This window comes from Tropicimonas sp. S265A, assembly GCF_049800835.1.
Taxonomy (GTDB): domain Bacteria; phylum Pseudomonadota; class Alphaproteobacteria; order Rhodobacterales; family Rhodobacteraceae; genus Dinoroseobacter.
In genome coordinates this window covers 110367-166217 of the sequence record NZ_JBNAFU010000007.1, presented here as the reverse complement: position 1 = coordinate 166217, position 55851 = coordinate 110367, and the positions used below count along the sequence as shown (strand labels likewise).

The following is a 55851-nucleotide window of genomic DNA, read 5'->3' as shown; positions in this document are numbered from 1 at the left end:
GGCGGGTGCCGGGAACTACTTTCTGCAGCTGGCGTTCGCGGCGCTGGGGCATCTGCGCGGTGGGCCCGCCAAGGCCGCCGTTATCGCGTCGGCTGCCACCGGTCTGATCTCAGGCTCGTCCATTGCCAATGTGGTGACAACCGGCACCTTCACGATCCCACTGATGAAAAAGGTCGGGTTCCCCGCCACCAAGGCGGGCGCGGTGGAGGTGTCGTCGTCCATCAACGGGGTTCTTACACCACCGGTCATGGGGGCGGTTGCGTTCCTGATGACCGAGTATGTCGGCATTTCCTACGTCGAAGTGGTCAAGACCGCGATTGTTCCCGCCGCCATCTCCTATGTCGCGCTGGTTTACATCGTCCATCTGGAGGCGCTGAAATCCGGCATGACCGGCACGGACAAGACCCATCCGGTCAAGTTCATCCTGATGGCTATTTTCATTATCGCGATTTCCATCGTCATCGCCGGCGGACTGCTGTTCCTGACCGGCTTTGCCGTGGACGCGATCAACACGGCGTTCGGGGCCGCATCGATCTGGGTGATCCTTGGGCTGATGATGGTGGCCTATGTCGCCGCCGTCCGCTTTGCGGCGCAGCAGCCCGACCTTGAAACCAGTCTTGAGACGATGCAGCACCTGCCGTCCGTCGGCACGATCTTCAAGACCGGCATCCACTATCTGATGCCGATCCTGCTGCTCATGTACCTTCTGATGATCGAACGGAAATCGCCCGGCCTCTCAGCGTTCTGGTCAACGATGTTCATGCTGTTCATCCTGTTCACGCAGAATCCGCTGAAGGCGTTCTTCCGCAAGCAGGGTGAAGTGATGCGCCATGTCCGGGAGGGCGTGTCCGACATCGCCGAGGGCATGATCGCAGGCGCGCGCAACATGATCGGCCTGGCCGCCGCCATGGGCGTTGCTGGCATTATCGTGGGCGCGGTCACGCTGACGGGTATCGGTCAGGTCATGGCCGAGTTCGTAGAGTTTCTGTCGGGAGGCAACCTGCTGGCGATGCTGTTCTTTGTCGCCGTGATCTCCATCATCCTCGGGATGGGGCTGCCGACGACGGCCAACTACATCGTTGTCAGTTCGCTCATGGCGGGGGTCGTCGTGGAACTCGGCGCACAGAACGGGCTGATCGTGCCGCTCGTGGCGGTGCATATGTTCGTGTTCTACTTCGGGATCATGGCGGATGTGACGCCGCCTGTCGGGCTTGCGAGTTTTGCCGCAGCGGCCATTTCGAAGGGCGATCCGCTCAAGACCGGGTTTCAGGCCTTCTTCTACTCGATCCGTACGGCCCTTCTGCCGTTCCTGTTCATCTTCAACACCGACCTGTTGTTGATTGATGTCGGGCCGGTACAGGCGATTTTCGTGTTTATCTTCGCGCTGATCGCGATGCTCCTGTTTGCCGCGGGAACGATGAACTACTTCATTGTCAAATCGCGCATTTACGAGAGCGCCGCGCTGCTTCTGGCTGCGTTCATCCTGTTCCAACCGGGGTATTTCCTGAACCAACTCAGTCCCGAATTCGAAACACGGGCAGGAACCGAGTTGTTCCAGATGGCGCAGGATGCGCCGGCGGACGCCTCGCTCAGGGTGCGGTTGATCGGCGAGAACCTGAACGGGGATGAAGTGGACGCAAGGTACCTTCTGCCGCTCGGGGAGGTCGGACCAGATGGGGCCACGCGGTTGCTGAACGCCTCGGGGATCGAGTTCCGCGACGAAGACGGCAAGATCTTCGTCGACAACCTGGCCTTTGGCGGACCTGCCGAACAGCTGGGCATCGATTGGGATTGGGAACTTGTCGAGCTTGAGGTGCCCGCCGACCGGATGCCGAAAGAGATATTCTACATCCCTGCGCTGTTGCTGGTTCTTGGCGTTTTCCTTCTGCAACGCCGTCGCCAACCCAAGGAAGAAGCGGAGGCATTGGCATGAGCGCACATTATCTCGTGGCGGTCGACCTGACACACATGGACAACGCGCGGACACTCTTGCGGGAAACGGGACGTCTTGCGGAACGTGACGGCGCCGTGCTGAGCCTGATGACTGTGCTGCCGGATTACGGAATGTCCTTCGTTGGCTCTTTCTTCAAGGAAGGAACATTGAAGGAAGCCGAACACTCAGCCCTTGCGGCGCTTCACGGATTGGCTGAGGAAGTGCTGCCGGACCGAGAGCAGGTTCAGTGCATTGTCGAGGTCGGCACCGCCTATGAAGAGGTAATTGAGGCGTCGCGAAAGGTCGATGCAGATCATATCGTCGTTGGCGCCCACAAGCCGGACCTTGCGGAGCGTATTCTCGGCCCCAATGCCGGGCGGATCGTGCGATATGCCCCCGTGACAGTCACCGTCCTGCGGATCTGAGCCGAAGTTCGAACAAACGATGCATTTACGGGCAACGCCTGCGCAAATCAGCGCAGGTGGATGGAACAGGTGTGCGGCTGGTTGACCTTCCAGTGACTGGAAGGACTAATATCAGCGTGTTCCAAGACCGGGATGCGAAAGATGTCTGCTCTGACCCACAGCCTGACACTGTCCTTGCAGGGGCTGAACTGCGGCTCCTGCGTCGGGCGGGCCACCCGTGCCCTCGAAACCGTGCCGGGCGTGACCGAGGCGGTCGTGAACCTCGCGACGGAGACGGCCACGTTCTCTCTGGCCGCTCCGGACGCGCTGGGGCCTGCGCTGGCAGCGCTTGATGCGGCGGGCTATCCTGCCCGCGCAGAAACAGCGACGCTTCAGGTTTCTGAAATGTCCTGCGCCTCTTGCGTGGGGCGGGTGGAGCAGAAGCTGCGGTCTGATCCGACCGTGCGCGATGTGCAGGTGAACCTTGCCACGGAGACAGCAGTCGTCACCTTTGTGGCGCGTGCGGTTACGCCGGAGGCTCTGGCCCGACGTCTGACAGAAGCGGGATATCCGGCGACAGTTGTTCAGGGGACCTCTTCCGATGCCCAAGCTGTTCGGAAGTCCGAAGAAGCCGCTGAACTCAAGCAGAGTGTTTTCATTGCTTCAGCGCTTGCCCTGCCTGTCTTCGTGCTCGAGATGGGGGGACATATCTTTCCCGCTTTTCATCACCTTGTCGCTGGGTCGATCGGTCTTCAGACATCGTGGGTGATCCAGTTCCTGTTGACGACTCTGATCCTGATCGGGCCGGGGCAGGTCTTCTACCGCAAGGGGATACCGGCGCTGGTACGCCGCGCACCGGACATGAACAGTCTCGTCGCACTCGGAACAGGGGCCGCATGGGGCTATTCGGTGATCGCGACCTTTGTGCCGTCCATCCTGCCTTCGGATGTTCGGGCCGTTTACTTCGAGGCAGCTGCCGTGATCGTCGTATTGATCCTTGTCGGGCGGCTTCTGGAAGCGCGGGCAAAGGGGCGCACCGGCGCGGCCATTCGGTCCTTGTTGAGCTTGCAGACGCCCACAGCGATCGTTCTGAACGATGGCACCCCGAAAGAGGTGGACATCGCCGCGCTCAGAGCGGGGGATACAATTCTGGTACGTCCCGGTGCACGCGTTCCGGTGGATGGCGTGATCCTCGACGGGGTCAGTTCAGTCGACGAAAGCATGATCACGGGCGAACCGTTGCCGGTTCCGAAAGTTGCCGGAGAAGAGGTCACAGGAGGGACGCTGAACGGCACGGGCAGTCTGACGTTTCGCGCGACGCGGGTGGGCGAGGCGACGGTTCTGGCACAGATCGTACGCATGGTCGAACAGGCGCAAGGAGCCAAACTGCCCATTCAGGGCATCGTGGACAAGGTGACACTATGGTTCGTGCCGGGCGTTCTGCTGTGTGCCCTTGTAACCGTTCTTGCCTGGCTGGTGTTTGGACCGGACCCTGCGCTGACCCTTGCGCTTGTTGCGGGCGTATCCGTGCTGATCATCGCGTGCCCTTGCGCGATGGGGCTGGCCACACCGACTTCGATCATGGTCGGCACCGGTCGGGCTGCTGAAATGGGGATCTTGTTTCGCAAGGGCGACGCGCTGCAACGCCTGAGCGATGTGGATATCGTGGCGCTCGACAAGACCGGGACCGTGACAGAAGGGCGGCCCAGCCTGACACAGATCGTTCTGGCGGAAGGGGCCGAGCGTTCGGAGGTGCTGAGCCTCGTCGCCTCGGTCGAGGCCCGCTCCGAGCACCCGATTGCCGCAGCCATCGTGCAGGCGGCACAGGCGGAAAGCTGCGCGCTGAAACCCGTTGAGGGGTTCGAGGCGACGATCGGCGAGGGGGTGCGCGCCGATGTGGACGGGCGCAAGGTCCTTATCGGAACGGATCGGTACCTGGCGCGCGATGACATCGCGACAGTGGCCCTGGCTGAAAAGGCACAAGTTCTCGCGGCACAGGGGAAAACCACTGTGTTTGCGGCTGTTGACGGAAGCCTGGCGGCTGTCCTCGTGGTCGCGGATCCGGTAAAAGCCACGAGCCGAACAGCCATCGCGGCCTTGCGCGCCACTGGCCTGCGAGTGGCGATGATCACCGGCGACAAGCAGGCAACTGCCGAGGCGGTGGCACAGGATGTTGGCATCGATACGGTGATCTCGGGCGTGCTGCCCGCGGGCAAGGTCGCCGCACTCGATCAGTTGAGGGGGCCGGGGCAGACGGTTGCGTTTGTCGGTGACGGGATCAACGACGCGCCGGCACTGGCCAATGCGGATGTCGGTATCGCGATCGGCACGGGAACGGACATCGCCATCGACGCGGCGGATGTGGTTCTGATGTCGGGCGACCTCGGCGGAGTGGTCAATGCGGTCGAGGTCTCCAAGCGGACCATGCGGAACATTCGGCAGAACCTGGTCTGGGCATTTGGATACAATACCGCCCTCATTCCGATTGCGGCCGGTGTGCTCTACCCTGCGTTTGGATTGCTCTTGTCTCCGATGTTTGCTGCCGGCGCGATGGCGCTCTCGTCTGTATCGGTGTTGACAAATGCCTTGCGGTTGCGGGCCCTGCGGCCGGTGGTGTCGGCACGCCCCGCACCGCGCGACGGGCGCATACAGCCAGCAGCCAGCCCGGCAGAATAGGGAGTTCGGGATGAATATCGGCGAAGTGGCGGACCGTTCCGGTCTGCCTGCCAAGACGATCCGCTATTACGAGGAAATCGGCCTCGTGTGTCCGCAGCGCGGGCAGAACGGTTATCGGGCCTTCACGGAGAACGATCTTCACAAGCTGGCATTTCTCGGGCGCGCACGGACGCTCGGCTTCTCGATAGAGGACTGCCGGACCCTTATGGCGCTTTACGAGGACGACGGCCGCGAAAGCGCGCAGGTCAAGGCTCTGGCCCAGGATCATCTTGCCGCGATCGACGCCAAGATTGCGCACCTGAAATCCATGCGGGCGACGCTGGCCGATCTTGTCCAGGCCTGCCACGGTGATGCCCGCCCGGAATGCCCGATCCTTGCCGACCTCTCGCAACAGACTGTGTCCGACCGGGGCCAGTCGAAGCGTTGAACGCCGACACGATGCGCCGCAGTTGAAGGGCGACGCTCACGCTGTAGGCCCCGGTCGGACAAGCACATGAGCGATCGGGAACCGTGAGCCAGGACATCCGCCGGGCCACCCGCACCAGTATTCGGCCGAGCAGAAGATCAGGATCGCTGTGGACGGTTTCTAGGCCGAAGTCAGTCTTGCGTGGCCGTGTGGCCGCGAGGGTATTTCGCAGACCCCGTGTGACCGCTGGTCGAAAGCGTTCCTCGAAACCGGGAAGAAGCGCCTGGCGGGCGGCAGCGCGCATGCGGCGACCTCGACCGAAGTCAACGATCCCCAGTGTGAGGCTGGCGATCTAGAGGAAACGTTGCCGAACATCTCCCTGAACCGATCCTGTAGGCGAAAGTCGCACTGCAAGAGTTACGAGCACCCCCAACGCTCATGGATTTCCGCCTGAAGCCTTGCTTGGCACTGGCGGCGCCAGGGCGGTGCTTCGTGCCGCCGCCGTGTCACGGTTGAACATCTTTGTCACTGCCGCTTGTCCGAGATCAAGCCGTTGGCAATATATGAAGAAATTTAAATGAAATCATCGTGTAAGTAGCCATTGTGAAGTTTTTTTGCAGCTACTGGACACTCCTGCGGCTTCGGCTGTCATTTGGTCCATTGAAGCAGGCCCGGTCGATGAAATGACACTCAAATTTCCATCAGCCTACAGTATTCTGTTCCTGTTGATCATCGTGGTCGCTGCGGCGACGTGGATCGTACCGGCTGGTCAATATGATCGCGTGGAGAACGAAGACCTCGGGCGCGCGGTTCCCGTGCCGGGAACCTATCAGGTCATCGAAAGCAACCCGCAAGGTGTGTTCGATGTGCTCGTGGCACCGGTTGCAGGCTTCTATGATCCCGGAAGCTATGAAGCGCGTGCGATCGACGTCGCGCTGTTCGTCATCATTATTGGCGGCTTCCTGGGCGTTGTTGCAAAAACCGGGGCGATAGATGCCGGTATTGGCAAAGCCATGCGCCGGCTTGAGGGTCGGGAAAAATGGATGATCCCGATCCTCATGGGGCTCTTTGCAGCTGGCGGGACCATCTACGGGATGGCTGAAGAAAGCCTCGCCTTTTACACTTTGATTATCCCCGTGATGATTTCCGCGCGTTACGATGCCGTCACAGGGGTTGCAATCATCATGCTTGGCGCAGGTGTCGGAACCCTTGGCTCGACGATTAACCCATTCGCTACGGTCATTGCCTCGGACGCGGCCGGGGTCGCGTTCACCGACGGCATTCTTCTTCGACTGATCATCCTCGTGGTTTGTTGGCTGGTCTGTGTCGCGTTCGTGATGCGCTACGCCGAAAAGGTGCGAGCCAACCCCGAGTATTCCATCGTTTTCGATCGCAAAGCGGAGAACGAAGCGCATTTTCTGGTTGCGTCGCTTCTTGAACCGGCGCCAATTCTGCTCGCGGTGTGCAGGCGGCCAGTACACCTGCGCAAGTTGCCAGTGCAGCAACAAGTTGGAGCCGTTTTGCTTTGCGACGGTTGTTGTACATATTCTGCGTGGCCTCAGCTCTCTTTCGTTTGGTCAAGGTAAAGCGCGCTCCCACACGTTTGCGCGGATTGAATAACCGTTTCTCGGTCTGTGGACACCATGGCAGGTTTAGCGTCGCAGTTGCGTTACAAGGCCGTAAGCAAAGCAGTTCATCCCGGATGTGCGCATATGCCAACTCACTTAGCAATCCAAAGCAACGTTCCAAGAGGTGAGCGTGGTATCGGGCCGGTTTTGAGACTGTCGCTGATAGTCCTCCGCAAAGGCACTTCGTCTCGGCCAAACTTGCACGGCGACCAACCAGGCATAGCGAGCCGCGCGAGCGCCCGCGCAGCCTCGTTTAGTCCAGGTGACGAGGGCCACCTGTTCGACGGCGGCGCCTGCCTCGCAAAGGCGGCTTGTGCCTTGGTGTCGCAAGTCATGGAAATGCAGGTTCTTGTCACCGGCCTCATGCGGATGCGCCGAAAGGCAGTCCCGGCCGATTGGAATTATTTGGAAAGATGCGCCCATTGGTGTGACCGAGATGCCTGGCCTGTTCCGTGACCAGCACGTTGGCATCGAAGCCGGTGGCGGCGAAAAGGGGGATCCGCTGGTCTTTTCCGGTCTTTCTGCGCACTCCCATACGGTCGCGGATCAGGAGCCTGCGGCGGCCCACATCGGGATCGCTCCGGTCGAACCGTCAGATTTCATCCGGGTCATGGGCTGCGCCAGGCGTTCGTTGCCCTGGCGAAGCGGAACAAGAGGTTCAACGCGTCCCAACCGGAGCGTTGGCCGCGGAGGGATATCGAGGCCATGCACGGCCGCCGCGTTGGTGATGATCATCTTTATCATGCCGATGTCGATCCCGAGCGTCACCGGGCCTGCACCTTGCTCCGCGCGCATCTTGCAGGAGTCGATTAGCTTCTGCCGGTCGAGATGGCCGCTCTTTTCCTTCCCGAGATCGCGTTTGAGCGTCGTAAGCGTGGCGGCCTTGCTGAGACGCGGCGGTTTCCCTACCTCGAACATCTTGGCTATATGGAGGTCAATGAGGTTGCCGAATGTCTGGAGGCGAGAGACGGATGTGCTTTTAGGCGCCAGCCCTTGCCCCCTTTGGGTCTCTGCTTGGCGGGCTTGATGATGCGGGCTGGGGCGAAGGGTCGTCTCGCTTGCGTAGCAACCGTTACTGCCAACAGATCGAAGAAACGAAAAAAATGAATATAAAACAGAACGCTAAACTGTCTGTTGCGCCCATGATGGATTGGACCGACCGGCATTGCCGGTATTTTCATCGGCAACTGTCGCAGCACGCATTACTCTATACCGAGATGGTCACCGCGCCCGCGATTGTGCGCGGGGATGCCGCACGGTTTCTCAGCTATTCCGAGGCGGAGCATCCGGTCGCGTTGCAGCTTGGTGGATCCGACCCGCAGGAGCTTGCGGAGGCAGTGCGCATTGCGTGCGGTTATGGGTATGACGAGATCAATCTCAACGTCGGATGTCCGTCAGATCGGGTTCAATCCGGCAGCTTCGGTGCGATCCTGATGGAACAACCCGAACTTGTTGCCCGCTGCGTGGCGGCCATGATCGCGGCGTCCGATGGTCCTGAGATCACCGTAAAATGTCGCATTGGCGTGGATGACCAAGAGCCTGAGACCATCTTGCCGGATTTTCTTGCCCGCGTTTCGGACTCCGGGGTCAGTCGTTTCGCGATCCATGCGCGCAAGGCCTGGCTGCAAGGGCTCAGCCCCAAGGAAAACCGCGACGTGCCGCCCCTGAATTATCCACTGGTTCACGCCATGAAAAACACGTTCCCGCACCTGCACCTGTCGATCAATGGCGGGATCACGGACCTTGATCAGGGGGTGGCACATCTGGAAGCCGGCATGGACGGGGTGATGATCGGGCGCGCGGCCTATCACGACCCGGCAAGGATCCTGGGCCGCGCGGATATGCGGGTCTTTGGCGGCGGGACGGAGCGTCTTGCGGAGGATGCTGTCGCGGCCATGCGCCCCTATATCGCCGATCACCTGGCGCGCGGTGGCAAGCTGGCACAGGTGACGCGGCACATGCTGGGCGTATTTGCGGGGCGTCCGGGGGCGCGGGGCTGGCGGCGCATTCTGTCCGAACAGGGCCATCGCCCGGACGCCGGGCTTCACACGCTCGACGCTGCCTTGGCGCATATCGCCGACCCGCATGCGCGAGTAGCGTCCTGACCGCCGCGTAACGCAGCGTCACGGGACCCTGCATTCCCTCGATCTGATCGGGATCAAATACGCGTCATGCACCTGCGCTAAACTGGGGGCATAAACCAAGCAGGAGGGAGCCATCATGATCGAACACATCCCCGGACGCCCCGAAGGCACGCTGGAGTTCCGCGTCACCGGCAAGGTCACGGCGAAGGATTACGAGACCATCTTGGGCCCGATCATCGAGCGCGCATTGGTCGAGAATGACAGGCTGAAGCTCTTGATTGTTGTCGACGAGGCGTATGAGGGGTTTGACCTCGGAGCCGCATGGGAAGATGCGCGCCTTGGCATGAAGCACTGGTCTGGGTTCGCGCGCGCGGCTGTGGTCACCGACAAGGACTGGCTGCAAACCGTGACAAAGGCGATGGCCTTCATGATGCCGTGCCCGGTCAAGGCCTTCGATCTGGACGAGTTGGACGAAGCGCGCCGCTGGCTTTCGGAATCCCTCGGCGCGATCCACATGCGCGAGATGGGCGGCACAGCCCTGCATGTCGAGCTGATGGGCGAGCTTGCACCCGTGGCCTACGCGCAGGCGGACGGCGACCTAGATGCCTTCGTCAACCGGGCAGGGGGGCTGCGCCTGCTGCTCGACCTGCGGGGGTTCGAGGGGTGGCAAGGGCTTGGTGGGCTGCGCGAACACCTCAGCCTGTTACGCGACCACTACCAGATCCCGGACCGGGTCGCCGTGGTGATGGACGATGCGTGGGTCAAACTTGCGCAAAAGGTGCTGTCGCGGTTCATGAAGGCCGAAATCCGAACCTATGACGAAGACGATTTCGAGGCGGCGAAAGCCTGGATCACCCAAGCTGACGCTTGAGCCGCGCCGCCCGTCCGCCCTTGCGCTGCGCAATCAGCGGTGCGCGGGCGGGCAGATCGGCCATAACCGCGCGGCGCGCCTCGACACTCAAGGACGACCACGCACCGATCTCGTCGATCGTGCGCAGGCACCCGGTGCACAAGCGTGTCTCGGGATGGATCACGCAGACCTTAACGCACGGGCTCTCTATCTCGGCCCGTTTCCAGATGTCGTCACTCATTCTGCTCTGCCTCTGCTTGCGCCAGATGCCGGAATCGGTCCAGTGCGCCTTGCAGGATATAGCCCGCCGCGACGTGGTCTATAACCTCTGCACGCTTTTTTCTGCTTGTATCCGCCTCAAGCAAGGCGCGCTCGGCGGCCACGGTGCTGAGCCGCTCGTCCCAGAACGCGATCGGGGGTGCGTCCCGCGCGGCAAGATTGCGGGCAAATGCCCGTGTGGATTGCGCGCGTGGCCCTTCGGACCCGTCCATGTTTCGCGGCAGACCAAGGACGATACCGCCCACCTCTCGGTCACGCAGGATCGCCTCAAGCGTGGCCGCATCCACTCCGAATTTCTTGCGCTTGATCGTCTGCATAGGGGTGGCGACTGTCCACAGCCGGTCCGAGATAGCCACACCCAGGGTCACGGTCCCCAAGTCCAAGCCGACAAGGGGCCGTCCGGGAGGACAGGCGGCCCGAAACGCCGCGAGATCATCGAAGATATCAGATGCCATGCCGCCCCATAGCGCGGGCCAAGCACTTGCGAAACCCTCATGTCGGTTTTTGACCGATTGCGCCGCTTGTCGAATTGGCCAAAGCTGGGGCAGGAGGCATCAAGGGGCAGACCGGTCAGGAGACGCCATGCAACGCTATTCCGTATTTGCCCTCGCCCGCGAGGCGATGCGCGGCCATACGGGGTGGGAACGCGCGTGGGCCAATCCCGAACTGCGCAAGTCCTATGATGTGATCATCGTCGGGGCTGGCGGGCATGGGCTGGCGACCGCCTATTACCTCGGCAAGAACCACGGCATGACCAACGTAGCGGTGCTGGAAAAGGGCTGGCTGGGCGGTGGCAATACCGGCCGCAACACCACGATCATCCGGTCGAATTATTTGCAGGACCCCTCCGCCGCGATCTATGAAAAATCCCGGTCGCTTTATGAAACGCTCAGTCAGGATCTGAACTACAACATCATGTTCTCCCCCCGCGGGGTCATCATGCTAGCGCAAACCCATCATGAGGTGCGCGGGTACCTGCGCACCGCCCACGCCAACGCGTTGCAAGGAGTTCAGACCGAGTTCATCGGGCCAGAACGGGTCAAGAAACTGGTGCCGATCATCGACATCAACGGACCGCGTTACCCAGTCCTCGGCGGGCTGTGGCAGGCGCGCGGCGGCACCGCGCGGCACGATGCGGTCGCCTGGGGGCTGGCACGGGCGTGCTCCGATTTGGGCATGCACATCCTGCAGAAAACCGAAGTGACCGCCGTGCGGTCCGAAGGTGGGCAGGTCACCGGCGTCGACACCAATCGCGGCTCCATCGACTGCGCCAAGCTGGGCATCGTCGTCGCGGGCCATTCCGGCGTGCTGGCCGAGATGGCCGGGTTCCGCCTGCCGATCGAAAGTGTAGCGCTGCAAGCGCTCGTCTCCGAACCGATCAAACCCTGCATGGACGTGGTCGTCATGGCCAACACCGTGCACGGCTACATGAGCCAGTCCGACAAGGGCGAAATGGTGATCGGAGGCGGGGCAGACGGGTACAACAATTACACGCAACGCGGGTCGTTCCAGCATATCGAGGAAACCGTGCGCGCGCTGATCGAGACCTTCCCGATGCTCTCACGGCTCAAGATGCTGCGCCAATGGGGCGGGATCGTCGACATGACCGGCGACCGTTCCCCCATCATCTCAAAAACACCCCTTGGCGGATGCTTCATCAACTGCGGCTGGGGCACCGGCGGGTTCAAGGCCATCCCCGGCTCAGGCTGGGCCACCGCAGAGATGATCGCGAAAGGGGAACCCGGGCCGCTGGCGGCAGAGTTCGGCTTGGACCGCTTCCGCGAGGGCCGGTTCATAGACGAGAGCGTCGCGGCGGGGGTGGCGCATTGATGGACAGTTGGCTGCTCGTTCTTTTTCAGCTTCTCGAAATACTGGTCTCTTGGCCTGCGGCTGTCGTTATCGTCGCGATATTGTTTCGGCGGTCGCTTGTTGATCTGATTGGTGAAGTAAAAAGATTGAAAATTGGCGATCACGAGATAGAGCGATTTGATCGAGCGGTAGAGAGAAGCGAAGCTTTGGTTACGGAGATAGAAGAACTCCAGCTTCTTGTTGCTGCGGCTGCGTTGTCCGAAATGCGTGCGGTGGATGACTCGCCATATGCTCCTGAAGCTCACAAGGCACATATAAAAGACAGCGCGGACAAGCTCGAAGAGCATCTTTCGAAAGTTCAGAAGAAGATTGCAGCACGTCGGAGAGCAGATGACTAGGCCCTCCGCGCTCCAACGCCGCCTGCCGCGTGTGGTCGCGGTCATCGGCCTCGTCATCTACGTCTTGGGCACGCTGATCAGCCTGACCGCCGGCCACCCCGAACTCTTTCAGCGCTTCGGAGCGCTGGGTGTCGCTGCGGCGATCCTCTTCTTCACCGACCGGCTCACCCAGATCGAACTGACCCGCCAGCGCGCGGTGGAGGCGATGCTGCATGAATACGGGCTGCGGTTCGAAGCCCTCGCTTCGGGCACCACGCCCGAAGACCTGCCGAACGAAGGCTACACGCTCGACTTTCTCACTGAGGAGAGCGCCTTCACCCGCCTGCGCCGCAAGGCCGAAGCCATCAACTCGGGCAACACTGCGCTTTTGTCCCTCGCCACCCTGCAATGGGGTTTCGGCGATCTGGCGATCGAGGCGCTGCGATGATCCCCCGTCCTCCGGAGGCGACATGCTCCACCTGACCTGCCCCTATTGCGGCGTGACCGCTACCGAAACCGAACTGGCCCCGGGGGGCGAGGCGCATCTGAAGCGTGCCGGGATGGACGCGGACGATGCTACGTTCGAGGCGTATCTGTTCCACCGCAAGAACCCCAAGGGCGTGCATTTCGAGCGCTGGCGTCACGCCTATGGCTGCGGGAAGTGGTTTCTGGCCGCGCGCTGCACGGTGACGTTGGAGGTGTTCGGAACCTATTCGGCTCAGACGTCCGAGCCGCCCGAGCACATCGTTGCGGCCATTCGTGCCCGGCGTCCGGACTGGAAGGTCGAGGCATGAGCGGTCGCTTGAACACCGGAGGTCGCCTGATCGACCGTAGCCAACGCGTGGCGTTCACCTTCAACGGGCGCGCGATGCGGGGTTATGCGGGGGACACGCTTGCCTCGGCGCTGCTGGGGGCGGGGCAGACCTTGCTGGGGCGGTCTTTCAAGTACCATCGTCCGCGCGGGGTTGTGGCGTCCGGGGCCGAGGAACCAAACGCCTTGCTCACCATCGGAACCGGCGGGCGGATGGAGCCGAACCAGCGCGCCACAACGACGGAGCTGTTTGACGGGATCACGGCGCGCAGCCAGAACCACTGGCCGAGCCTCGAATACGATATCGGCACGCTGAATGCAAAGGTGGAAAAATTCCTGCCTGCAGGGTTTTACTACAAGACCTTCATCCATCCGCGCCCGTTCTGGAAGCACCTGTTCGAGCCGGTGATCCGCCAAAGTGCCGGTCTCGGGCCAGCGCCCACGGACCGCGACGAGGACCACTACGAGCACCTCTATCACCACACGGATGTTCTGGTGGTCGGTGGCGGTGTCGCGGGCTTGCAGGCGGCAATGACAGCAGCTGCGGGCGGCGCGCGCGTTCTGGTGATCGAGCAAACCGCGAACTGGGGCGGGCGTGCGCCCGTGGATGGCGGGGTGATTGATGGGCAGGGCCCTGATGGTTGGATTAAGGCGACCCGCGAAGCCCTGGAAAAGATGGAGAACGTCACGCTGCGCGCGCGCTGCATGGGTGCGGGCGTCTACGATCATGGTTATGCGCTCGCCTGTGAGCGTGTGGCGGACCATACGCCCGGTGACGGTCGACCGCGCCACCGGCTCTGGCGCATCCGCGCCAAGCAGATTGTGACCGCGACCGGTGCGCTGGAACGCCCGCTGTCTTTTTCCGGCAACGATGTCCCGGGGGTGATGCTGGCCTCTGCCGTACGCGACTATGTGACGAACTTTGCAGTGGCGCCGGGGCAGTGTCCGGTGATCGTGACCAACAATGATGATGCCTACCGGACTGCCCTGACCCTTCTGGATGCAGGGCTGACGGTTCCGGCGGTGCTGGACACCCGCGCCACGGCCGACGGGGTGCTTCCTGCGCTCGCGCGGGCGCGCGGCGTGCAGGTAAAGACCGGGCGCGGTATCGCAAGGGTTCTGGGGGGCGCGCGGGTCACAGGGGTCGCCGTTTGCCATGCGCAGGGCGATGGTGCCGAGGTTGAAGAGATTGCCTGCGATTGCGTTGCCATGTCTGGCGGCTGGTCGCCGGTTGTGCACCTGTGGTCGCACTGCGGGGGCAAGCTGTCGTGGGATGCTGCGCGGGTCTGTTTCAAACCTGATCCTGCCAAGGCGCCGACCGGGGCGGATGGATTGCCGTTTGTCATTCCCGCCGGGGCAGCCTCCGGTGCGCAGCACCTCGGGGCCGCGCTTGTCGATGCCGCCGAAGCGGGCGCATTGGCCGCGCAAAGGGTGGGGCATCCAAGTGGAGTTCGCGCGCCGGTATCAGAGGCCCCGCAGGAGGACCCGTCCGAACCGGTCTGGCTGCTGCCGAGCGCGGCCGGGCCGGAGTTGAGGTCGAAAATGTTCCTCGACTACCAGAACGATGTGAAGGTCTCAGACGTGCAATTGGCCGCGCAAGAAGGGTTCGAAAGCGTTGAACACACCAAGCGCTACACCACGCTTGGCATGGCAACTGATCAGGGAAAGCTCAGTAATATCAACGGTCTCGGGGTTCTATCCGGTGCATTGGGAGTGGACATCCCAGAGGTCGGGACAACGACTTTCCGACCGCCGTACACGCCCATTTCGATGGGCGCGATTGCCGGGGAGGCACGGGCGGAGCTGTTTCAGCCGGTTCGGCAAACGCCATTGCACGACTGGCATGACGCGCATGGGGCCTATTGCGAACCTGTCGGCCATTGGCGACGCCCCTACTGTTTCTTGCAGGGCGATGAGACGCCCGAGCAGGCCGTCACCCGCGAGGTGCTGGCGACCCGCACGGGTGTCGGGCTGCTGGATGCGTCGACACTGGGCAAGATCCTCGTCAAGGGGCCCGACGCCGGCAGGTTCCTCGACATGCTCTACACCAACATGATGAGCACGCTACCGGTCGGAAAATGTCGCTATGGGCTGATGTGCTCTGAAAACGGGTTCTTGATGGATGACGGTGTCGTGGCGCGCCTGTCGGAGGACACATGGCTATGCCATACCACGACCGGAGGTGCAGACCATATCCACGCGCATATGGAAGACTGGTTGCAATGCGAGTGGTGGGATTGGCAGGTCTTTACCCAGAACGTGACAGAGCAGTACGGTCAGATCGCGGTTGTCGGGCCTAAGGCGCGCGACGTACTGCAAGGCCTGGGTGGGATCGATGTATCAAGGTCCGCGTTGCCCTTCATGCAGTTTGTGGACGGCGATCTTGCCGGCATTCCGGTGCGCGTGTTCCGGATCAGTTTCTCCGGTGAGTTGAGCTATGAGATTGCCGCGCCCGCAGGCCAGACCCGCGCCCTGTGGGACAAGTTACTCAAGGCTGGGGAGCCCCACGGGATCACGCCCTACGGGACAGAAGCGCTGCATGTCATGCGGGCCGAAAAGGGGTTCATCATGATCGGGGATGAGACCGACGGAACGGTCATACCGCAGGATTTGAACCTTGATTGGGCTCTGTCGAAGAAAAAGGACGACTACCTGGGCAAGCGAGCGCATCTGCGGGCCCACATGGCAAACCCGGACCGTTGGAAACTGGTGGGTCTGGAAACGCTTGACGCGTCGGTCCTGCCGGACGGGGCCTATATCGTGGGCGCGGGCCGCAATGCGAACGGCCAGCGCGTGACCGAAGGGCGGGTAACCTCCAGCTACCGCTCACCGACGTTGAAACGCGGTATCGCAATGGCTCTGCTGCACCGCGGCCCCGAGCGGCTGGGAGAGGTCGTGCAAGCCACGTCGGAGACCGGGGGGCGCATTGCGGCGCGCGTTGTCGACCCGGTTTTCTACGACAAGAACGGGGATCGGCAGAATGTCTGAAGACATGATCTTGCGGCGCTGGGAGCCCTGCGGAATGCTGGCCATTCGTGCCGACCTCTCCTTGCACGCTGCCCAGATCGAAGCGGCGTTGTCGCTGCCGGTGCCAGACACGTTGGGCCTGGCTTCGGGCAATGGCGAGGCGCTTGCATGGTTCTCACCCGATGAACTGCTGCTGGTCTGCTCTGCGAATGATGTGGAACGGCATCAATCCTCGATTGCCGAGGCACTTAAGGGGACGCATCATTTGTTGGCGGATGTTTCGGACATGCGCGCAGGGTTTACCTTATCAGGGCCGCGTGTACGCGAGGTTCTGTCCAAGCTCGTGCCCATGGACGTGCATCCGGACGTTCTTGTGCCCGGTCGGGTCAGGCGAACCCAGTTGGGGCAAGTCGCCGCCGCCCTCTGGTTGACCGAGGAGAGCCGGGCGGAAATCATCTGCTTTCGATCTGTGTTCGCATACGTTGGCACGGCGCTTGCGAAAGCCGCCGATCCGCGAGCGGCAATCGCCGGGTAAGGGAAATGATCGGTGCGCGGCCTTGACCTTGGCCCGGCGAACCCTCTTATTTCCAACACGAGTACAAACGCGCGAGAGGGGCCCAAAATGGCTTTCGAACTTCCTGATCTTCCTTATGCTCACGACGCCTTGGCGGACAAAGGCATGTCAAAAGAGACACTGGAGTATCATCACGACCTGCACCACAAGGCCTATGTCGACAACGGCAACAAGCTGATCGCTGGCACCGAGTGGGACGCCAAGTCGATGGAAGAGATCATCAAGGGCACCTATGACGCAAACGCCGTCGCACAGAATGGTATCTTCAACAACATCAGCCAGTTGTGGAACCACAACCAGTTCTGGGAGATGATGGGACCGGGCGACAGCGCGATGCCGGGCGAACTGGAAAAAGCGCTGGTCGAAGCCTTCGGGTCGGTCGACGAATTCAAGTCACAGTTCTCGGCCGCGGGCGCGGGCCAGTTCGGCTCCGGTTGGGCGTGGCTGGTGCAAAACGCCGACGGATCGCTGGCGGTCACGAAGACCGAGAACGGCGTGAACCCGGTCTGTTTCGACCAGACGGCACTTCTTGGTTGCGACGTGTGGGAGCATTCCTACTACATCGATTTCCGCAACAAGCGCCCAGCCTATCTGACCAACTTCCTCGACAACCTGGTCAACTGGGAAAACGTCGCCAGCCGCATGGCCTGACGCGTTATACGACTAGAAAATAAGCAAGCGCCCCGAATGTCTTTTCGGGGCGCTTACGGATTAAGCTGATATGGTTTGAATAAGGATAGTATTTGGACGGAATGGTTAACAACATCGCTCGACTTGCTAACTTCTCACGTAGAAGCCAGTCACCAGTGAAAGAGCCACGATGTCCTCCGATTTTTCCTATTTGATTGAGAAAATCCGAAATGCCGAGTTCCGAACGGAGCCGTTCAAGCACATCTATATCGAAGACTTTTTCGATGAAAAACATTTTGCCGAACTAAGTCAGTCGCCTGAGATAAACCTGAGCGAGCAAAACAGCGATCCAGAACTGTTCGATGCCTTGGACTCCGCCGGTTACAAGGCTATCGAGTTTCCGGGATGCATCACCGATCGCAAGAAGTACATGACTTGGCGGCAAAGCGATCGAAAGAAATCGCGGAGCTCGTCTACCGAAGGGTTTGGCATGACCCTGCGGCTTTACGAACCCAAGAGCAAGATCGTTAAAGAGGTCAAGGATTTTGTAACCGGACCCGAGTTCAATCTGGCAATTGCCGAGAAATTCAATCTGGATTTTGGGGCTTGTAAGGTGGATGGTGGTATCCAGAAATATCTCGACGGGTATGAGATCAGCCCGCACCCTGATATCCGCCGCAAAGCCGCAACATTCATGGTGAATATCAACCCGAGCGAAAAGTCCGCGGCAGCCAATCATCACACCCATTACATGGCTTTCCGCTCCGAGCGGACATATGTGCGGAGTTTCTGGGAAGGTAATCCGAAGATCGATCGCTGCTGGGTGCCTTGGGATTGGTGCGATACGAAATACCAGCAAACGGCGAACAATTCGATTGTTATCTTCGCGCCTGCAGATGACACTATTCATGCTGTCAAAGCGTCTTATGACCACCTTGTCACGCAGCGCACTCAGCTTTACGGCAACCTTTGGTACAAGTCGGTTGAGATTGACAAGAGCTTACCCTGGGAACAGGTGGATCTTCTAAATCAGAGATCGTTGTCGCTCGCAAAAGGCGGGCTTAAATCAGCAATTCCAGTGCCTGTGAAGCGGCGACTCAAGAAGCTTCAAAAGGCGCTCACCTCGTCCAACAGCGTCGGTCAACGAAATTGAGCCTAAGTTCTTATCGGTTGACGCAAAGCCCAGGTGCCGGAAAGGGCTAACCGGCTTTGCGTTTTCCGATCAAGGCCGGATGCTACGGCTGTTCTGAGCGCCTTGGATGACCACCTGCGAGATGCCTTCGAGCCTCTGGTCGCTCAGGAACAGGCCGACGACCACTTCGCGGGAGCGGTTGGTCCCGGGCGGTTGGGCAAACTGCGGCTCGGCGATGCGAAACTCGTAGCTCATGGTTCGGCTGTCGGTCTCCGCATCGATGGAAACGAGTTCTGCTGCCCACCAGCCCTGGCTTGGCGGAAGGCCGGTCGCGGTGATGATCACGCCTCCCGGCACGCGGTCGCGGCGCGTGCTGGTTACGGTACTGACCAGATCGCGGACTTCGCGGATTTCTCGGTCCGGCACCGGTTCCAGACGCTCGATATCGGGTTCGCCACCACACGCAGCCAACCCGATCACGCATCCAAGCAAAACTGCAACTCGCACGCGCTGCCTCCTTCGACCCTAACCAGCCCGCACTGCCTATCCGATCGCCATCGTCTTGAAAAGCCCGGCGAAGGCCGCATCGCCTCTGGACGCCACGGCGTACACGACTTACGTCCACCACAAGCCGACAGACGAGGATGCGCATGGCCACCGAAGCATTTGAGGAGATCGCGGAAACCTTCGAGTTTCTGGACGACTGGGAAGACCGCTATCGTCATGTCATCGATATGGGGAAGGCGATGCCGCCACTCGATGACGCGGTCAAGGTGCCGGCAACGAAGGTTGACGGGTGCGCAAGTCAGGTCTGGCTGTTGCCCAAGATCGAAGGGCAGGGGCCGCAGGCCGTGTTCTCATTCGACGGGGAAAGCGACGCGATGATCGTGAGGGGCCTGATCGCCGTGCTTCGAGCGTTGTACTCGGGGCTTACGGTGGCCGAAGTGACAAAGGTCGATGCGCAAGCGGAGCTGGGGCGTCTTGGTTTGCACGACCACTTGTCGGCACAGCGGTCGAACGGCGTACGCGCGATGGTCGAGCGGATTAACCTGCTTGCGACGAAAGCCATCGCCGCAAGCTAGAGCCCGCCAGCGTCAGGCTGCGACTTCTGCAAGAGAGCTTTTGGGGTTGATACCCAAAGCGGCACAGATGTCCCGCGTCAATTCCGGCTTGTTCAGAGTATAGAAGTGCAGATCTTCGATACCCTCGTCGATCAGCGTGCTGCACATTTCGGTTGCGAGGCTGATCGCCAGAAGTTCTTCGCGCCCGTCGCGGGTCGCGGCGGCAAAGGCTTCGTCCAGCCAACCGGGCACCTGCGTGCCACACCGTGCCGCGAAATTGCGGGTCTTTGACCAGTTCTCGATCGGCAGGATGCCGGGCAGGATCGGCGCAGTGATGCCTGCGGCGGCACAGCGGTCGCGGAAGCGCAGGAAATTCTCGACATCAAAGAAGAACTGCGTGATCGCAGAGGATGCGCCCGCGTCGATCTTGCGTTTCAGGTAATCCACGTCCGCTTGAGCGTTCGCAGCTTCCGGATGGGTGTCGGGATAGGCGCCGACGCGCAGGGTGAACTTGCCGGTGCTTGCCAGCGCTTCAATCAGTTCGACGGAGTTCGCAAACCCGCCCTCAGCGGGCGTGAAATGCGTCTGGCCCTTGGGAGGATCGCCGCGCAGCGCCACGATGTCGGACACGCCCGCGGCTGCGTAACTTTCGGCGATCTCGAGCGTTTCCTCTCTGGTGGCATCGACGCATGTCAGGTGCGCTGCAACCTTTACCCCGTAGTTCTGGCCGATTGTGGCCACCGCATCGTGGGTTAGCTTGCGCGTCGTGCCACCGGCCCCGTAGGTGACCGAAACGAAGGTCGGATCCAGGGGCGCCAGCGTTTGGACCGTGTCCCACAAGCGAAAGGACGCTTGAAGGGATTGCGGCGGAAAGAATTCAAAAGAAACGCGGGGGCCGGACATCGGAAACCTCTGATTGCTGCGTTGGTCTTGTCGCACGGGACAAAACCTGAGACAATTTCATAATCTTCAATACCTTCATGAGGGCGGCTCAGATACATGCATCTGGAATTCCGACACTTGCGGACGATCCGCGCAATCCACGAAGCCGGAGGCCTCGCGCGAGCGGCCGATACTCTCAATATCACGCAATCGGCTTTGTCTCATCAGATCAAGGGGTTGGAGGATCAAGCTGGTGTTGAACTCTTCGTGCGCCGATCAAAACCCTTGAAGCTTTCGGCCGCTGGCATGCGGCTCCTGCGGCTGGCGGAGCAGGTGTTGCCCCAGATCGAGGCGCTGGAAGATGAATTCGCCGGGTTGCGTGCGGGCAAGACAGGGCGGTTGCACATCGCGATTGAATGCCACGCATGCTTCGAGTGGCTGTTCCCGGTGCTGGAACAGTTCCGCAAGGCGTGGCCGGATGTTGATGTGGATATTCGCCCGGGCCTGCAGTTCCACGCTTTGCCTGCCCTGCAACGCGAAGAGGTCGATCTGGTTGTCTCGTCCGATCCCGAGGATTTGCACGGAGTGGATTTCACGCCGCTATTCGACTATGAACCCGTTTTCGTCGCGTCCAGTCAGAACCCACTGGCACAAAAGGATTTTGTCACGGCGGAGGACTTTCGCGACCAGATGCTGATTACCTATCCGGTAGAACGTTCGCGGCTGGATGTTTTCACCGAACTCCTGCTACCGGCCGGGGTAGAACCAAAGGGCGTGCGTCAGGTCGAGTTGACGGCTGTCATCCTTCTGCTCGTGGCGTCGAACCGGGGCGTGGCGGTCCTGCCGGACTGGGTCGTGCGGGAGGTGCGCTACAATTCCGACTACGTGACGCGCCCCCTGACGCAGACCGGTGTGACCAAGAGGCTTTACGCGGCGACCCGAACGGACGAGACCACGTTGCCATACATGGCGCATGTGCTGCGTCTTGCCCGCACCGAACCGCTGAAGTTGCAGCGCGCACCGGAACTTGTCTAGACGCTGCGGAGGGTCGGCAGAATCTCGCGGGCGATCAGCCCCATCAGGTCGCTGAAGTATCCGCCCGATCGGGCTGGACGCGTCGGGTCGGACGTGATCGCGATAACGGTCTGTCGCTCCGGCAGGATGCACAGGATCTGCCCGCCATAGCCGCGTGCCAGTGAAAACCGCGTGCCATCTGCGCGTCCGAGGAACCAGCCGTACCCATAGCCAAGCCCGGACCAGCGCGACCGGGTGCGCGGTTGCATGGAGGCCGCGATCCAGTCGCGGCTCAGCACGCTGCCATCGTCGGTTGCCACCATCTCGCCGATCCTGAGCATGTCTTCAGGACGCAGTGCCATTTCGTTGCCACCCAGATAGTACCCCTGTGGGTCGCGGGTCCATGCAGGGATATCTATGCCAAGAGGGTCGCCCACCCAGTCGCGCATAATCGTCAGCAATGTCCTGCCCGACGCCTCCGCCAGAGCCGCGCCAAGGATGTGAAAGCTGCCGGTGGAATAGAGCATCCCTGACCCCGGTTCGGCCACGAACGGACGCGAGAGGGCATCTGCAACCCAATTGCGGCTGGACACCCAATCCCCGTAATTCGCCCCGGACGTGCGTTCCAGCCCGGCTTGCATCGTCACAAGATTTGCAAGGGTCAGGTCCGCGACGCGCGGGTCAGCCCCGGTCGGGATAAGGGCCGGGGCCACATCGCCAAGGCGCTCGTTCACGCCTGCAACCACCCCCCGATCCAGTGCGGCGCCAAGGCACAGGGCCACGAGGCTTTTGGAGACCGATTTTACGGGGGCCGCACGCGCCAGTGACGGGCCGCGAAACGCCTCTGCAAGAACGGTTTCGTTGCGCACTGAAATGCTCAGGCTGTGCAACTGGTCCAACGCGCCCGCCGCCGCCCGAAGACGTGCCGTGGAAACGGTCTGCGCCCGAAGGTGGACGGGCGCGGCAAGGGCAAGAGCGGCTGTCGATCCTGCAAGAAGCGTGCGTCGGCAAATCATACTCTTGACCTGCGCTTTCCCGCGCCAATTTGCCAGTCAAACCCGTGTGAAGGGCGCGCGTATTCGGGGTTGGCAGTCTGTCCGCACCGCTCTATACGCGGGCGCTGGACGTCAGGAGAGCAGTCATGGCCATTGGTAGCGCGAACCTCAACATCATGATCAAAGCCGCCCGCTTGGCAGGGCGCTCGCTGGTCAAGGATTTCCGCGAGGTCGAAAACCTTCAGGTCTCCATGAAGGGGGCCGGGGATTTCGTCAGCCGTGCCGATACGCGGGCCGAGGAAATCCTGAAAGAGGCCTTGATGGAGGCGCGCCCGAATTACGGTTGGCTGGGGGAAGAAACCGGCGGGGCGGAGGGCAAGGATCCGACGCGTCGCTGGATCGTCGATCCGCTGGACGGGACCACGAATTTTCTCCACGGCATGCCGCATTGGGCGGTCTCGATCGCGCTTGAGCACAAGGGCGAGGTTGTCGCCGGTGTGGTGTTTGATGCCGCCAAGGACGAGATGTTCTTTGCTGAAAAAGGGCAGGGCGCCTGGATGAACCAGCAACGCCTGCGCGCCTCGGGGCGGCGCCATATGGTTGAGGCGGTATTTGCAACGGGACTTCCGTTCGCTGCGAACAAACACCTGCCAGCCACTCTCGGGGACCTCGCCCAGCTTTTGCCGACTTGCGCGGGCGTGCGCCGCTGGGGAGCCGCTGCGCTCGACCTCGCCTATGTCGCGGCCGGACGCTACGACGGGTATTGGGAGCGCGGTTTGAACGCATGGGACATCGCCGGTGGGGTCATCATCGCGCGCGAGGCCGGCGCGCTGGTCGAACCTGTGGTGCCGGGCGAAAGCCTGCTGGCATCGGGCAGTCTGATCGCTGCCAATGAGCCGTTGTTTGATCCGTTTGCAAAGATCATTCGGGCACGCTGATCATTTGCGACGCCGCACGGTTGGCACGCTGCTGCCGCCGATCCTGTAACGCGCTTCCGGATGATCGGGGTGGCCATCGGTGCGTTTCCAGAATTCCGGACCGCCCAGTTTTAACCACAACGGCAGGATCAGGACGACACCTGCCACGAACCCGCCCGCATGCGCCCAGTAGGCGACACCACCGGCATCAGCGGGTGTTGCCGCGCCGCTGAACACCTGAAGCCCGAACCACACGCTCAAGACGATCCAGGCCGGGATCGGCACGATCTTGAAGATGATGACTATGATGAAGAGGATATCGACCCGCGCCTTTGGAAACAGCAGCAGATAGCCACCCAGCACCCCCGCAATCGCGCCGGACGCGCCGACCATGGGAATTGTGCTGTCGGGATTGGACATGACTTGCGCCAGGCCTGCTCCGATGCCTGACAACAGGTAGAAGCCCAGAAACTTCGCATGCCCAAGCTCATCTTCCATGTTGTCACCGAAGATCCACAGGTACAGCATGTTTCCCGCCAAGTGCATGATCCCGCCATGCAGAAACATCGACGTGAAGACGGACGACGCGCCCGATCCTTGGCTGAACACCGCCGGCACCAGCCCCCATGTGTCGAAGAACGCCGCTGCCTGCGCCTGCGACGCGAGGAGCGGATAGTAGCTGATGAACACCACCACGTTGACCGCGATCAAGGCATAGGTCACGTAGGGTGTGCGTTCGGAGGGGTTATGATCTCTGATCGGAAACATGCGCGCAGTGGGACCTGTCCGCGTGGTGTGCGTCAAGGGCAAAGCCGAAGCCCCGGAAAACTTGCACTGGATTTTCGCACAAGGTGCGTCACACTTCGGGCCGGAGGATCCCATGAAATCACTTTTTCTGGCACTTGGTCTGACGATGGTCGGCACGGCGTGTGTTTTTGCGGGCTGTCCCGCGGCGGTCGATCGCAGTGAAGAGTTGAAGCGCCTGCGCGCCCACGTACAAGCGGCCGAAACGGAAATGGAAGGCCGTATCTACGATCGCCAGATGTGGGAGATCTGGACAACCGCACCTGATGCGAAGGCGCAAGAACTGCTGGATGCAGGCATGCGAAGCCTCCGCGTGGCTGACTACGACGCGGCGCTTGCAGAGCTCGATGCGTTGGTCGCCTATTGCCCGGATTATGCCGAAGGGTGGAACCAGCGGGCCTTTGTTCATTTCCTGCGTCAGGACTACGATGCGGCCCTCGCCGATTTGGACCGGACCCTTGGCCTGAATCCTGATCACACAGGCGCTTTGTCGGGCAAGGCGCTCAGCCTGATCGGTATGGGGCGCGTGGGCCTGGCACAAGACACGTTGCGGCGGGCTGTTGCTTTGAACCCGTGGCTGCCAGAACGGCGCCTTCTGACGGCACCGCCCGGAGCGCCGCTTTAGGTAATTTTGGCTTGTCCTGCCGCGCCGTTTTGCCTACGCCCGACACCGTGCGGGCGTGGCGGAATGGTAGACGCATCGGACTTAAAATCCGTGGGCCGCAAGGCCGTGTGGGTTCAAGTCCCACCGCCCGCACCATCTTTAGTCGAACCGTATCCGGTCGTTTCGTACCAACCACTGCCCGTCCACTGTGAAGGGAATCGAGCTGCCTGAGAGGGGCGCATCGCGTGTTCCGGGCGTCTGGACATGAAGGTGGAGATGCGGTTGCGTGGTGTTCCCGGAGTTTCCGACGCGACCAAGAGGGGCACCGGTTTCAACGGCGTCTCCAGGTTTCACGTCGACGCTGCCGCGGCGCAGGTGTGCCAAAACGACGTGGTTTCCGCCGCATTCGAGGATCACGTGGTTGCCCGCTAAGTCTGTCCGGTCCCGCGTCGGCGGGGCCATGTCTGGAAGATCGTCGCGCGCGGTCAGAACCTGTCCGCTACAGGGCGCCAATACGGCTCTGTTCCAGATCGTGTAGTCGGACGTTGCGCCCGGCGCGCGCAGGGGACCGGTTTGCCACAACGGTCCCAAAGCCAGAAAATCCACCGCGTATTTCTGGCCTGAAAACCTTGCTGCGTTTTCTGAGGTCAGCACGAACGCGGCGTGGGCATTGCGCGTTGCCGATGCGCCCGCATGAACCGCGAGGTACGCCCCCGGCTCGAGCGGCGCAGCGAGGTCCACGAGCGCCGCGCCTTCTGGCGGGCGGGGATCATCTACAAGAGTGGCAATCAACACGGCGGCAGAACCAGCGCAGGCCAAACCGCCACCCGCGAGGGCAAGTACGCCCAGGCGTCGCGTTGGCAGTGTAGGGGCTGGGCGTCGGAACGCCGCGCAGGTTCCAAGGCCGAGGAACGCGACGTAGACCCACAGTGCCCATAGTGGCGGCATCGTCCAGGCCACCGCGAGAGCAGCGAACCAGAACAGCATTCCAAGCGCCACCACCCAGACAGCCCGAGTCAACCGGCTCATCGGCGGAAAGACGACCATGCAGACCAGGACCAGAGGCAGCAGCAGCTGTAATCCGGCGCTGGTGGCTGTCATGAGCGGCCTTACTTGAAGTTGCGGCTGTCCTTGATCTGATCCCACGCCCAGACGACTTCCTGGAGTTTTTCCTCGTCGCTCCGGTCACCTCCGTTCATGTCGGGGTGCAGGACCTTGATCAGCGCCTTGTAGGATTTGCGGATCTCTGCCTTGCTCCAGTGATCCTTGGCTTCCAGCAGTTCGACCGCCCGGCGCTCGGTCGGGGGCAGGCGGCGGGTGCCGGTGATCGACTTTCCCGGATTGCGCGTCGCGTTTTCACCCAGCACCTGATGGGCGTCGTCGACCCCCAGCCGGGCCCAGGCGCGTTCCTCGGTCGATTTGCGGAACGGCTTCGTCTCGCGTTCCCAGACGCGGTCCTTGTCCATGCGCTTGGCCATTTCCTCTTCGGACTGGCCGTTGAAGAAATTCCACTTCAGATTGTATTCGCGCACGTGTTTCTGACAGAACCAGAAATACTCGTCCAACGTATCCGGGGATTTCGGCGCGCGGTACTTGCCCGCTTCATTGCAGCCCTCATGCTCGCAGACCCGCTTGGAGGTTTCGAACGCACCCGACATGCCCCGCCGTCCGCGCGGATTTTTCTTCTTGGACGACGACACGGACATGTCAAAACCAAAGGGATCGCTTTTACTCATAGGACCTCACCTTTCCGACTCGGAAGCGACAGTCTAGAGCATCTCGCGACAGAGCAAAGAGGATTGCGACAAAATGGGTGTGAAAACCGAAATCGAGACACGGCTACAGACCGCCTTCGCGCCCCGCGTGCTTGTGGTGATCGACGAAAGCGAAAAGCATCGCGGTCATTCAGGGTTTCAAGAGGGGGGCGAAAGCCATTGGCAGGTGGAGATTGCATCCGACGCGTTCAAGGGCATGAGCCGGATCGCACGCCACCGGGCCGTACATGATGCACTGGGAAAAGACCTCGTGGGCCGCATACACGCCCTTGGTCTGACGATCCGCGACTAGTCGCGACTTGCGATCAGCGGATCCGTGTCGGCTCCGCGTCTTGGCGTGCTTCGGTCGCCTTTTATGGTCCGCAGAAGGCCCAGAACCTCGCGCTTGTTCTTCGGGTCCTGCGCGCCCGGATCCTCAGATATCGGCGTCGCATGGGGCTGATCATGCGCGGCCTCGGGGGCAGTCGGTACTGACGTTGCCGTGGTGGCATCCTGTGGTTTTGGCTGCGGCGTCAGCGTGCCTTCTGTTGCCGATGTGTCCGGCTCAGGAAGCGTGACCGGCACGGGCACGGCGGCGACGGGCGCCGTTTCGGCTTCGGACCGGGGCAGGGCGCGGCGAAAGACCAGCATGTTGTGAAAGCGCGTCGAGCGCGAGGTCAGGCCCACGCGTTCCTCGGCTGGCAGCGTTTCGGCGCGCACGTACTCCCATCCCTCTTGGGCCATCTCGTTCATCGCCAGCTCCAGAGCGTGCGCGAACCGGTCTTCGGAGGTCCGAAGCCCCTTGGCTTTCTGGCCCTTCACCGGAGCCGGACGGATCTTGTATTCGTACATCGCACACCCTTTCATGAACGCGGTGCCGGCAAACCGCATGGTCCGCGCGCAGGCCTATGGTACGGTATGACGCCGGCCATCATTGGCCAAGCCGGATCATCCGAACCGCGGTCGCTGTCGTCATATCGGAAACGACGCGTCCTGCTACGCAAGATTTGCGGCGTTTTTAGGTCACTACAGCCTGATGCCGGCTGGTTCAAAGCCCCAGTTTCGCGCTGACGATCTCGTTCACCGCCTTCGGGTTGGCCTTGCCCCCCGTGGCTTTCATGACCTGGCCAACGAACCATCCCGCAAGCTTCGGGTTCTGTTGCGCCTTCTCTACCTGCGCGGGGTTGGCAGCGATGATCTCATCCACCGCAGCTTCGATCGCGCCGGTATCGGTGACCTGCTTCATCCCCTTTTCTTCGACAATCCGGGCTGGGTCGCCCCCTTCGGTATAGACGATCTCGAACAGGTCCTTGGCGATCTTGCCCGAGATATCTCCGGCCTTGATCAGCTTGATGATCCCTGCAAGCTGTGCAGGATCGACCGGGCTTTCGGTGATATCGTGGTCTTCTTTCTTGAGACGACCAAACAGTTCGTTGATGACCCAGTTGGCGGCCAGTTTGCCGTCGCCTGCCTCGGCCGCGACCTTTTCGAAATAGGCCGCGTTGTCGGTTTCCGCCGTCAGGACCGAGGCGTCATAATCCGACAGGCCGAAGCTTTCGATGAACCGCGATTTTTTCTGGTCGGGCAGTTCCGGCAGCGCGCTGGCGATGTCATCCACCCAGGCCTGTTCAATCTCGAGCGGCAGCAGATCTGGGTCGGGGAAGTAGCGGTAATCGTGTGCTTCCTCCTTGGATCGCATGGACCGCGTCTCTCCCTTGTCGGGATCGTACAGGCGGGTTTCCTGGTCCACGCGACCGCCGTCCTCGACAATCGCGATCTGGCGGCGTGCCTCGTAGTCGATAGCGGCCTGAATGAACCGCAAGGAGTTCATGTTCTTGATCTCGCAGCGTGTGCCCAGATGGGAAAAATCCTGCGTTTCCTGATACTTCTCATAGTCGCCGGGACGGCAGACGGACACGTTCACGTCCGCGCGCAGGTTGCCGTTCTGCATGTTGCCGTCGCAGGTGCCCAGGTAGCGCATGATCTGCCGCAGCTTGCTGACATAGGCGGCGGCTTCTTCGGGGCCGCGAATGTCGGGGCGGCTGACGATCTCCATCAATGCGACGCCGGTGCGGTTCAGGTCGACAAAGGACATGTGCGGATCCATGTCATGGATCGATTTGCCTGCATCCTGCTCAAGGTGAATACGCTCGATCCGAACGACCCGCGCGGTGCCATCGCCCATCTCGACCAGCACTTCGCCTTCTCCCACGATGGGGTGATAAAGCTGGCTGATCTGGTAGCCCTGCGGCAGATCGGGGTAAAAGTAGTTCTTGCGGTCAAAGGCCGAACGAAGGTTGATTTCCGCCTTCAGGCCGAGGCCGGTGCGGACGGCCTGCGCGACGCACTCCTCGTTGATGACCGGCAGCATGCCCGGCATACCCGCATCCACGAAGGCGACGTTCGAGTTCGGCTCTGCGCCGAACAGGGTCGAGGCGCCGGAAAACAACTTGGCATTGGTGGCAACCTGCGCGTGCACCTCCAACCCGATGACCAGTTCCCAGTCCTCTTTGGCACCGGCGATCACTTTGGGTTTGGGCGTCTCATAGGTCAGGTCGAGCATCTTCGCCTCATTCGTCTGGTTTGCGCGATTTTCTAGGGGACAGGGCAGCGCGGGGCAAGGCGGAAACCGGCCCATGGGACATGCGATGCCTTGTTTCGGCGTAACTCTGCGCGCAAGACTGACAAAGCAATGATCAAAGGGCAGTCCATGCGGGCAATCTTGGCAATCGGGGCGTGTCTGGCCCTTGTCGCGTGCGGTGATACGGCGGCGGAGGAACCATCGAGGGGGGTGGCTGATCTTCCCATGCGGTGGGACTTTCATCCGCGCAGCGAGGCGTGGACGGAAGCCAGCCTTGCCGCGCTGGAGGCCCACGGCGCGCCGCTCGCAACGGTTGTTCCCGAGGATATTGCGATGTGGTGTCCCGCCTATCCCGAGGGGGAGAAGGCGCAGCGCGACGCGTTCTGGACAGGGCTTTTGTCAGCGCTGGCCAAGCACGAGAGCACATGGAACCCGCAAGCGGTTGGTGGGAATGATCAGTGGTTCGGGCTCGTCCAGATTTCGCCAGCAACGGCAAGGGGGTAAGGGTGTGACGCCCGATCTGGCGAGGCGCTGAAGAACGGCCCTGCAAACCTGTCCTGCGCGATCCGCATCATGGCGGTGACCGTGCCGCGAGACGGTGTGGTGTCCGCCGGGCGCGGCGGTGTGGCCGCCGATTGGGCCCCGTTCCTGAGCGAGACCAAGCGCAACGACATGATCGCCTGGACCCGCGCGCAGCCCTACTGCGCTGGCTAGGCACACTGTCATGTGAGCGAGACGTCAACTTCGTGATTGTCCCTTTGACTGCGCGCGCCTACCATTAGATCAAATTCGCAGGAGCCATTTTCGGGAGGGGTGGTCGCTTGCTCGATGTCTCTCACAACGGCTGGTTGGTCGCCGCGTCGCTTGCGGTGGCGCTTATGGCCGGCTTCACTGGGCTCAGCCTGACCAAGGGGGCCTCGGCGCTGGCTATCGGTCCGCGCAAGACCCGTGTGGCGATGGCGGCGGTGGCGCTGGGGGGCGGCATCTGGGCGATGCACTTCGTGGCGATGCTGGGCCTGCAACTGCCGATCCTGTTCTATTACGACCCGTTGGTCACGCTGATCTCGGCGCTTCTTGCGATTCTGATCGTGGGTATCGCGCTGATATGCCTGCACTTTTTCCAAAGAACGCCCCGCAATCTGACGGCGGCCGGGATTTGCATCGGGGCCGGGATTCCGGTGATGCACTACATCGGTATGTCGGGGATGGAGCTGTGCCAGCCGCGCTACACGTTGTGGGGCGTTGCTGGGGCCGGTGTCGCCTCGGTCCTGCTGAGTGTCGGAGCGGTCTGGGTGGCTTACGGGTCGCGGACCAAGCGAAACATCCTGCTGGGGACCCTCTGCTTTGGGCTGGCGGTATTCGCGGTGCATTTCCTGGCCATGGCGGGCACGTCATTTGTCGCCTTGCCGGAGGCGACATCGGCTGGCCCCGTCATCGGAAATGAGACGCTGGCCCTGATCGTGGCGGTGATTGCGTTCGTGATTTGCGGCAGCTTCCTGCTGTCTGGCGTGTCGTTCCTTCCGGAGACGTCACTGCAAGAAAGTAACGAAAATGCAGAGGATTACGACGCGCAGTTAAAGCATCCGGATCACGTGGCGCCTGCCACTGTCTTGCAGATCCCCTACGAACTTGACGGGCGCACGCTGTTCGTTGACAGCGCCGAAGTCACCGCGATCCGCGCGGAGGGGCACTACACGCTGATCTACGCGGATGGGAAGAAACTGTTCTGCCCCTGGTCGATCTCAGAGGCGGAAAAACGGTTGCCGAGCGGTCAATTCGTCAGGGCGCATCGAAGTTACCTTGTGAACCCGGCGCATGTGACCGGGTTTGAGCGCAAGAAGGACAACGGCGTGGTGTTCTTCGAGCGTGCGGGACAGACCGAAAAAGTCCCTGTGAGCCGGTCGCGGTTGCAGGATGTGCGCTTGGCCCTCGGCCTCGTCTGAGCCGCTGCTTTTTTACATTTTGTAGCAGTCCCGAATGGCGGTTTTCACAAAACGCCACAAAACAAGGGTGTGCGCACGCATTCGCATTTCGTGCAGGCCATTCGCATTTCGTGAAATCGGCGCCTCCGTCCGTTGGTCAGCGCTGTGACTGCGGCAGGCGGTCGCACTAGCCTCTGCGCAGTATACGATGGCGCACGAACGCCACCGACAGGGAGGATTACCATTCATGATACCACCGGCCTTTGAGTATCATCGGCCGCAGGACGTTGCGTCTGCGGTGCAGATCTTGGCAGACCAGGGCGACGAGGCGCGCTGCCTCGCGGGCGGGCATAGCCTGATCCCGATGATGAAGCTGCGGATGGCCGCGGTCGAGCATCTGGTCGATTTGCAGGACATTGCCGAGATGAAGGGCATCACCGTCGAGGGCGGGCAGGTGCGCATCGGCGCGATGGTCACGCAGCATGAGTTGATCACCTCGGACGCGCTGGCAAGTGCCGCTCCGATCCTCCGGGAAGCCGCGCTTCAGATCGCCGATCCGCAGGTCCGGTACATGGGCACCCTGGGCGGGAACGTTGCCAATGGCGATCCGGGCAATGACATGCCGGGGCTGATGCAGGCGCTCGACGCGACCTTCCATCTGCACGGGCCGGATGGCGCGCGCGACGTGGCGGCGCGGGAGTTCTACGAGGCGGCCTACATGACCGCGCGCGAGGATGAGGAGATCCTGACCGCGATCACCTTCGCGCCGCACGCGCCTGGCTATGCCTATGAAAAGCAGAAGCGCAAGATCGGTGACTATGCCACCGCCGCTGCCGCCGTTCTGATCGAGAAAGACGGGATGGTCGCCGGCAAGGCCGTGGTTGCGATGACCAACCTCAGCGATGTGCCGGTCTATTCCGAAGCCGCAGGCGCGGCGCTGGTCGGCACGGCCTGCGACGCGGGCGCGATGAAAGCCGCGATCGACGCGATGCTGAACGACATTGACCCCAACGAAGACAACCGTGGCCCGGTCGAGTTCAAGCGACATGTGGCCGGTGTGATCCTGAGCCGTGCGATCTCGCGCGCGTGGGACAGAGCATAAGGAGACCTGAGCATGGGTACGAGAATGCACATCAAGATGACGGTGAACGGCAAGGAAGAGGAGCTTCTGGCCGAACCGCGCGAACTGCTGATCTACGTCCTGCGGGAAAAGCTGAACCTGACCGGCCCGCATGTGGGCTGTGAGACGTCCCATTGCGGGGCCTGCACGGTGGAAATGAACGGCAAGTCCGTCAAATCGTGCACGGTTCTGGCCGCGCAGGCCCATGGGGCGGAGATCACCACGATCGAAGGTCTGGGCACGCCGGACGACCTGCATGTGTTGCAAACCATGTTCAAGGAGCATCACGGGTTGCAGTGTGGCTATTGCACGCCGGGCATGATCACCCGCGCGCACCGGCTTTTGCAGGAAAACCCCAATCCGACCGAGGAAGAGGTCCGGTTCGGAATGGCGGGCAACCTCTGCCGCTGCACCGGGTACCAGAACATCGTCAAATCCATCATGGCCGCCGCGGCTGAGATGAACTCCGCCAAGGAGGCCGCAGAATGAATGACATGACCCCCACCCGCGAGGAGCGGGTCGAGAAACTCAAAGGTCTGGGCAGCTCGCGCAAGCGAGTTGAAGACGCACGTTTCACGCAAGGCAAGGGCAATTACGTCGATGACGTGAAGCTGCCCGGCATGCTGCATGGCGACTTCGTGCGATCCCCCTACGCCCATGCCCGCATCAAATCGATCAATACCGATGCGGCGATGGCGCTGCCCGGCGTGATCGCGGTGCTGACGGCCAAGGATCTGGAACCTCTGTCGCTGCACTGGATGCCGACGCTGGCGGGCGACAAGCAGATGGTGCTGGCCGATGGCAAGGTGCTGTTTCAGGGGCAGGAGGTCGCCTTTGTCGTGGCCGAGGACCGCTACATCGCCGCCGATGCTTGCGAACTGGTTGAGGTGGATTATGAGGACCTGCCGGTTCTGACCGACCCGTTCGAAGCGCTGGAGAGCGATATCGTCCTGCGCGAGGACCTTGAGGGTCAGACCGAAGGCGCGCATGGCGCCCGCCGCCATCACAACCACATCTTCCTTTGGGAAGAGGGTGACAAGGAGGCCACCGAACAGGTGATCGATGCCGCCGATGTCGTGGCCGAGGAAATGGTCTATTACCACCGCACCCATCCGTGCCCGCTGGAGACCTGCGGGTCCGTGGCCAGCATGGACAAGGTGAACGGCAAGCTGACCCTCTGGGGCACCTTCCAGGCACCGCATGTGGTGCGCACGGTCGCAAGCCTGTTGTCGGGGATCGAGGAACACAACATCCGTGTGATCAGCCCCGATATCGGCGGGGGCTTTGGCAACAAGGTCGGCGTGTATCCGGGCTATGTGTGTTCGATTGTGGCGTCCATCGTCACGGGCAAGCCGGTGAAGTTCATCGAGGACCGGATGGACAACCTGATGGCCACTGCGTTTGCCCGCGATTACTGGATGAAGGGCAAGATCTCCGCCACCAAGGAGGGCAAGATCACCGGCCTGCATTGCCATGTGACTGCCGATCACGGCGCGTTCGATGCCTGCGCGGACCCCACCAAGTTCCCCGCCGGGTTCTTCCACATCTGCACCGGATCCTATGACATTCCGGTGGCGTATGTGGGTGTGGACGGGGTCTACACCAACAAGGCACCGGGCGGCGTGGCGTATCGCTGTTCCTTCCGCGTGACGGAAGCGGCTTACTTCATCGAGCGTATGATCGAGGTTCTGGCGATGGAGTTGAACATGGACGCGGCAGAGCTGCGCCGGATCAACTTCATCAAGAAGGATCAGTTCCCTTATCAATCTGCCTTGGGCTGGGAGTTTGACAGCGGCGACTATCACACCGCGTGGGACAAAGCCCTGGCGGCGGTCGGGTACGACGATCTGCGCGCCGAACAGGCGCAGCGGCTGGAGGATTTCAAGGCCGGCAAGACCCGTAAGCTGATCGGCATTGGCCTGACGCATTTCACCGAAATCGTCGGCGCAGGCCCGGTGAAAAACTGCGACATCCTCGGCATGGGGATGTTCGACAGTTGCGAGATCCGCATTCACCCGACGGGGTCTGCGGTGGCGCGTCTGGGCACGATTTCCCAGGGGCAGGGGCATGCAACCACGTTCGCCCAGATCCTGGCGTCGGAGACCGGGATCCCCGCCGACAGCATCACCATCGAGGAAGGCGACACCGATACCGCGCCCTATGGGTTGGGGACCTATGGTTCCCGCTCAACCCCTGTGGCGGGGGCGGCAACTGCGATGGCGGGGCGCAAGATCCGCGCCAAGGCGCAGATGATCGCGGCCTACCTGCTGGAGGTGCATGACAACGACCTTGAGTGGGATGTCGACCGGTTCGTTGTGAAGGGCGCGCCGGAGCGGTTCAAGACCATGGCCGAGATCGCCTATGCCGCCTACAACCAGGCCATTCCGGGCGTGGAGCCGGGGCTTGAGGCCGTCAGCTACTACGATCCACCCAACATGACCTACCCGTTCGGGGCCTATATCTGCGTGATGGAAGTGGACGTGGACACGGGCGAGCATGAAATCCGCCAGTTCTACGCGCTGGATGACTGCGGCACCCGGATCAACCCGATGGTGATCGAGGGGCAGGTCCATGGCGGACTGACCGAGGCGCTGGCCATTGCGATGGGTCAGGAGATTGCCTATGACAAGCTGGGCAACGTCAAGACCGGCACGCTGATGGATTTCTTCCTGCCCACCGCATGGGAGACGCCCAACTACACCACCGACTTCACCGAAACCCCCAGCCCGCATCACCCGATCGGCGCGAAGGGTGTGGGTGAAAGCCCGAATGTCGGCGGTGTGCCGGCATTCTCGAACGCGGTGCATGACGCCTTCCGGGCCTTCGGGCTGCGGCAGAGCCACATGCCGCATGATCATTGGCGGATCTGGAAAACCGCCAACGAGCTTGGCCTGCACGGCTGAGCAGCGGGGAGCGCACGGGGTGGCCTTGGCTGCCCCGTGGTTCCTCCGACCCCTTGCGGGAGAGAGTTATGACAGACTGGAGCACGCTGCAGGCCGAGATGGCGGACGAGGGCTATGTCGCCTCGGACGATCTGGCGATGGCGCTGCATATTGCGCTGCGGCTTGGGCGGCCCTTGCTGTTGGAAGGGGCGGCAGGCGTCGGCAAGACCGAAGTGGCGCGCGTGCTGTCGGCGATCCGGGCGACCGAGCTGATCCGGCTGCAATGCTACGAAGGGCTGGATGCGGCGCACGCGATCTATGAATGGAATTACCAGCGGCAGTTGCTGGCCATTCGGGCGGCCGCCGAGGACGGCGAGACGGGCCGCGCGGTCGAAGCGCGGATATTCTCGGAAGAGTTCCTGCTGGAGCGTCCCTTGCTGCGCGCGATCCGGCAGAAGGTACCGCCGGTTCTGCTGATCGATGAGATCGACCGCGCGGATGAAGAGTTCGAAGCCTACCTGCTGGAGGTGCTGTCGGATTTCCAGATCACCGTGCCGGAGCTGGGCACGATCGCAGCGGTCAGCCGCCCGCTGGTGATCCTGACGGCGAACGGCACGCGCGATCTGTCGGACGCGCTGCGGCGGCGGTGCATTTATGCCTATGTGGACTACCCGGAGCGCGGGGCAGAGCTTGCGATCCTGAACGCGCGCTGCCCTGAAATCGAAGATCGGCTTTCGGCGCAGATTGTCGGGTTTGTGCAAGCGATCCGGCGCGAAGAGCTGGAAAAGACCCCCGGGATCGCAGAAATGTTAGACTTCGCGGCGGCCATTTCGGGCCTTGGAATTGCCGATCTGAACGAGGATCCGGCAGTTCTGGGCGCCACGCTGGCCACGTTGCTGAAAACGCGCGCGGACCGTGATGCGGTTCCGCTCGAAGTGGCGCAGCGGTTGGCGGGCAAGGCCGCATGAGCCGCGTGACCCGCTTTGCCGCCCGCGATGCCGGGCCTGCGGCGCGCATGGCGGGGTTCATGGCGCATCTGCGCAGCCACGGCCTGAGCCTTGGTGTGGGGGCGTGTGAGGACGCGCTTGCGGCGCTCACCTGCGTAGATGCCGCCCGCCACGAAGAGGCGCGTCGCGCCCTGCGTGCGGTGTGCGCTGGCAGCCGCGAGGAGGCCGAAGGGTTCGATGCGCTTTTCGATGCCTATTGGTTGTCGGGCGGGCGCGTGCGCCAGAAGGCGGTGCCCAGCCAGAGCCCCAAGCGCGACCAGCGCAGTTCGGAATTTGCCAAGGGCGGGGCATCGGGTGGCGCGGGCCGGGCCGAAAGCCCCGAGACTGATCCGGGTGCGGAGGCGATGGAGATGGACGGCGAAGGGCGGCTCGTCGCGTCGCGCAAGGCCAACATGATGAAAAAGGACCTGCGCGATGTGGTGGCGGCATCGGATATTCGCGCGGCTGAGAAAGTGGCCGAACGTCTGGGTGCGGCCCTGCGCGATCGCCGATCCCGCCGCCGCAAGGCTGCGGCCAAGGGGCAGGGTATGGATTTTCGTCGCGTCGTGCGTCGGTCGCTGGCCACGGGCGGGGAGCCTGTGCGTCTTTACCGAAAGGCGCGGCCAGACAGGCCCATGCGGATCGTGGCGCTGGTGGATGTCTCGGGCTCGATGACCGTGTATGCGCGTCCGTTTCTGGCCTTTCTTGCCGGGTTGATGCGGGCGGACCCGAATGCCGATGCGTATCTGTTTCACACCCGGCTGGTGCGGATCGCGGCGGCGCTCCGGGATGAGGACCCGATGCGGGCTCTGAACCGACTGACGCTGCTGGCGGACGGGTTTGGCGGCGGTTCCAGGATCGGGGCCGCATTGGAAGACTTCGCCACCGGGCCGGCGCGCCGCTGTGTGGACGGGCGCACGGTCGTGATCGTGCTGTCGGATGGCTATGACACGGACCCGGCGAGCCGCACCGGTGCAGCCTTGGAAAAGATCAGGAAACGTGGCGGCAAGCTGATCTGGCTGAACCCGCTTAAGGGCTGGCGCGACTATGCGCCGGTTGCGGGGGCGATGGCGGCGGCCTTGCCGCATCTGGACCATTTTGCCCCGGCGGCCACGCTGGATGATCTGGCGGCACTTGCCCCTGCTTTGGAGAGGTTGTGATGAGAGCGGAACAGGACTTCGACACTGAACTCGCGGCGTTGCGTGCGGCGGGTCGGGCCTTTGCCGTGGCGACGGTCGTGCGCACGCTGGAGGCGACCTCGGCCAAGCCCGGGGCCAAGGCGCTGGTTGGCGCGGATGGGACGATCCTGGCCGGATGGGTCGGTGGCGGCTGCGTGCGGGGCGCGATTGGCCGCGCGGCGCGCGAGGCGGTCGAGGATGGCCAGACGCGGTTCCTGTCCTTGCGTCCCGAGGAATTGCTGGAAGCCGAGGGCGTGAGCCCGGGCGAGGAGCGCGCGGGCGTGCGGTTTGCGCGCAATGGCTGCCCGTCGAAAGGATCCATGGATATATTCGTCGAACCGGTCCTGCCGCGGCCGGTGCTGCAGATCTGCGGGGCGGGGCCCGTCGCGCTGGCGCTGGCGAAACTGGGCGCGTCCTTCGATTTCGACATGCGTCTGGCCGCCCCGGGGCTCGACCACGCGCCCGAGGGCGTGAGCGTGTCGGAATCCTATGCGTTTGACACCGAAAGCGATGCGGGCCGGTTCACGGTGGTGGCCACGCAGGGCAAGGGCGACGAAGCCGCCTTGCGCGCCGCGCTCAGTGCGGGAAGCGGCGAATACGTGGCCTTTGTCGGCTCGCGCCGCAAATTCGCGACCCTGCGTGCGCGGCTTGAGGCGGATGGGGTCGACCCTCAGGCGCTGTCGGCCGTGCGCGCACCTGCCGGTCTGCACCTGCATGCGATTACGCCGGACGAGATCGCGTTGTCGATCCTTGCCGAGATCGTTTCGGTCCGACGCGGTGGCCAGCGGGAGGCAGAGACATGATCCGCCGCCTCTGGAAGCGCCTGCGCCCGACGCCGGATCAGATAGACCTTCTGGCCAAGATCAAGTTTCCCTGCTGCTGAAAGGACCACGACAGATGGCACTCGAGCTGAAAGACGAAATCCTCATCCCCGCGCCGCGCGATCAGGTGTACGCGGCGCTGAACGATCCGGACGTGCTGCGCGACTGCATTCCGGGGTGCGAGGAACTGACCAAACACTCCGACACCGAACTTGAGGCCAAGGTTGTCCTGAAGATCGGGCCGGTGAAGGCCAAGTTCGGCGGGAACGTCACGCTGGATACTGCCGGCGCGCCCGAGCAGTTTTCGCTGACCGGGGAAGGGTCCGGCGGCGCGGCTGGGTTTGCAAAGGGCGGCGCGGATGTGACGCTTGAGGATCGCGGGGCCGAGACGTTGCTGACCTATACCGCGAAAGCCGAGATCGGCGGCAAGCTCGCGCAGCTTGGATCGCGGCTGGTGGCCGGGACGGCGAAGAAGCTGTCGGCCAAGTTTTTCAGCAATTTCAAGGATAAGGTCGCAGAGACGGCCGACGCCTGACATCCACTCACATTGGACCAGGTTGCTGGGGGCGCGCTGTGATGGACGCGCCCCTTTTTCCTGTCAGTAAAGTCCGGCTGTCTTGCCGCGCAGAGCCACAAGCGCCTGCACAGTGTCGATGGTGGGGGTGGGCGTGTCCGTCAGGCGGCCGAGCTCCTGTACGGAGGTTACCAGCGCGTCAATCTCCATCGGGCGGCCCTGGTCGAGGTCCTGCCACATGGAGGTGCGGTGCGCGCCCACGGCAGCCCCGCCATCGATGCGCTTGTCGACATCGATGGGGAATTTGACGCCGAGCTTTTCGGCGACGGTCTGCGCCTCCACCATCATGCCGCGGGCGACCGCACGGGTGCCGGGATCGGTGCAGAGCACGTCAAGCGTGGCGTGGGTCAGGGCAGAGATCGGGTTGAAGGACAGGTTGCCCCAGAGCTTGACCCAGATCTCGTCCCGGATCCGGGGACGCACAGGGGCCTTGAGGCCAGCGGAACTGAGCGCCTTCGACAGCGCCAACGCCCGTTCCGACTTTTCGCCCGACGGTTCGCCGAGCGAGAAGCGATTGCCCTCGATATGGTTGATCACGCCGGGCTCGATCACCTCGGCTGCCGGGTAGACGACGCAGCCCAGCACCCGGTCCGGGCCGAACCCGTCCCATTGCGCGTTGCCGGGATCGACACTTTCGAGCCGCGTGCCTTCGAGATCGGTGCCGATCTTGTGGAAATACCACCACGGCACGCCGTTCACGCCCGAGACGATGGTTGTGTTCTCGCCGATCAGGGGTTGCATCTTGGGCACGACCGGCGGGACCGAATGCGCCTTGAGCGTGACGATCACGTAGTCCTGCGGCCCGAGATCCTCAGGGTTGTCAGAGGCCGTAACGGCCACGTTCGTGCGCTGGTCGCCTTCCTCGATCAGGTTCAGGCCGTTTTCCTTCATCGCGGCCAGATGCGGGCCGCGTGCCACGAGGCTGACATCCGCGCCGGCCTCGGCCAGTTTCACGCCCATGTATCCGCCGATTGCGCCGGCGCCGAAAATACAGATCTTCATCCCTCTCCCCATCGCGCCATGCCGGGGGCAAGGCGCGCCTTCCTGTTTCTTTTGTGCTGAAATACCTCCGCCGGAGGCACCCGTCCTTCCAAACCGGTGCGCCCGTCAGCGGTATAGGCGATCAGGCGGCCTTTTCGATGAGCCCGAGCTTTTCCGCCATGCCGATGCGTTGGATCTTGCCGGTCGCCCCTTTGGGCAACTCGTCGAGGATCACGACCTTGCGGGGCGTCTTGAAATCCGCAAGGCGCGAGGCCGCGAAGTCACGGATCGCGCGTTCGTCCAGCGCGGAGCCTTCGGTCAAAACGACAGCGGCGGCGACTTCCTCCCCAAGTTTGGGATGGGGCAGGGCAAAGGTGACGACCTGCGCGATCTCGGGATGCTCCAGCAGGATCGCATCCACCTCCAGCGGGCTGACCTTCTCGCCGCCCCGGTTGATGATTTCCTTCAACCGACCGGTCAGGTGCAGGTAGCGGTCGCTGTCGAACGTGCCTTGGTCGCCAGTGCGGAACCAGCGCTTGCCGTCGGCCTCGAAGAAGTTTTTCTCGTTCGCCTCGGGGTTGCCTTCGTAGCCCGGCGTGACGTTGGGGCCGGAGATCACGATCTCGCCCGTCGCGTCATCGGGCAGCAGCGCGTTGTCCGTTTCGTGCGCGATGCGCACCTCGGGGCCTGCGGCGACACCCACGGCACCCGGTTTCTGCGTGCCCATCCCAAGCGGGTTCGAGCACATCTGGTGCGCCGCCTCGGTCATGCCATAGCCTTCGATCACCGGGGCCTCGAAAGTCTTCTCCAACTCGGCCATCACGGGTGCGGGCAAGGAGGCCGAAGAGGACCGCAGAAAGCGCAGGTTGGCGTCCTTGATGATCTCGGCGTTACGGCCCGCGCGGGCGAGGATCGCCTGATGCATGGTGGGCACGGCGGTGTACCATGTGGGCTTGCAGGTCGACAGCTGACCGAAGAAGGCGAGCGCGTTGAACCCGCCCGTGCACCAGATCGAGGCACCCGCGGCGAGCGAGGCCGAGACGGCCGCCACGAGCCCGTGAATGTGAAAGAGCGGCATGACATTCATGCAGCGATCCGCAGGGGAAAGTTCCAGCGATTGCATGATGTTATGGGCCGAAGCTGCGACGTTGGATTGCAGCAGTGGCACGATCTTGGGACGCGAGGTGGTGCCGGACGTATGCAGGATCAGCGCAACGTCATCGGGCGTGGGCGCAGCCGTGTCGGCGGTGCCCGCGCTGCCTTCTGCCGTCAGCACGAAGGTGCCTGCGGGTTGGTCTGCCTCGAACGCCAGACGCAGGACCGGAAGGTTGAATTTCCGCGCCGCCCCCAGCGCCGGACCATCATAGCCGTCAGCGAGGATGATCGCCTTGGCCTTCAGGTCCTCCAGATAGAACTCGAACTCTTCCTGCTTGTAGGACGGGTTCAACGGGGCAGTCGTGGCGACCTGCGCCACCGTGACGAAGGCGCTGGCCATTTCCGGCCCGTTCGGCAGCACGATCGCGACCCGGTCGCCGCGCCCGACGCCTGCGGCGTGCAGGGCGGTGCGGGTGGCCTCGGTCTGGGCACGCAGTCCGGCATAGTCGAGCCAGGGCCGGTCCGGTGCCCCTATGGCGGGCGCGCCGTCAGGATGCGCAGCGATAAGCGCGGCATAGGTGGTTGCCATTGATGTGTCTCCCCGTTTTTCTTTCCTACTCCGCAGGCATGCGCTTGGCGCGCGGCTTGCGAAGGTATTGCAACAGCGGCAGCAAGAAGAACATCAGTGCCAGCGCCATGAAGGTCGCCGAGAGCGGGCGTTCCACGAAGGCAAGGATGTTGCCCTGTTCGGCCACCAGCGTCTGGCGAAAGCTCTTTTCCATCAGCGGCCCGAGCACCAGTGCAAGCACCAGCGGAGCCAGCGGATAGTCGGCTTTGCGCAACAGATAGCCCGCGATGCCAAAGGCGGCAATAAGCCAGACATCATGTATTTTCTGGCTGGGGGCGTAGCCGCCGACGATGCACAGCACCATCACGAGCGCGCAGAGCACCGTAAACGGCATCCGCAGAGCCCAGACAAAGAGCGGGATCAGCGCGAGGTTGATCAGCACGGCGGCGAAGTTGGCCGTATAGAGCGAACTGATCAGGCCCCAGACGAAATCGGGTTGTTCGATGAACAGCATCGGACCGGGCACGAGGCCCCACATCACCATCCCACCCAGCAGAAGCGCCGTGGTGGGCGACCCGGGAATGCCGAGCGTCAGCATCGGCAGAAGCGAGCCGGTGGAGGCGGCATTGTTTGCGGTCTCGGGCGCGGCGACGCCCTCGATCTCGCCCTTTCCGAACCGGTCGCTGTTTTTCGACGTGGTCTTGGCGATCCCGTAGGCCATAAGCGAGGCCGGGGTCGCGCCTGCGGCGGGCAGCATGCCGACGAAGAAGCCCAGGAACGAGCCGATCGACATGGTCTTCCACAGCTGGTTCATCCGCTTCAGGCCGGCGCCCAATTCGGAAAACGTGATCTTCGCGGGTGTGACCTGCGGCGCGGACTTTGAGGTCTCGATGGTGTGCAGGACCTCTCCGATACCGTAGACGCCAATGGCGAGCACGAGGAACGAGATGCCGGAATAAAACCCCGGCAGGTCGCCGAAAATCAGCCGTGGCTGCCCCGAGATCAGGTCCAGCCCGACCGTCGACAGCACCAGGCCGAGGCAGATCATCACGATTGTCTTGAGCACGTCATCGCCACCGAGGCCCACAAAGGTCGTGAAGGCGAGCAGCACCAGCGCGAATTCCTCTGCTGGTCCGAACGCGAGCGCCAGATCCGCGAGCGGGGCGGCAAAGAGCGTGAAGAGCACGACGGAGATGGTGCCGCCGATAAAGGACGCGACAGCCGCCGCGATCAGGGCGAGCCCGGCCTGGCCTTTCTGCGCCATCGGGCGGCCATCGAACGTGGTCGCCACCGCGGTGGAGGCGCCGGGAATACCCAGAAGGATCGAACTGACCGCGCCGCCATACATGGCCCCGTAGTAGATCGCACAGAGCAGGATGATGGCCGACGAGGGCGGCACGATGAACGTCAGCGGCAGCACGATGGCCACACCGTTGACCGACCCCAGACCAGGCATGGCGCCGATGAAGAGGCCGACCGTGACGCCGATCAGGACGATGAAGATGTTGAGCGGCGATAACGAGGTTGCAAACCCGTCCGCCAGAAGCGCGAGAATATCCATTGGGTGACTCCGGGGGCTTGCTTAGAAGAAGATCGCGTAGAGCGGGAAGAACAGCGGTTCCGTGAAGCCCTTGGGCAGCAGGATGCGCAGCGTGACCTCGAAGAAGAAGAACACGAACACCGGGGTCGCGACTGTCAGGATCGCCGTCAGTGTCCAGCCGTGGCCGCCGAAAAAGCGCAGGTACCAGACAAGGAACAGCGGGATCGCAACGTAGGCTCCGACCAGCGGGATCAGCCCGATTGTGACCAGAAGCGCAATGGCGACCGAGGCGACGGCACGGCGCGTGTCGGGATCGAAGAACGGCTCGGCATCTTCCGGGATGCCCTCGCGGATCGACTTGAACAGGATACCGGCAGCGGCCAGGAGCATGACTGCCGAGAGCCAGAACGGGAACGCCCCACCCCCGGGGCCTTCGAATTCCACCCAGCCGATCGGCAGGACGGTGGCGTGGATCATGAAGTAGATCGACAGTCCCATCAGCCCCACGGCGATGATGTTTTCAGCTTTCAGCATGACACTCCCCTATAATGCTATAGCCGTTTCGTGTGCCCGAAGGCGGGCTGCCACAAAGGACAGCCCGCCCCGGAAAGTCCCAAGCGGGGAGCGCTCAGGAACCTGATTCGCCTTCCATGTCCGAGAGGATTGCTGCGTGCAGGGCACGCTCCTCAAGGAAGTAGGCCTGCAATGCATCACCTGTCAGGAAATCGGGAACGAGGGCCTTTTCCGAGGTGTAGGTCTGCCATTCTTCGGACTGGCTGAGCTGTTCGAACATGGCGGTGTAATAGGCCACGGCCTCGGCCGGCATGTCCTTGGGACCAACGAAGGAGCGCTGCATCGTGTAAACGATGTCATGGCCCAGTTCGGTGGCGGTGGGCACGTCCGGGAACACGTCGATCCGGTCTGCAGTAAAGGCCGCGATCGGGCGGGACTTGCCAGCCTGCCAGAAGCCCATCTGCTCGGACGGGTTGTTCACGGTGCTGTCGATATGGCCGCCAACGAGGTTCTTGGCCACGGTGCCGCCCCCTTTGAAGGGCACGTAGGTGTGCTTGATGCCGAATTCCTTTTCCAGCATCGCGGTCACGAGGCTGTCTTCCTGACCGGTGCCGGTGCCGCCCATTTTCCAGGTGCCGCCAGCGGCCTTTACGGCCTCGACGTAGTCATCGAGCGTCTGGATGTCGCTGTCGGCGTTGACCCAGAGCACGAAGGTGTCGAGCGCCATGCGCGCGAGCGGTGTGAATTCCTCGATATCGACGCCGATATCGGTGCGGATTGGGGTGGTGTAGTAGGAGTTGAGCGTCGCCATGATCACATGCGCGTCGCCTTCCTTGTCCTTCAGATACCGCAGGGCTTCCGCGCCCGAGCCGCCGCCCTTGTTCACCGGCAGGACCGGCATGGAGGCAAGGTTCTCTTTTTGGATGATCGACTGGAACAGACGCGCAAGACGGTCCGCGCCTCCGCCCTGTCCGGCCATGATGACCATCTCGACAGGCTTGTTGGGCTGCCAGTCATCGCTGTCGGCAAGCGCCGGGGTCGCCAGCGATGCGGTGGCGGCAGCGGCGATGGCCATGGCGGCACGGCGGGTAAAGTTGAACGTCATTACGTATCCTCCCTGAATGACTTTCCTGACCCGGTGGGCGCGGTGGTGGGCCACGACTATCGGGGTGAGCGAGAACATGGGGCGGGATGTCGAGGAATTCACCTCAAAACGGGTTTGTGTGTTATGTGTCGTGACAACAAACAGATTTTCTGTAATGTTGTTAACTTCGGCGGTCGGGATCGGGGAGGATCGGGATGCGCAAGACACTCGTGGGGCCGCGTCTGCGCCAGTTGCGGCGGGACCGCAAACAGACGCAGGCAGAAATGGCGCGTGCGCTGAGTGTCAGCCCCGCTTACGTGAACCTGCTTGAGAACAATCAGCGCGCGCTGTCGGTGCAGATGCTGATGGCACTGACCGAAACCTACAACGTGGACTGGCGCGATCTGATCAAGGATGACAGCGCGGCACGGCTGACCGACCTGCGCTATGCGATGCAGGACCCGGTCTTTGACGACAAGGCGCCCGACCTGCAGGAATTGCGTGCCGCGCTGGACCATGCACCCGGCCTGGTCGACCGGTTCCTGCATCTGCATCACACCCATCGCACGACCATGGAGAAGGTCATGCGCATGGGGTCCGGCGGCGGGTTGCCGGATCTTGTCGCCTCGGTACCCGAAACGATCATTCATGATTTCTTCCGAAACCATTCCAACCATTTCGCGGAATTGGAGCACGCCGCCGAAACCGTCCGGCACGAAATGCCGGGGCGGGAGGACGATGTGTATGCGGATCTGAAGGACCGACTGGCGGCGCGCCACGGGATCGAGGTGCGGCTGGAGCGGATCCTCGATATGGGCAAGTCCCTGCGCATCTACGATGCGGAGCGGCGGATGCTGCGTTTGTCGGAGGCGCTGGACCATCCGAACCGGATATTCCAGTTGGCCCATGTGCTGGGACTGGTCGAATTCTCAACCGTTCTGGATGGGCTTGTGGCGGATGCCGGTCTGCGAGAGGAGGCGGGGCTGGCCCGCTGCCGGGTTGAGTTGGCGAATTACTTCGCGGCAGCCCTGTTGATGCCCTATGACAAGGTGCTCGATCTGGCCGAACGCACCGCCTATGACGTGGACCGGATCGCCGCCGCCTGTTCGGTCAGTTTCGAGCAGGTCTGCCATCGGTTGACGACGTTGCAGAGGGACGGGGCCAAGGGCGTGCCGTTCTTTTTCCTGCGCATCGACAAGGCCGGGAACGTGTCGAAGCGGTTCAACTCAACCTCGTTCCAATTGGCGGAGTATGGCGGGGCTTGTCCGGTCTGGAACATCCATGACACGTTCCGTTCGCCCGGGGTGATCCTGCCGCAGTTCGTGGAACTGCCGGACGGGGTGCAGTTCTTTACGATCTCACGCACGACGGACCGACCCGTTTACAGCCGCAGCACGCAGGAGCGCAGGCTGGCGGTGGCGCTGGGGTGCGAGATGAGCCATGCCGAGCGCATCGGGTACGCCAACCCCTACCGGTTCTCGGAAAAGGGTCTGTTTGCGAAGATCGGGATCAACTGCCAGCTTTGCCCACGTCAGAACTGCGGGCAACGCGCGCACCAGCCCTTGCATATGGAGTTGAAGCTGGACGCCAACCGGCGGGGCAATACGCGCTACGAAAGCTGACGCCGGGCATGGCGTTACGCGTGGTCTCTATGCGGGGCCGGCCCCGCGCACTCCCCGTGCCGCTTGCGGACTGGACCCGGGGGTCAGTGGCCCTTGGCGCGGTACGGGATGGGCTGGGGCGCTTCGTCCTTGAGGATGTCGAAGCTGATGCGCCCCTGCGCGTCGCGGCTGGCCTTGTAGGTCAGGATCTCGTCAACCTCGTTATCCGGCGTGAAGGTCAGCACGGTGGGCGCGATGTCGAACGCTGCCTCAGCCTCCAGAAAATCAGAGGAGGCGATGATAACCTGATCGCCGACCTGACAGGTGCGTGCGGCGGCGCCGTTCAGAACGCAGCAGCGCGAGCCCCGCGCGCCATAGATGACATAGGTGGAGATCCGCGCGCCGGAGGCCTTGTTCCAGATATCGACGAATTCCATCGGCAGGATGCCGGCGGCTTCCGCATGGTCGGGGTCCAGCGTGATCGAGCCGTGATAGTCCAGATCAGCCTCTGTCACGGTGATGCCGTGCAGTTTGGCGGCAACGAATTTCTTCATGGGGGCGGGCCCTTTCGCAACGTAGGCGCCTTCTAGCGCCGTTTCGAGGGCGACGGAAGGCGACCTTTTGACGGTATGTGCCGGGCCGCGCAATCGGAATGGTGGGCCGGGGGGTCAGGCGCGCAGGATACGGCCCACCATTTCCGTCGTGTCACGGGACAGGCCCGGCGTACCGGCGATCCGCTCCAGTTCGATCCGGATACGGGTTTGCCGGTTTTCGTCGTAGCGCCGCCAAGTCTCGAACGCGGTGGACATGCGGGCGGTGGTTTGCGGGTTGAGCGCGTCGAGCCGGATCAGCCAGTCGGCAAAGAGCGTATACCCGTCGCCCGACGGATCGTGGAACCCGGCAGGGTTCATCGCCAGCGCGCCGAGCGTGGAGCGGAAGCGGTTGGGATTCTTCCAGTCGAAATCCGCGTGCTCGGTCAGGCGTTTGCAGGTCGTGACTGCATCTTCTGGCGCGGCGAGCGAGACCTGGAGGGAGAACCACTTGTCCATCACCAGACGGTCCGCGGACCATTGCGCATAAAACGCATCAGTTGCGGCAGCCCCCTGACCGATGCCGAGCAGGCTTGAGAAGGCGCTGAGCTGCTCGGTCATGTTGTCCGCGGCGGCGAATTGCGCCTTGGCGCGCGCGCCACCGTCGCGTTCGGACAGAAGACGCAGGGCCGTGCTGCGCAGCGCGCGTTTTCCGGCGGCCTGCGCCTCGGGCGTGTAGGGTCCAGGCACCGCCATTGCATCGTAGAGCGGGTCCAGCACCGGCTCCATATGCGCGGCCACGGCGCGCAGCAGGGCGCGGCGGGTGGTGTGGATCGCCACGGGGTCCGGGGTCTGGTCGCCTTCGGCAAGGGTCTGGGCCAGATCATCCTCCGACGGTAGGGCCAGAGCGAGGGCGCGGAAGGCCGGGTCAAGCGTATCGTCGGTGGCAACCGCATGCAGGGCGTCGAGGTACGCCGCAGGCGCCTCCGAACCGTCGGTCAGCATCTTGATCAGCACGGTCTTGGACAAGGTGCGCCCGGCCTCGAACCGGTTGAACGGATCGCTGTCATGGGCAAAGCGGATCAGGCGGTCTTCGGTGCTGTCGGCGCGCGTCAGGACAATGGGGGCCGAAAACCCGCGATTGAGCGACGGGATGGGGCGCTCGGGCAGGTCGGTGAAGCGGAAGGATTGGGTGCGCTCTGTCAGCTCAAGCACCTGTTCGGGGATCAGTTCGCGCCCGTCGCGGGCCAGAAGCCCGGTGCGCAGGGGGATGACTTGCGGGTCCTTGTCGGCCTGGCCGGGCGTGCGGGGCGTCTCCTGCCGGAAGGTGAGCGTATAGGTGCCGCCCCCCTCTTTGGCCGACCAGGCTTCTGACACGTCGACGCGCGGGGTGCCCGCCTGCCGGTACCAGAGTGCGAACTGGTTCAGGTCCGTGCCGGTCGCATCTTCGAACACTTTGATCCAGTCCTCGATCGTGCAGGCCTGTCCATCATGGCGATCAAAATAGAGGTCGCAGCCCTTGCGGTACGCCTCCGGTCCGATGAGCGTACGCAGCATGCCGATCACCTCGGCGCCTTTTTCATAGACCGTTGCAGTGTAGAAGTTGTTGATTTCGATATAGCTTTCGGGGCGGACGGGGTGGGCGAGGGGGCCTGCATCCTCGCGGAACTGGCGGGCGCGGAGTTGCAGCACATCCTCGATCCGTTTGACCGCGTGGGAGCGCATGTCGCCCGAGAACTGCTGATCGCGGAAGACGGTCAGGCCCTCTTTCAGGCAGAGCTGGAACCAGTCGCGGCAGGTGATGCGGTTGCCGGTCCAGTTGTGGAAGTATTCGTGCGCGATGATCCCTTCGATCAGCTCGTAGTCGCGGTCTGTCGCGGTTTCCGGGCTGGCGAGCACGTATTTGGAGTTGAAGATGTTCAGCCCCTTGTTCTCCATCGCGCCCATGTTGAAATCGTCCACGGCGACGATCTGGAAGATGTCGAGGTCGTACTCACGACCGTACTCGGTTTCATCCCACCGCATGGAGCGTTTGAGCGCATCCATCGCGTAGGCGCATTTCCCCTCATCCCCCGGGCGGACCCAGATCTTGAGCGCAACATCGCGGCCCGATCGGGTTGTGAAGCTATCCTCGACAGCGACGAGTTCCCCGGCGACGAGGGCGAACAGGTAGGCCGGTTTCGGCCAGGGATCATGCCATGTGCCATCGCCAGTCGGGTTGCCGTTGGAGAGCAGCACCGGCGTCGAGCCGGACGGGTCGGCATGGATCGTTACATCAAAAGGCGCCATCACATCGGGGCGGTCGGGATACAGGGTGATCTTGCGGAACCCCTCGGCCTCGCACTGGGTGCAATACATCCCCTTTGACATGTAGAGCCCTTCGAGCGCGGTGTTCTCGGAGGGATTGATTTCTACCTCGGCGGTCCAGGTGAAGGGGCGGTCGGGCAGGCTGGCAGCAGGGACCGTCACACCGGTATCGTCGAGGGCCAGATCGAGCGGCACGTCATCAATGGCCGCAGAAACCAGTTTCAGGGCCTCTCCATCCAGTCGCAGGTCGGATTTCGGCCCCTTTGGCTCGAACCGGATTTCGGAACGCACGCGCGTGGCCTGCGGGGCCAGCCAGAAGGTCAGCCCGACATGCGCCACATGGAAGGGAAAGGGCGTGTAATCCCGAAGATGGATCGCTTGTGGGGTCTGCTGCGGGCTCGCGTCGCGCATGAATGCTCCTGTGGTTGATGCCAGCACCCTAAAGACGCGGTCCCCGCGCCACCAGCGTTTTCACATGCACAGAAATGCCTGATTTCGCGTTCTCGGGGCGGCGACGAGGGGTCCGTCGTCCCGGGGATCATGGTTATCACCCCGATTATGCGGTTGCGTTTCCGGGCTGGAACCAATGGAGAGGCGAAATTTGGCGTTTTCTGGGCGGTCAGGTACCTGTTGACCCCTTGGTGATGAAAGTGTGTGACATGAGTAAAGTAACGCTGGTGAGCGCGGTTTGCCTGTTTCTGAGTTGTCTGGCCGTGCAGGCGGCGACGATCGGCAGCCTGAGCGCGGAGCGGGTCCATATCGGCCACAACAAGGGCGGGTATGCGTTGACCGGGGCACTGTTTCAGACGCTTCGGTCGGATCTGGAGAGTGACGGACACACGGTGAAAGCCGGCACCCCGGAGGTGACGGCGAGTTATCTGTCGGACGTTGATCTGTTTTTCACCGGCTTGCCGCATCTGGACCAGAAATCCGCAGGTGCGGCGACGACGTTGGAGCAGGGCGCCCTGAAATCCTGGGTCATGGCGGGCGGCACGCTGATCGTGATCGGCGACGACATGGGGTTTGATGCCAACGTCAACACATGGCTGTCGCCCTTCGGGCTGACGCTTATGGATGCGCAGATCAGTGGGGGGACATGGACGTCGATGGCCGATCCGCTGATGACCGGCTCCCTTCTGGGGGCAACCTATTCGCAGAACAAGGGCGGGTATTACGCGGCGGATGGGTTCACCGCCTATGCGACCACCGATGGCAAGCCGAGCGTTGTCGGCTCCGTGTTCGGACAGGGCCGCATCTTTGCGTTCGCGGATGTGAACTCCTTCGGATCGAAACCGGGCGCGGATGAACGGCAGTTCGTGCGCAATGTGGCCGGGATGGCGGATGTGCCGCCTGTGCCCTTGCCTGCGGGGCTTTGGCTCCTGCTGAGCGGCATGGGCGGTTTGGCTGTTGCGCGCCGCAAGGGGCGCAGGCCGGAGCGCGCCTGAGCCGGGCACCCTCGCTGGCGCACATGGCGGCGCGGCAGTCGACAGATGTTTGCGGCGTTCTGCGGTGGGTCGGTTGTAGGCAACGCGCCTGTTGACCTGCCCCGGCGGCTGGCTAGGTCAGGCGCATGGAGGCGACCACCCTATATTGGCTCAAGCGCGACTTGCGGGTTGAGGATAATCCAGCCCTGACGCTTGCCGCGGCGCGCGGACGGTCTGTAATTCCGGTCTACATCGCTGAACCGGACGGGTGGGCACAGCCTGACGCCTCCGCCCGGCAATGGGACTTCGTGGCGGAATGCCTGCACGATGTGGCAGGCGATTTCGCACGTCTTGGGGTGCCTTTGGTGGTGCGGGTCGGAGAGGCCGTTTCCGTTCTGTCCGACCTGTGTGCGTCCCATGCGGTCGCCGAGATCATCAGCCATGAGGAGACCGGCAACGGCTGGAGTTACGCGCGCGACCGGGCGGTTGCGGCCTGGGCGCGGGGGTCTGGCGTTGCGTGGACGCAGGTTCCGCAGATCGGTGTTGTGCGACGCTTGGCATCCCGTGACGGCTGGGCCGGTTTGCGCGATGCAGCGATTGCGCGTCCGCAGGACGCCGTTCCACAGGGGCTGCGCGGCGTGTCGGCGCCCTCGGACCCGGTACCGACCGCAGCCGCGCTAGGCTTGGCACCCGATCCGTGCCCGGATCGTCAGCGCGGGGGGCGGGCCGCTGCGCTGCACCTTCTGGGCGGTTTTCTCACCGAACGGGGCCAGGATTATCGCCGCGCGATGTCATCGCCGCTTGCAGGGGAAACCGCGTGCTCGCGGCTGTCGCCGCATCTGGCCTTCGGCACGTTGTCGGTGCGGGAGGCAGCACAGGCCGGGGCGGCCCGCAAAGCGGAAACCAAAGGTGCGCGCGATGGCTGGGCGGCGGCGATGAAGTCGTTCGAGGCGCGGCTGGCGTGGCGCGATCATTTTACCCAGAAGCTGGAGGATGAACCGGCACTGGAAGTCCAGTGCCTGCATCCGGCCTACGAAGGCCTCCGCCCGCGTGACGGCGATGCAGCGCGCTTTGCGGCGTGGGCCGATGGGCAGACGGGTTTGCCGTTCGTCGATGCCTGCATGCGATACCTGACACAGACTGGCTGGCTGAATTTCCGGATGCGGTCGATGCTGGTGGCGGTGGCGTCGTACCACCTGTGGCTCGACTGGCGGCAGACCGGGCCCGTGCTTGCGCGGCGGTTCACCGATTACGAACCCGGCATCCACTGGAGCCAGATGCAGATGCAATCGGGGACGACCGGTATGAACACGGTGCGGATCTACAACCCGGTCAAGCAAGGGCACGATCAGGACCCGACAGGCGCCTTCACGCGCCGCTGGGTGCCGGAACTGGCCGACGTGCCCGACGCGCACCTGCAGGAGCCGTGGCTGTGGGAGGGGGCGGGCCGCGTGCTGGACCGGATCTATCCAGCGCCGATCGTCGATATCAAAGCAGCCGCAGCGGCCGCGCGCGACCGGGTCTGGGCCGTGCGCCGCGCGCCCGGGTTCGCGGAGGTTGCCGCGCGGGTCATCGACAAGCACGCAAGCCGCAAGGACCGCGCGGGCCGGTTCGTCAATGACCGCGCGCCGCGCGCACGCGGGCGGCGGAAGGCCAGCGATACGCGCCAGATGAGCCTCGACCTCTGATGGCCAAGATGCGCCGCAAATCCGACCTGCCGAGCAAGACCTGTGCCGCCTGCGGGCTGTCCTTTACGTGGCGCAAGAAGTGGGCACGCGATTGGGAGCAGGTGAAATATTGTTCCGAGCGGTGCCGCAAAACCGGGCGCGGGTCGGGTCAATCCTCCTCCCGGGGGTAACTTTGTTGCAGTCGGGCCGGGTTTTGGTCGGAATTTGAGACCAATTTCGCGATCTGCTGTTGCCTATCGGAAACCTTTTCCATAATCGCTGTGCGCAGTGGTATACCGCCCGCGCGTGCGGGCGCGGAACAAATCGGGGAGGCCGTCATGGACAGGCTGGATCGGAGCGGGTTGCAGGTTGCGCAGCCGTTGGTGGAGTTCATCGAGACGCAGGCGTTGCCGGGCACCGATGTCAGTGCGGAGACATTCTGGGCGGGCTTTGCCAAACTGGTGGCGGACAAGACCCCGACAAACCGGGCGCTGCTGGACAGACGTGATGATTTGCAGGCCACGATTGACGCATGGCACCGGGACAATCGCGACCGCCCCCATGACCACGAGGCGTACAAACAATTACTCTATGACATCGGCTACATGGTGCCCGAGGGCGATCATTTCGAGATAGAGACGACCAACACCGATCCGGAGTTCGCCTCGGTTCCCGGGCCACAGCTCGTGGTGCCGATAACCAATGCGCGTTATGCACTGAACGCGGCGAATGCGCGGTGGGGGTCGCTCTATGATGCGCTATATGGCACGGATGCAATGGGCTCGCTGCCGCCCGCGGGCGGGTATGAACGCGGTCGGGGTGGCAGGGTCGTCGCCCGCGCACGGTCTTTTCTGGACGAGGCGTTCCCGGTCAAGGGCAAGAGCCATTCGGACGTGCGCCGCTACCACGTCAAGGACGGCGTGCTGCTGGCCGATGACCTGCCGCTGGAGGATCCGTCGAAATTCGCCGGGTTCCGTGGCAAGGCGATGGCGCCGGATGCGGTGCTGCTGGTCAACAACGGGCTGCATGTGGAACTGGTTTTCGACCGCGCGCATCCCATCGGCGCACGTGATCAGGCCGGGCTTGCAGATGTACGGATGGAGGCCGCGGTCAGCGCGATCATGGATTGCGAAGACTCGGTCGCGTGCGTGGATGCCGAAGACAAGGTGCAGGCCTATTCGAACTGGTTAGGCCTGATGCGCGGCGATCTGGAGGAAAGCTTCGAAAAGGGCGGCAAGACGATCACGCGCGCGCTCAATCCCGACCGTGTTTATACCGCCCCCGATGGCACTGATTTGACCGTCAAGGGGCGCGCGTTGCTGCTGGTGCGCAATGTCGGGCATCTGATGACCAACCCCGCGATCCTCGATGCCGAGGGGCAGGAGGTCTACGAGGGACTGATGGACGCGATGATCACCACGCTCATCGCGATGCACGATCTGAAACGGGATGGTGGCAACTCGGTCAAGGGGTCGGTTTATGTTGTGAAACCCAAGATGCACGGTCCCGACGAGGTTGCCTTCGCCGATGACACCTTCACGGCGGTGGAGGCCGCACTCGGTCTGCCGCAGAATACCGTCAAGATCGGCATCATGGACGAAGAGCGCCGCACCTCCGTCAACCTCAAGGAGTGTATTCGCGCGGCGAAATCGCGGGTGGCGTTCATCAACACGGGGTTCCTCGACCGGACAGGCGACGAGATTCACACCTCGATGGAGGCGGGGCCATTCAGCCGCAAGGATTTCATCAAGCGCAAGGGCTGGATCAGCGCCTACGAGAACCGCAATGTCGATATCGGTCTGGAATGCGGGCTGTCCGGCAAGGCGCAGATCGGCAAGGGCATGTGGGCCGCCCCAGACAAGATGGCCGATATGCTGGACACCAAGATCGAGCATCCGCGCGCCGGGGCGAATTGCGCCTGGGTGCCAAGCCCGACCGCGGCGACGCTCCACGCGCTGCATTATCATCGCTGCGATGTGTTTGCCGTGCAGGCCAAATTGAAGGCCGGCGGGCGGCGCGCGCATGTGGACGGCTTGCTGGAGATCCCGCTCGCATCCTTCCGCAAATGGACCGATGCGCAAATCAATCGTGAAGTCGAAAACAACGCTCAGGGCATCCTCGGGTATGTCGTGCGCTGGATCGATCAGGGTGTTGGGTGTTCCAAGGTGCCGGACATCAATGATGTCGGCCTGATGGAGGATCGTGCGACCTGCCGGATCAGCTCGCAGCACATCGCGAACTGGCTGCACCACGATATCGTTTCAGAAGATCAGGTCATGGACACGATGCGCCGGATGGCAGAGGTCGTCGATCGCCAGAACGCCGAGGATCCGGTCTACGTGCCTATGGCGCCGGGGTTTGACGGTGTTGCGTTCCAGGCGGCCTGCGATCTGGTGTTCAAAGGGCATGAACTGCCCTCGGGCTATACTGAACCGGTGCTTCATGCGCGGCGGCTTGAGCTGAAGGAAAAGCTGCGCGCGCAAGCCGCGGCCTGACCCCCCAAGAAACACATCCAGCGGGAGGGTTCCGGCCCACCCGCGCCATACCGAGGAAACAGCAATGATCAATATTCGCAAGGCGCGGACCATCATCAAGGGCACGCTTGCCAAGGGCCATGAGATGGAACTCAACCCCCTGACGGTCGCCGTGCTGGACGCGGGCGGTCATCTGATCGCGATGGAACGTGAGGATGGCGCAAGCCCCGGCCGGTTCGAGATCGCGCGCGGCAAGGCGTACGGCTGCATCATGCTCGGCCTGCCGGGCTCGGCGCTGAACGCACGCGCGGAGGCGCAGGGGTATTTCATGGCAGCCATGAACGGCGCGTTCGACGGCAAGGTGGTGCCGGTGCAGGGCGGGGTTCTGGTCAAGGACAAACGCGGTGCGATCGTCGGCGCGGTCGGTGTCACGGGCGACACCTCCGAAAACGATGCGGCGGCAGCTCTGGCCGGGATCGAGAAAGCGGGTTTGATCGGCGTTTCCTGAGTTGTGCGCAAACGGCGAGGGGCCTGCGCGCAAGGGTCTCTCGACCGTGTCGGGTTCGCTGGGTATATACGACATGTTAACGACACTCACCCAGTAAGGTTTGCATGGCACGGCCCGTCGTCGGAATCATCGGAAACTCGTACCTGATCAACGATGAGTATCCCGCCCACGCGGCGGGGCTGTCGAACTCCTGCGCTGTGGCCTCTGTGGTAGGCGGAACCCCGATGATCGTGCCGTCTGACCCAAGCCTCGTGTCCGTCGACGATCTGCTGGAGGTGTGCGACGGGTTCATCCTGCCCGGTGCGCGCGCCAACGTGCATCCGGAGGAGTACGGCCATCAGCCCACCGACAAGCATGGCACGTTCGACCGCGCACGTGACAGTGTCACGCTGCCCCTGATCCGCGCCTGTGTGGAGCGTGGCCAGCCGTTTCTGGGCCTGTGCCGCGGGTTTCAGGAGGTGAATGTGGCCATGGGGGGCACGCTGCACCCCGAAATTCGCGAGATACCTGGCCGTTTCAACCACCGGATGCCCCCCGATGGCACGCTGGAGGAGAAGTTCGAAATCCGTCAGCGCGTCACCCTGAGCGAAGGCGGCCCGTTCGCGCGGGTTCTGGGCGCGACGGAGGTGATGACCAACACCCTGCACGGGCAGGGGATCGAGACGCCGGGACCGCGTGTGGTGGTTGACGGGTATGCCGATGACGGCACCCCCGAGGCGATCTATATCGCCGATGCGCCCGGCTTCACCCTATCGGTACAGTGGCACCCCGAATGGAATGCCGAGAACGATCCCGTTTCGCGCCCGCTGTTCACCGCCTTTGGCGAGGCTGTGCGTGCCTGGTCCGAAGGTCGCCGCCCGCACGCGGTAGCGCTATCAGCGTGAATCGGCTAAGCCTTCCCCGA

55 protein-coding genes and 1 tRNA gene (1 of these 56 cut by a window edge) are annotated in these 55851 nt (G+C 62.7%); 38 read left to right on the top strand and 18 right to left on the bottom strand.

Going from position 1 to position 55851, the window contains the following annotated elements:
- The 5 genes from ACP15N_RS16240 to ACP15N_RS16220 form a co-directional block, all read left to right on the top strand.
- A protein-coding gene (locus ACP15N_RS16240) for a TRAP transporter permease (RefSeq protein WP_425093380.1) crosses the window boundary here: on the top strand, positions 1-1933 show its 3' portion. 659 nt of this gene lie to the left of the window's left edge; only the last 1933 of its 2592 coding nucleotides appear in the window; its start codon lies beyond the left edge, outside the window; its stop codon occupies positions 1931-1933.
- Positions 1930-2358, top strand: a complete 429-nt coding sequence (locus ACP15N_RS16235; RefSeq protein WP_425093379.1) for a universal stress protein — start codon at positions 1930-1932, stop codon at positions 2356-2358. The genes ACP15N_RS16240 and ACP15N_RS16235 overlap by 4 nt, the downstream gene beginning before the upstream one ends.
- Before the next feature lie 141 nt (positions 2359-2499).
- Entirely contained in the window at positions 2500-5013 is a 2514-nt protein-coding gene (locus tag ACP15N_RS16230) for a heavy metal translocating P-type ATPase (RefSeq protein WP_425093377.1), read from the top strand.
- A 10-nt stretch (positions 5014-5023) separates the two neighbouring features.
- Positions 5024-5440 (top strand): Cu(I)-responsive transcriptional regulator, encoded by a 417-nt coding sequence (gene cueR / locus ACP15N_RS16225; RefSeq protein WP_425093376.1) that lies wholly within the window; start codon positions 5024-5026, stop codon positions 5438-5440.
- A gap of 662 nt (positions 5441-6102) precedes the next feature.
- Positions 6103-7005, top strand: coding sequence for a hypothetical protein (locus ACP15N_RS16220; RefSeq protein WP_425093375.1), 903 nt, complete (start codon positions 6103-6105; stop codon positions 7003-7005).
- 588 nt (positions 7006-7593) lie between these two features.
- Here ACP15N_RS16220 and ACP15N_RS16215 read toward each other — a convergent pair.
- A complete protein-coding gene (locus ACP15N_RS16215; protein WP_425093374.1) occupies positions 7594-7965 on the bottom strand; it encodes a hypothetical protein in 372 nt (123 codons plus the stop codon).
- A 224-nt stretch (positions 7966-8189) separates the two neighbouring features.
- Here ACP15N_RS16215 and dusA point away from each other — a divergent pair, with 224 nt between their 5' ends.
- Both dusA and ACP15N_RS16205 read left to right on the top strand, forming a co-directional pair.
- Positions 8190-9152, top strand: a complete 963-nt coding sequence (dusA, locus tag ACP15N_RS16210; RefSeq protein WP_425093373.1) for a tRNA dihydrouridine(20/20a) synthase DusA — start codon at positions 8190-8192, stop codon at positions 9150-9152.
- A 115-nt stretch (positions 9153-9267) separates the two neighbouring features.
- Positions 9268-10002, top strand: coding sequence for an STAS/SEC14 domain-containing protein (locus tag ACP15N_RS16205; RefSeq protein ID WP_425093372.1), 735 nt, complete (start codon positions 9268-9270; stop codon positions 10000-10002).
- On the opposite strand, the gene ACP15N_RS16200 is transcribed toward ACP15N_RS16205, so the two are convergent.
- Positions 9983-10222, bottom strand: coding sequence for a DUF1289 domain-containing protein (locus ACP15N_RS16200; RefSeq protein ID WP_425093371.1), 240 nt, complete (start codon positions 10220-10222; stop codon positions 9983-9985). The genes ACP15N_RS16205 and ACP15N_RS16200 overlap by 20 nt on opposite strands.
- Entirely contained in the window at positions 10215-10715 is a 501-nt protein-coding gene (gene ruvX / locus ACP15N_RS16195) for a Holliday junction resolvase RuvX (RefSeq protein WP_425093370.1), read from the bottom strand. The genes ACP15N_RS16200 and ruvX overlap by 8 nt, the downstream gene beginning before the upstream one ends.
- Before the next feature lie 127 nt (positions 10716-10842).
- Between ruvX and ACP15N_RS16190 the strand changes: the two genes are divergently transcribed.
- The 8 genes from ACP15N_RS16190 to ACP15N_RS16155 all read left to right on the top strand — a co-directional run bounded on the left by ACP15N_RS16190 (position 10843) and on the right by ACP15N_RS16155 (position 18581).
- Positions 10843-12090, top strand: coding sequence for a sarcosine oxidase subunit beta family protein (locus ACP15N_RS16190; protein ID WP_425093369.1), 1248 nt, complete (start codon positions 10843-10845; stop codon positions 12088-12090).
- Positions 12090-12467: a hypothetical protein gene (locus tag ACP15N_RS16185; RefSeq protein ID WP_425093368.1), complete on the top strand. Its 378-nt coding sequence runs from the start codon at positions 12090-12092 to the stop codon at positions 12465-12467. The genes ACP15N_RS16190 and ACP15N_RS16185 overlap by 1 nt, the downstream gene beginning before the upstream one ends.
- Positions 12460-12894, top strand: coding sequence for a hypothetical protein (locus ACP15N_RS16180; RefSeq protein ID WP_425093367.1), 435 nt, complete (start codon positions 12460-12462; stop codon positions 12892-12894). The genes ACP15N_RS16185 and ACP15N_RS16180 overlap by 8 nt, the downstream gene beginning before the upstream one ends.
- 22 nt (positions 12895-12916) lie before the next feature.
- Positions 12917-13240: a sarcosine oxidase subunit delta gene (locus ACP15N_RS16175; protein WP_425093366.1), complete on the top strand. Its 324-nt coding sequence runs from the start codon at positions 12917-12919 to the stop codon at positions 13238-13240.
- The gene (locus ACP15N_RS16170) at positions 13237-16245 is read left to right on the top strand and encodes a sarcosine oxidase subunit alpha family protein (RefSeq protein ID WP_425093365.1); all 3009 of its coding nucleotides are present in this window, start codon (positions 13237-13239) and stop codon (positions 16243-16245) included. Before ACP15N_RS16175 ends, ACP15N_RS16170 begins: the two co-directional genes overlap by 4 nt.
- On the top strand, positions 16238-16759 hold the full coding sequence (locus tag ACP15N_RS16165) for a sarcosine oxidase subunit gamma (protein ID WP_425093364.1): 522 nt from the start codon (positions 16238-16240) through the stop codon (positions 16757-16759). Before ACP15N_RS16170 ends, ACP15N_RS16165 begins: the two co-directional genes overlap by 8 nt.
- 87 nt (positions 16760-16846) lie before the next feature.
- Entirely contained in the window at positions 16847-17449 is a 603-nt protein-coding gene (locus ACP15N_RS16160; protein WP_425093363.1) for a superoxide dismutase, read from the top strand.
- Between the two features lie 169 nt (positions 17450-17618).
- Positions 17619-18581, top strand: coding sequence for a hypothetical protein (locus tag ACP15N_RS16155; RefSeq protein ID WP_425093362.1), 963 nt, complete (start codon positions 17619-17621; stop codon positions 18579-18581).
- Positions 18582-18650: 69 nt separating this feature from the next.
- Here ACP15N_RS16155 and ACP15N_RS16150 read toward each other — a convergent pair whose 3' ends face one another.
- Complete coding sequence (locus tag ACP15N_RS16150) at positions 18651-19067, bottom strand: hypothetical protein (protein ID WP_425093361.1); 417 nt, start codon at positions 19065-19067, stop codon at positions 18651-18653.
- A gap of 143 nt (positions 19068-19210) precedes the next feature.
- On the opposite strand from ACP15N_RS16150, the gene ACP15N_RS16145 reads away from it, so the two are divergent.
- Positions 19211-19642 (top strand): SufE family protein, encoded by a 432-nt coding sequence (locus ACP15N_RS16145; RefSeq protein ID WP_425093360.1) that lies wholly within the window; start codon positions 19211-19213, stop codon positions 19640-19642.
- Between the two features lie 12 nt (positions 19643-19654).
- On the opposite strand, the gene metF is transcribed toward ACP15N_RS16145, so the two are convergent.
- Positions 19655-20524 carry a methylenetetrahydrofolate reductase [NAD(P)H] gene (metF, locus tag ACP15N_RS16140; protein WP_425093359.1) on the bottom strand — a complete coding sequence of 290 codons (870 nt, stop codon included), beginning with the start codon at positions 20522-20524 and terminating at the stop codon, positions 19655-19657.
- Positions 20525-20620: 96 nt separating this feature from the next.
- On the opposite strand from metF, the gene ACP15N_RS16135 reads away from it, so the two are divergent.
- A complete protein-coding gene (locus ACP15N_RS16135; protein WP_425093358.1) occupies positions 20621-21538 on the top strand; it encodes a LysR substrate-binding domain-containing protein in 918 nt (305 codons plus the stop codon).
- On the opposite strand, the gene ACP15N_RS16130 is transcribed toward ACP15N_RS16135, so the two are convergent.
- Positions 21535-22533, bottom strand: coding sequence for a serine hydrolase domain-containing protein (locus ACP15N_RS16130; RefSeq protein ID WP_425093357.1), 999 nt, complete (start codon positions 22531-22533; stop codon positions 21535-21537). The genes ACP15N_RS16135 and ACP15N_RS16130 overlap by 4 nt on opposite strands.
- Before the next feature lie 125 nt (positions 22534-22658).
- On the opposite strand from ACP15N_RS16130, the gene ACP15N_RS16125 reads away from it, so the two are divergent.
- Positions 22659-23450, top strand: a complete 792-nt coding sequence (locus ACP15N_RS16125) for an inositol monophosphatase family protein (protein ID WP_425093356.1) — start codon at positions 22659-22661, stop codon at positions 23448-23450.
- Here ACP15N_RS16125 and ACP15N_RS16120 read toward each other — a convergent pair whose 3' ends face one another.
- Positions 23451-24197, bottom strand: a complete 747-nt coding sequence (locus ACP15N_RS16120) for a rhomboid family intramembrane serine protease (protein WP_425093355.1) — start codon at positions 24195-24197, stop codon at positions 23451-23453. It abuts the gene before it with no gap.
- 112 nt (positions 24198-24309) lie between these two features.
- Between ACP15N_RS16120 and ACP15N_RS16115 the strand changes: the two genes are divergently transcribed.
- Positions 24310-24858 carry a tetratricopeptide repeat protein gene (locus tag ACP15N_RS16115; protein ID WP_425093354.1) on the top strand — a complete coding sequence of 183 codons (549 nt, stop codon included), beginning with the start codon at positions 24310-24312 and terminating at the stop codon, positions 24856-24858.
- Positions 24859-24907: 49 nt separating this feature from the next.
- A tRNA-Leu gene (locus ACP15N_RS16110) sits at positions 24908-24993 on the top strand.
- Positions 24994-24996: 3 nt separating this feature from the next.
- Here the strand turns inward: ACP15N_RS16110 and ACP15N_RS16105 are convergent.
- Together ACP15N_RS16105 and ACP15N_RS16100 are read right to left on the bottom strand one after the other, a co-directional pair.
- Positions 24997-25938 carry a peptidoglycan DD-metalloendopeptidase family protein gene (locus tag ACP15N_RS16105; RefSeq protein ID WP_425093353.1) on the bottom strand — a complete coding sequence of 314 codons (942 nt, stop codon included), beginning with the start codon at positions 25936-25938 and terminating at the stop codon, positions 24997-24999.
- 8 nt (positions 25939-25946) lie between these two features.
- Complete coding sequence (locus ACP15N_RS16100; protein ID WP_425093352.1) at positions 25947-26573, bottom strand: DnaJ domain-containing protein; 627 nt, start codon at positions 26571-26573, stop codon at positions 25947-25949.
- Positions 26574-26646: 73 nt separating this feature from the next.
- On the opposite strand from ACP15N_RS16100, the gene ACP15N_RS16095 reads away from it, so the two are divergent.
- Positions 26647-26904: a BolA family protein gene (locus ACP15N_RS16095; protein ID WP_425093351.1), complete on the top strand. Its 258-nt coding sequence runs from the start codon at positions 26647-26649 to the stop codon at positions 26902-26904.
- On the opposite strand, the gene ACP15N_RS16090 is transcribed toward ACP15N_RS16095, so the two are convergent.
- Together ACP15N_RS16090 and gatB are read right to left on the bottom strand one after the other, a co-directional pair.
- Positions 26901-27482 (bottom strand): DUF4177 domain-containing protein, encoded by a 582-nt coding sequence (locus ACP15N_RS16090; protein WP_425093350.1) that lies wholly within the window; start codon positions 27480-27482, stop codon positions 26901-26903. The two genes, ACP15N_RS16095 and ACP15N_RS16090, sit on opposite strands and share 4 nt — an antisense overlap.
- A gap of 157 nt (positions 27483-27639) precedes the next feature.
- Positions 27640-29154: an Asp-tRNA(Asn)/Glu-tRNA(Gln) amidotransferase subunit GatB gene (gene gatB, locus ACP15N_RS16085; protein WP_425093349.1), complete on the bottom strand. Its 1515-nt coding sequence runs from the start codon at positions 29152-29154 to the stop codon at positions 27640-27642.
- Positions 29155-29301: 147 nt separating this feature from the next.
- On the opposite strand from gatB, the gene ACP15N_RS16080 reads away from it, so the two are divergent.
- The 10 genes from ACP15N_RS16080 (at position 29302) to ACP15N_RS16035 (ending at position 38616) form a co-directional block, all read left to right on the top strand.
- A complete protein-coding gene (locus tag ACP15N_RS16080; RefSeq protein WP_425093348.1) occupies positions 29302-29676 on the top strand; it encodes a transglycosylase SLT domain-containing protein in 375 nt (124 codons plus the stop codon).
- A gap of 69 nt (positions 29677-29745) precedes the next feature.
- Positions 29746-29886 (top strand): hypothetical protein, encoded by a 141-nt coding sequence (locus tag ACP15N_RS16075; RefSeq protein ID WP_425093347.1) that lies wholly within the window; start codon positions 29746-29748, stop codon positions 29884-29886.
- 107 nt (positions 29887-29993) lie between these two features.
- Positions 29994-31115, top strand: a complete 1122-nt coding sequence (locus ACP15N_RS16070) for an MHYT domain-containing protein (protein WP_425093346.1) — start codon at positions 29994-29996, stop codon at positions 31113-31115.
- A 226-nt stretch (positions 31116-31341) separates the two neighbouring features.
- Positions 31342-32196 carry an FAD binding domain-containing protein gene (locus tag ACP15N_RS16065; RefSeq protein ID WP_425093345.1) on the top strand — a complete coding sequence of 285 codons (855 nt, stop codon included), beginning with the start codon at positions 31342-31344 and terminating at the stop codon, positions 32194-32196.
- Between the two features lie 12 nt (positions 32197-32208).
- A complete protein-coding gene (locus ACP15N_RS16060) occupies positions 32209-32703 on the top strand; it encodes a (2Fe-2S)-binding protein (RefSeq protein WP_425093344.1) in 495 nt (164 codons plus the stop codon).
- Complete coding sequence (locus ACP15N_RS16055) at positions 32700-35117, top strand: aerobic carbon-monoxide dehydrogenase large subunit (RefSeq protein WP_425093343.1); 2418 nt, start codon at positions 32700-32702, stop codon at positions 35115-35117. Before ACP15N_RS16060 ends, ACP15N_RS16055 begins: the two co-directional genes overlap by 4 nt.
- Before the next feature lie 68 nt (positions 35118-35185).
- Positions 35186-36064 carry an AAA family ATPase gene (locus ACP15N_RS16050; protein WP_425093342.1) on the top strand — a complete coding sequence of 293 codons (879 nt, stop codon included), beginning with the start codon at positions 35186-35188 and terminating at the stop codon, positions 36062-36064.
- A complete protein-coding gene (locus tag ACP15N_RS16045) occupies positions 36061-37242 on the top strand; it encodes a vWA domain-containing protein (protein WP_425093341.1) in 1182 nt (393 codons plus the stop codon). Before ACP15N_RS16050 ends, ACP15N_RS16045 begins: the two co-directional genes overlap by 4 nt.
- Positions 37242-38063, top strand: coding sequence for an XdhC family protein (locus ACP15N_RS16040; RefSeq protein ID WP_425093340.1), 822 nt, complete (start codon positions 37242-37244; stop codon positions 38061-38063). Before ACP15N_RS16045 ends, ACP15N_RS16040 begins: the two co-directional genes overlap by 1 nt.
- A gap of 94 nt (positions 38064-38157) precedes the next feature.
- On the top strand, positions 38158-38616 hold the full coding sequence (locus ACP15N_RS16035; protein ID WP_425093339.1) for a CoxG family protein: 459 nt from the start codon (positions 38158-38160) through the stop codon (positions 38614-38616).
- 63 nt (positions 38617-38679) lie between these two features.
- Here the strand turns inward: ACP15N_RS16035 and ACP15N_RS16030 are convergent, their stop codons facing one another.
- From ACP15N_RS16030 to ACP15N_RS16010, 5 genes are all read right to left on the bottom strand, one after another.
- A complete protein-coding gene (locus tag ACP15N_RS16030) occupies positions 38680-39657 on the bottom strand; it encodes a 2-dehydropantoate 2-reductase (RefSeq protein WP_425093338.1) in 978 nt (325 codons plus the stop codon).
- A gap of 121 nt (positions 39658-39778) precedes the next feature.
- Positions 39779-41320 carry an acyl--CoA ligase gene (locus ACP15N_RS16025; protein WP_425093337.1) on the bottom strand — a complete coding sequence of 514 codons (1542 nt, stop codon included), beginning with the start codon at positions 41318-41320 and terminating at the stop codon, positions 39779-39781.
- Between the two features lie 25 nt (positions 41321-41345).
- A complete protein-coding gene (locus tag ACP15N_RS16020) occupies positions 41346-42860 on the bottom strand; it encodes a tripartite tricarboxylate transporter permease (RefSeq protein WP_425093336.1) in 1515 nt (504 codons plus the stop codon).
- 21 nt (positions 42861-42881) lie between these two features.
- Positions 42882-43373 carry a tripartite tricarboxylate transporter TctB family protein gene (locus ACP15N_RS16015; protein ID WP_425093335.1) on the bottom strand — a complete coding sequence of 164 codons (492 nt, stop codon included), beginning with the start codon at positions 43371-43373 and terminating at the stop codon, positions 42882-42884.
- A gap of 94 nt (positions 43374-43467) precedes the next feature.
- Complete coding sequence (locus tag ACP15N_RS16010) at positions 43468-44457, bottom strand: tripartite tricarboxylate transporter substrate binding protein (protein WP_425093334.1); 990 nt, start codon at positions 44455-44457, stop codon at positions 43468-43470.
- 194 nt (positions 44458-44651) lie between these two features.
- Between ACP15N_RS16010 and ACP15N_RS16005 the strand changes: the two genes are divergently transcribed.
- Positions 44652-46058 carry a helix-turn-helix domain-containing protein gene (locus tag ACP15N_RS16005; RefSeq protein WP_425093333.1) on the top strand — a complete coding sequence of 469 codons (1407 nt, stop codon included), beginning with the start codon at positions 44652-44654 and terminating at the stop codon, positions 46056-46058.
- Positions 46059-46141: 83 nt separating this feature from the next.
- Here the strand turns inward: ACP15N_RS16005 and panD are convergent, their stop codons facing one another.
- Both panD and pepN read right to left on the bottom strand, forming a co-directional pair.
- Positions 46142-46591, bottom strand: coding sequence for an aspartate 1-decarboxylase (gene panD / locus ACP15N_RS16000; RefSeq protein ID WP_425093332.1), 450 nt, complete (start codon positions 46589-46591; stop codon positions 46142-46144).
- A 114-nt stretch (positions 46592-46705) separates the two neighbouring features.
- The gene (gene pepN / locus ACP15N_RS15995) at positions 46706-49285 is read right to left on the bottom strand and encodes an aminopeptidase N (RefSeq protein WP_425093331.1); all 2580 of its coding nucleotides are present in this window, start codon (positions 49283-49285) and stop codon (positions 46706-46708) included.
- Positions 49286-49533: 248 nt separating this feature from the next.
- Here pepN and ACP15N_RS15990 point away from each other — a divergent pair, with 248 nt between their 5' ends.
- The 6 genes from ACP15N_RS15990 (at position 49534) to ACP15N_RS15965 (ending at position 55831) form a co-directional block, all read left to right on the top strand.
- Positions 49534-50319 carry a VPLPA-CTERM sorting domain-containing protein gene (locus ACP15N_RS15990; RefSeq protein WP_425093330.1) on the top strand — a complete coding sequence of 262 codons (786 nt, stop codon included), beginning with the start codon at positions 49534-49536 and terminating at the stop codon, positions 50317-50319.
- 125 nt (positions 50320-50444) lie between these two features.
- Positions 50445-51986 carry an FAD-binding domain-containing protein gene (locus tag ACP15N_RS15985; RefSeq protein ID WP_425093329.1) on the top strand — a complete coding sequence of 514 codons (1542 nt, stop codon included), beginning with the start codon at positions 50445-50447 and terminating at the stop codon, positions 51984-51986.
- Positions 51986-52156 carry a DUF2256 domain-containing protein gene (locus ACP15N_RS15980; RefSeq protein ID WP_425093328.1) on the top strand — a complete coding sequence of 57 codons (171 nt, stop codon included), beginning with the start codon at positions 51986-51988 and terminating at the stop codon, positions 52154-52156. The genes ACP15N_RS15985 and ACP15N_RS15980 overlap by 1 nt, the downstream gene beginning before the upstream one ends.
- 147 nt (positions 52157-52303) lie before the next feature.
- Entirely contained in the window at positions 52304-54460 is a 2157-nt protein-coding gene (locus ACP15N_RS15975) for a malate synthase G (protein WP_425093327.1), read from the top strand.
- Between the two features lie 64 nt (positions 54461-54524).
- Positions 54525-54947 carry a GlcG/HbpS family heme-binding protein gene (locus tag ACP15N_RS15970; RefSeq protein ID WP_425093326.1) on the top strand — a complete coding sequence of 141 codons (423 nt, stop codon included), beginning with the start codon at positions 54525-54527 and terminating at the stop codon, positions 54945-54947.
- Positions 54948-55051: 104 nt separating this feature from the next.
- The gene (locus ACP15N_RS15965; RefSeq protein WP_425093325.1) at positions 55052-55831 is read left to right on the top strand and encodes a gamma-glutamyl-gamma-aminobutyrate hydrolase family protein; all 780 of its coding nucleotides are present in this window, start codon (positions 55052-55054) and stop codon (positions 55829-55831) included.
- Positions 55832-55851: the final 20 nt, after the last annotated feature.

Coding starts and splice junctions, on each gene's coding strand:
- ACP15N_RS16235 (WP_425093379.1), top strand. CDS start 1,930: ATGAGCGCACATTATCTCGTGGCGGTCGACCTGACACACATGGACAAC.
- ACP15N_RS16230 (WP_425093377.1), top strand. CDS start 2,500: ATGTCTGCTCTGACCCACAGCCTGACACTGTCCTTGCAGGGGCTGAAC.
- cueR (WP_425093376.1), top strand. CDS start 5,024: ATGAATATCGGCGAAGTGGCGGACCGTTCCGGTCTGCCTGCCAAGACG.
- ACP15N_RS16220 (WP_425093375.1), top strand. CDS start 6,103: ATGACACTCAAATTTCCATCAGCCTACAGTATTCTGTTCCTGTTGATC.
- ACP15N_RS16215 (WP_425093374.1), bottom strand. CDS start 7,965: ATGTTCGAGGTAGGGAAACCGCCGCGTCTCAGCAAGGCCGCCACGCTT.
- dusA (WP_425093373.1), top strand. CDS start 8,190: ATGATGGATTGGACCGACCGGCATTGCCGGTATTTTCATCGGCAACTG.
- ACP15N_RS16205 (WP_425093372.1), top strand. CDS start 9,268: ATGATCGAACACATCCCCGGACGCCCCGAAGGCACGCTGGAGTTCCGC.
- ACP15N_RS16200 (WP_425093371.1), bottom strand. CDS start 10,222: ATGAGTGACGACATCTGGAAACGGGCCGAGATAGAGAGCCCGTGCGTT.
- ruvX (WP_425093370.1), bottom strand. CDS start 10,715: ATGGCATCTGATATCTTCGATGATCTCGCGGCGTTTCGGGCCGCCTGT.
- ACP15N_RS16190 (WP_425093369.1), top strand. CDS start 10,843: ATGCAACGCTATTCCGTATTTGCCCTCGCCCGCGAGGCGATGCGCGGC.
- ACP15N_RS16185 (WP_425093368.1), top strand. CDS start 12,090: ATGGACAGTTGGCTGCTCGTTCTTTTTCAGCTTCTCGAAATACTGGTC.
- ACP15N_RS16180 (WP_425093367.1), top strand. CDS start 12,460: ATGACTAGGCCCTCCGCGCTCCAACGCCGCCTGCCGCGTGTGGTCGCG.
- ACP15N_RS16175 (WP_425093366.1), top strand. CDS start 12,917: ATGCTCCACCTGACCTGCCCCTATTGCGGCGTGACCGCTACCGAAACC.
- ACP15N_RS16170 (WP_425093365.1), top strand. CDS start 13,237: ATGAGCGGTCGCTTGAACACCGGAGGTCGCCTGATCGACCGTAGCCAA.
- ACP15N_RS16165 (WP_425093364.1), top strand. CDS start 16,238: ATGTCTGAAGACATGATCTTGCGGCGCTGGGAGCCCTGCGGAATGCTG.
- ACP15N_RS16160 (WP_425093363.1), top strand. CDS start 16,847: ATGGCTTTCGAACTTCCTGATCTTCCTTATGCTCACGACGCCTTGGCG.
- ACP15N_RS16155 (WP_425093362.1), top strand. CDS start 17,619: ATGTCCTCCGATTTTTCCTATTTGATTGAGAAAATCCGAAATGCCGAG.
- ACP15N_RS16145 (WP_425093360.1), top strand. CDS start 19,211: ATGGCCACCGAAGCATTTGAGGAGATCGCGGAAACCTTCGAGTTTCTG.
- metF (WP_425093359.1), bottom strand. CDS start 20,524: ATGTCCGGCCCCCGCGTTTCTTTTGAATTCTTTCCGCCGCAATCCCTT.
- ACP15N_RS16135 (WP_425093358.1), top strand. CDS start 20,621: ATGCATCTGGAATTCCGACACTTGCGGACGATCCGCGCAATCCACGAA.
- ACP15N_RS16130 (WP_425093357.1), bottom strand. CDS start 22,533: ATGATTTGCCGACGCACGCTTCTTGCAGGATCGACAGCCGCTCTTGCC.
- ACP15N_RS16125 (WP_425093356.1), top strand. CDS start 22,659: ATGGCCATTGGTAGCGCGAACCTCAACATCATGATCAAAGCCGCCCGC.
- ACP15N_RS16120 (WP_425093355.1), bottom strand. CDS start 24,197: ATGTTTCCGATCAGAGATCATAACCCCTCCGAACGCACACCCTACGTG.
- ACP15N_RS16115 (WP_425093354.1), top strand. CDS start 24,310: ATGAAATCACTTTTTCTGGCACTTGGTCTGACGATGGTCGGCACGGCG.
- ACP15N_RS16105 (WP_425093353.1), bottom strand. CDS start 25,938: ATGACAGCCACCAGCGCCGGATTACAGCTGCTGCTGCCTCTGGTCCTG.
- ACP15N_RS16100 (WP_425093352.1), bottom strand. CDS start 26,573: ATGAGTAAAAGCGATCCCTTTGGTTTTGACATGTCCGTGTCGTCGTCC.
- ACP15N_RS16095 (WP_425093351.1), top strand. CDS start 26,647: ATGGGTGTGAAAACCGAAATCGAGACACGGCTACAGACCGCCTTCGCG.
- ACP15N_RS16090 (WP_425093350.1), bottom strand. CDS start 27,482: ATGCGGTTTGCCGGCACCGCGTTCATGAAAGGGTGTGCGATGTACGAA.
- gatB (WP_425093349.1), bottom strand. CDS start 29,154: ATGCTCGACCTGACCTATGAGACGCCCAAACCCAAAGTGATCGCCGGT.
- ACP15N_RS16080 (WP_425093348.1), top strand. CDS start 29,302: ATGCGGGCAATCTTGGCAATCGGGGCGTGTCTGGCCCTTGTCGCGTGC.
- ACP15N_RS16075 (WP_425093347.1), top strand. CDS start 29,746: ATGGCGGTGACCGTGCCGCGAGACGGTGTGGTGTCCGCCGGGCGCGGC.
- ACP15N_RS16065 (WP_425093345.1), top strand. CDS start 31,342: ATGATACCACCGGCCTTTGAGTATCATCGGCCGCAGGACGTTGCGTCT.
- ACP15N_RS16060 (WP_425093344.1), top strand. CDS start 32,209: ATGGGTACGAGAATGCACATCAAGATGACGGTGAACGGCAAGGAAGAG.
- ACP15N_RS16055 (WP_425093343.1), top strand. CDS start 32,700: ATGAATGACATGACCCCCACCCGCGAGGAGCGGGTCGAGAAACTCAAA.
- ACP15N_RS16050 (WP_425093342.1), top strand. CDS start 35,186: ATGACAGACTGGAGCACGCTGCAGGCCGAGATGGCGGACGAGGGCTAT.
- ACP15N_RS16045 (WP_425093341.1), top strand. CDS start 36,061: ATGAGCCGCGTGACCCGCTTTGCCGCCCGCGATGCCGGGCCTGCGGCG.
- ACP15N_RS16040 (WP_425093340.1), top strand. CDS start 37,242: ATGAGAGCGGAACAGGACTTCGACACTGAACTCGCGGCGTTGCGTGCG.
- ACP15N_RS16035 (WP_425093339.1), top strand. CDS start 38,158: ATGGCACTCGAGCTGAAAGACGAAATCCTCATCCCCGCGCCGCGCGAT.
- ACP15N_RS16030 (WP_425093338.1), bottom strand. CDS start 39,657: ATGAAGATCTGTATTTTCGGCGCCGGCGCAATCGGCGGATACATGGGC.
- ACP15N_RS16025 (WP_425093337.1), bottom strand. CDS start 41,320: ATGGCAACCACCTATGCCGCGCTTATCGCTGCGCATCCTGACGGCGCG.
- ACP15N_RS16020 (WP_425093336.1), bottom strand. CDS start 42,860: ATGGATATTCTCGCGCTTCTGGCGGACGGGTTTGCAACCTCGTTATCG.
- ACP15N_RS16015 (WP_425093335.1), bottom strand. CDS start 43,373: ATGCTGAAAGCTGAAAACATCATCGCCGTGGGGCTGATGGGACTGTCG.
- ACP15N_RS16010 (WP_425093334.1), bottom strand. CDS start 44,457: ATGACGTTCAACTTTACCCGCCGTGCCGCCATGGCCATCGCCGCTGCC.
- ACP15N_RS16005 (WP_425093333.1), top strand. CDS start 44,652: ATGCGCAAGACACTCGTGGGGCCGCGTCTGCGCCAGTTGCGGCGGGAC.
- panD (WP_425093332.1), bottom strand. CDS start 46,591: ATGAAGAAATTCGTTGCCGCCAAACTGCACGGCATCACCGTGACAGAG.
- pepN (WP_425093331.1), bottom strand. CDS start 49,285: ATGCGCGACGCGAGCCCGCAGCAGACCCCACAAGCGATCCATCTTCGG.
- ACP15N_RS15990 (WP_425093330.1), top strand. CDS start 49,534: ATGAGTAAAGTAACGCTGGTGAGCGCGGTTTGCCTGTTTCTGAGTTGT.
- ACP15N_RS15985 (WP_425093329.1), top strand. CDS start 50,445: ATGGAGGCGACCACCCTATATTGGCTCAAGCGCGACTTGCGGGTTGAG.
- ACP15N_RS15980 (WP_425093328.1), top strand. CDS start 51,986: ATGGCCAAGATGCGCCGCAAATCCGACCTGCCGAGCAAGACCTGTGCC.
- ACP15N_RS15975 (WP_425093327.1), top strand. CDS start 52,304: ATGGACAGGCTGGATCGGAGCGGGTTGCAGGTTGCGCAGCCGTTGGTG.
- ACP15N_RS15970 (WP_425093326.1), top strand. CDS start 54,525: ATGATCAATATTCGCAAGGCGCGGACCATCATCAAGGGCACGCTTGCC.
- ACP15N_RS15965 (WP_425093325.1), top strand. CDS start 55,052: ATGGCACGGCCCGTCGTCGGAATCATCGGAAACTCGTACCTGATCAAC.